Annotated in this window: 47 protein-coding genes, 4 tRNA genes and 1 riboswitch (2 of these 52 running past the window's edge); of the genes, 21 read left to right on the top strand and 30 right to left on the bottom strand. The window is 36.4% G+C overall.

Annotation, left to right across the window (positions count from 1 at the left end):
* From OL225_RS14710 to OL225_RS14730, 5 genes are all read right to left on the bottom strand, one after another.
* Nucleotides 1-540, bottom strand: partial view of an efflux RND transporter permease subunit gene (locus OL225_RS14710; protein ID WP_264518756.1) — the 5' portion only. 2,559 nt of this gene lie to the left of the window's left edge; the window shows 540 of its 3,099 coding nt (coding positions 1-540); the start codon lies at nt 538-540; its stop codon lies beyond the left edge, outside the window.
* A complete protein-coding gene (locus OL225_RS14715; RefSeq protein ID WP_264518757.1) occupies nt 540-1,655 on the bottom strand; it encodes an efflux RND transporter periplasmic adaptor subunit in 1,116 nt (371 codons plus the stop codon). The genes OL225_RS14710 and OL225_RS14715 overlap by 1 nt, the downstream gene beginning before the upstream one ends.
* A gap of 3 nt (nt 1,656-1,658) precedes the next feature.
* Nucleotides 1,659-2,933, bottom strand: a complete 1,275-nt coding sequence (locus OL225_RS14720; RefSeq protein WP_264518758.1) for a TolC family protein — start codon at nt 2,931-2,933, stop codon at nt 1,659-1,661.
* A 328-nt stretch (nt 2,934-3,261) separates the two neighbouring features.
* Nucleotides 3,262-4,626: a sensor histidine kinase gene (locus OL225_RS14725; RefSeq protein WP_264518759.1), complete on the bottom strand. Its 1,365-nt coding sequence runs from the start codon at nt 4,624-4,626 to the stop codon at nt 3,262-3,264.
* A 2-nt stretch (nt 4,627-4,628) separates the two neighbouring features.
* The gene (locus OL225_RS14730; protein ID WP_047376694.1) at nt 4,629-5,303 is read right to left on the bottom strand and encodes a response regulator transcription factor; all 675 of its coding nucleotides are present in this window, start codon (nt 5,301-5,303) and stop codon (nt 4,629-4,631) included.
* 124 nt (nt 5,304-5,427) lie between these two features.
* Between OL225_RS14730 and rmuC the strand changes: the two genes are divergently transcribed.
* The 4 genes from rmuC to OL225_RS14750 all read left to right on the top strand — a co-directional run bounded on the left by rmuC (nt 5,428) and on the right by OL225_RS14750 (nt 9,455).
* On the top strand, nt 5,428-6,933 hold the full coding sequence (gene rmuC / locus OL225_RS14735; protein WP_264518760.1) for a DNA recombination protein RmuC: 1,506 nt from the start codon (nt 5,428-5,430) through the stop codon (nt 6,931-6,933).
* Between the two features lie 12 nt (nt 6,934-6,945).
* On the top strand, nt 6,946-7,785 hold the full coding sequence (locus OL225_RS14740; protein ID WP_264518761.1) for a LytTR family DNA-binding domain-containing protein: 840 nt from the start codon (nt 6,946-6,948) through the stop codon (nt 7,783-7,785).
* A gap of 90 nt (nt 7,786-7,875) precedes the next feature.
* Nucleotides 7,876-8,667: a CPBP family intramembrane glutamic endopeptidase gene (locus OL225_RS14745; RefSeq protein ID WP_264518762.1), complete on the top strand. Its 792-nt coding sequence runs from the start codon at nt 7,876-7,878 to the stop codon at nt 8,665-8,667.
* A 20-nt stretch (nt 8,668-8,687) separates the two neighbouring features.
* Nucleotides 8,688-9,455 carry a TrmH family RNA methyltransferase gene (locus OL225_RS14750; protein ID WP_047376547.1) on the top strand — a complete coding sequence of 256 codons (768 nt, stop codon included), beginning with the start codon at nt 8,688-8,690 and terminating at the stop codon, nt 9,453-9,455.
* A 131-nt stretch (nt 9,456-9,586) separates the two neighbouring features.
* Here the strand turns inward: OL225_RS14750 and OL225_RS14755 are convergent, their stop codons facing one another.
* The gene (locus OL225_RS14755; protein WP_047376546.1) at nt 9,587-9,928 is read right to left on the bottom strand and encodes a hypothetical protein; all 342 of its coding nucleotides are present in this window, start codon (nt 9,926-9,928) and stop codon (nt 9,587-9,589) included.
* 183 nt (nt 9,929-10,111) lie between these two features.
* Between OL225_RS14755 and OL225_RS14760 the strand changes: the two genes are divergently transcribed.
* Together OL225_RS14760 and OL225_RS14765 are read left to right on the top strand one after the other, a co-directional pair.
* The gene (locus OL225_RS14760; protein WP_264518763.1) at nt 10,112-11,293 is read left to right on the top strand and encodes a hypothetical protein; all 1,182 of its coding nucleotides are present in this window, start codon (nt 10,112-10,114) and stop codon (nt 11,291-11,293) included.
* A complete protein-coding gene (locus OL225_RS14765) occupies nt 11,277-11,858 on the top strand; it encodes a hypothetical protein (RefSeq protein WP_047376544.1) in 582 nt (193 codons plus the stop codon). The genes OL225_RS14760 and OL225_RS14765 overlap by 17 nt, the downstream gene beginning before the upstream one ends.
* Here OL225_RS14765 and OL225_RS14770 read toward each other — a convergent pair.
* On the bottom strand, nt 11,807-12,382 hold the full coding sequence (locus tag OL225_RS14770; protein ID WP_264518764.1) for a 5-formyltetrahydrofolate cyclo-ligase: 576 nt from the start codon (nt 12,380-12,382) through the stop codon (nt 11,807-11,809). The genes OL225_RS14765 and OL225_RS14770 overlap by 52 nt on opposite strands.
* A 71-nt stretch (nt 12,383-12,453) precedes the next feature.
* The gene (locus tag OL225_RS14775) at nt 12,454-13,815 is read right to left on the bottom strand and encodes a rhodanese-related sulfurtransferase (RefSeq protein WP_264518765.1); all 1,362 of its coding nucleotides are present in this window, start codon (nt 13,813-13,815) and stop codon (nt 12,454-12,456) included.
* A 363-nt stretch (nt 13,816-14,178) separates the two neighbouring features.
* On the opposite strand from OL225_RS14775, the gene OL225_RS14780 reads away from it, so the two are divergent.
* Entirely contained in the window at nt 14,179-15,714 is a 1,536-nt protein-coding gene (locus tag OL225_RS14780) for a trypsin-like peptidase domain-containing protein (protein WP_264518766.1), read from the top strand.
* Nucleotides 15,715-15,875: 161 nt separating this feature from the next.
* Nucleotides 15,876-16,445 (top strand): GNAT family N-acetyltransferase, encoded by a 570-nt coding sequence (locus tag OL225_RS14785; protein ID WP_047376541.1) that lies wholly within the window; start codon nt 15,876-15,878, stop codon nt 16,443-16,445.
* Nucleotides 16,446-16,555: 110 nt separating this feature from the next.
* Here the strand turns inward: OL225_RS14785 and OL225_RS14790 are convergent, their stop codons facing one another.
* From OL225_RS14790 to OL225_RS14800, 3 genes are all read right to left on the bottom strand, one after another.
* Nucleotides 16,556-17,011, bottom strand: coding sequence for a hypothetical protein (locus OL225_RS14790; RefSeq protein WP_047376540.1), 456 nt, complete (start codon nt 17,009-17,011; stop codon nt 16,556-16,558).
* A complete protein-coding gene (locus OL225_RS14795; RefSeq protein WP_034694591.1) occupies nt 17,011-17,391 on the bottom strand; it encodes a RidA family protein in 381 nt (126 codons plus the stop codon). Before OL225_RS14795 ends, OL225_RS14790 begins: the two co-directional genes overlap by 1 nt.
* A 133-nt stretch (nt 17,392-17,524) precedes the next feature.
* Nucleotides 17,525-20,110 carry a putative LPS assembly protein LptD gene (locus OL225_RS14800; protein WP_047376539.1) on the bottom strand — a complete coding sequence of 862 codons (2,586 nt, stop codon included), beginning with the start codon at nt 20,108-20,110 and terminating at the stop codon, nt 17,525-17,527.
* 53 nt (nt 20,111-20,163) lie between these two features.
* Here OL225_RS14800 and OL225_RS14805 point away from each other — a divergent pair, with 53 nt between their 5' ends.
* From OL225_RS14805 to OL225_RS14845, 9 genes are all read left to right on the top strand, one after another.
* Nucleotides 20,164-21,450 (top strand): N-acetylmuramoyl-L-alanine amidase family protein, encoded by a 1,287-nt coding sequence (locus OL225_RS14805; RefSeq protein ID WP_264518767.1) that lies wholly within the window; start codon nt 20,164-20,166, stop codon nt 21,448-21,450.
* A gap of 59 nt (nt 21,451-21,509) precedes the next feature.
* A tRNA-Glu gene (locus OL225_RS14810) sits at nt 21,510-21,581 on the top strand.
* A gap of 373 nt (nt 21,582-21,954) precedes the next feature.
* Nucleotides 21,955-22,275: a hypothetical protein gene (locus tag OL225_RS14815; RefSeq protein WP_047376538.1), complete on the top strand. Its 321-nt coding sequence runs from the start codon at nt 21,955-21,957 to the stop codon at nt 22,273-22,275.
* Between the two features lie 66 nt (nt 22,276-22,341).
* Nucleotides 22,342-22,596, top strand: a complete 255-nt coding sequence (gene rpsT, locus OL225_RS14820) for a 30S ribosomal protein S20 (RefSeq protein WP_002983073.1) — start codon at nt 22,342-22,344, stop codon at nt 22,594-22,596.
* A gap of 10 nt (nt 22,597-22,606) precedes the next feature.
* Nucleotides 22,607-22,678, top strand: a tRNA-Glu gene (locus OL225_RS14825).
* Nucleotides 22,679-22,760: 82 nt separating this feature from the next.
* Nucleotides 22,761-22,832 (top strand) — tRNA-Glu (locus OL225_RS14830).
* Between the two features lie 66 nt (nt 22,833-22,898).
* A tRNA-Glu gene (locus tag OL225_RS14835) sits at nt 22,899-22,970 on the top strand.
* A 346-nt stretch (nt 22,971-23,316) separates the two neighbouring features.
* A complete protein-coding gene (locus tag OL225_RS14840) occupies nt 23,317-24,090 on the top strand; it encodes a T9SS type A sorting domain-containing protein (protein ID WP_264518768.1) in 774 nt (257 codons plus the stop codon).
* Between the two features lie 222 nt (nt 24,091-24,312).
* Entirely contained in the window at nt 24,313-25,101 is a 789-nt protein-coding gene (locus tag OL225_RS14845) for a T9SS type A sorting domain-containing protein (RefSeq protein ID WP_081995464.1), read from the top strand.
* 169 nt (nt 25,102-25,270) lie between these two features.
* Here OL225_RS14845 and OL225_RS14850 read toward each other — a convergent pair whose 3' ends face one another.
* The 19 genes from OL225_RS14850 to OL225_RS14940 form a co-directional block, all read right to left on the bottom strand.
* Complete coding sequence (locus OL225_RS14850; RefSeq protein WP_264518769.1) at nt 25,271-27,529, bottom strand: DUF5074 domain-containing protein; 2,259 nt, start codon at nt 27,527-27,529, stop codon at nt 25,271-25,273.
* A gap of 28 nt (nt 27,530-27,557) precedes the next feature.
* Nucleotides 27,558-28,751, bottom strand: a complete 1,194-nt coding sequence (locus OL225_RS14855; RefSeq protein WP_047376534.1) for a hypothetical protein — start codon at nt 28,749-28,751, stop codon at nt 27,558-27,560.
* A gap of 14 nt (nt 28,752-28,765) precedes the next feature.
* A complete protein-coding gene (locus OL225_RS14860) occupies nt 28,766-29,899 on the bottom strand; it encodes a YncE family protein (protein WP_264518770.1) in 1,134 nt (377 codons plus the stop codon).
* Nucleotides 29,896-31,929, bottom strand: a complete 2,034-nt coding sequence (locus OL225_RS14865) for a TonB-dependent receptor plug domain-containing protein (RefSeq protein ID WP_264518771.1) — start codon at nt 31,927-31,929, stop codon at nt 29,896-29,898. Before OL225_RS14865 ends, OL225_RS14860 begins: the two co-directional genes overlap by 4 nt.
* A 110-nt stretch (nt 31,930-32,039) precedes the next feature.
* Nucleotides 32,040-32,226: riboswitch (cobalamin riboswitch) on the bottom strand.
* Nucleotides 32,227-32,318: 92 nt separating this feature from the next.
* On the bottom strand, nt 32,319-33,266 hold the full coding sequence (locus tag OL225_RS14870) for a transporter (RefSeq protein WP_264518772.1): 948 nt from the start codon (nt 33,264-33,266) through the stop codon (nt 32,319-32,321).
* Between the two features lie 13 nt (nt 33,267-33,279).
* Entirely contained in the window at nt 33,280-34,329 is a 1,050-nt protein-coding gene (locus OL225_RS14875) for a cytochrome-c peroxidase (RefSeq protein WP_264518773.1), read from the bottom strand.
* The gene (locus OL225_RS14880) at nt 34,322-35,149 is read right to left on the bottom strand and encodes an MbnP family protein (RefSeq protein ID WP_264518774.1); all 828 of its coding nucleotides are present in this window, start codon (nt 35,147-35,149) and stop codon (nt 34,322-34,324) included. The genes OL225_RS14875 and OL225_RS14880 overlap by 8 nt, the downstream gene beginning before the upstream one ends.
* Before the next feature lie 200 nt (nt 35,150-35,349).
* On the bottom strand, nt 35,350-35,724 hold the full coding sequence (locus OL225_RS14885) for a hypothetical protein (RefSeq protein WP_047376529.1): 375 nt from the start codon (nt 35,722-35,724) through the stop codon (nt 35,350-35,352).
* 4 nt (nt 35,725-35,728) lie between these two features.
* Complete coding sequence (locus tag OL225_RS14890; protein ID WP_047376528.1) at nt 35,729-36,403, bottom strand: superoxide dismutase; 675 nt, start codon at nt 36,401-36,403, stop codon at nt 35,729-35,731.
* 191 nt (nt 36,404-36,594) lie between these two features.
* The gene (locus OL225_RS14895) at nt 36,595-37,272 is read right to left on the bottom strand and encodes an SCO family protein (protein WP_413541856.1); all 678 of its coding nucleotides are present in this window, start codon (nt 37,270-37,272) and stop codon (nt 36,595-36,597) included.
* On the bottom strand, nt 37,259-37,534 hold the full coding sequence (locus tag OL225_RS14900) for a YHS domain-containing protein (protein ID WP_047376527.1): 276 nt from the start codon (nt 37,532-37,534) through the stop codon (nt 37,259-37,261). Before OL225_RS14900 ends, OL225_RS14895 begins: the two co-directional genes overlap by 14 nt.
* Nucleotides 37,535-37,739: 205 nt before the next feature.
* On the bottom strand, nt 37,740-38,102 hold the full coding sequence (locus tag OL225_RS14905) for a hypothetical protein (protein WP_264518776.1): 363 nt from the start codon (nt 38,100-38,102) through the stop codon (nt 37,740-37,742).
* Between the two features lie 558 nt (nt 38,103-38,660).
* Complete coding sequence (locus OL225_RS14910; protein ID WP_264518777.1) at nt 38,661-40,643, bottom strand: heavy metal translocating P-type ATPase; 1,983 nt, start codon at nt 40,641-40,643, stop codon at nt 38,661-38,663.
* Between the two features lie 45 nt (nt 40,644-40,688).
* Nucleotides 40,689-41,108: a Fur family transcriptional regulator gene (locus tag OL225_RS14915; RefSeq protein ID WP_047376524.1), complete on the bottom strand. Its 420-nt coding sequence runs from the start codon at nt 41,106-41,108 to the stop codon at nt 40,689-40,691.
* 17 nt (nt 41,109-41,125) lie between these two features.
* Complete coding sequence (locus OL225_RS14920; protein WP_264518778.1) at nt 41,126-42,022, bottom strand: cation diffusion facilitator family transporter; 897 nt, start codon at nt 42,020-42,022, stop codon at nt 41,126-41,128.
* An 18-nt stretch (nt 42,023-42,040) separates the two neighbouring features.
* The gene (locus OL225_RS14925) at nt 42,041-42,922 is read right to left on the bottom strand and encodes a bestrophin family protein (RefSeq protein WP_264518779.1); all 882 of its coding nucleotides are present in this window, start codon (nt 42,920-42,922) and stop codon (nt 42,041-42,043) included.
* Nucleotides 42,923-43,055: 133 nt separating this feature from the next.
* Nucleotides 43,056-44,285 (bottom strand): efflux RND transporter periplasmic adaptor subunit, encoded by a 1,230-nt coding sequence (locus OL225_RS14930; protein ID WP_264518993.1) that lies wholly within the window; start codon nt 44,283-44,285, stop codon nt 43,056-43,058.
* 82 nt (nt 44,286-44,367) lie between these two features.
* Nucleotides 44,368-48,729: a CusA/CzcA family heavy metal efflux RND transporter gene (locus tag OL225_RS14935; protein WP_264518780.1), complete on the bottom strand. Its 4,362-nt coding sequence runs from the start codon at nt 48,727-48,729 to the stop codon at nt 44,368-44,370.
* 147 nt (nt 48,730-48,876) lie between these two features.
* Entirely contained in the window at nt 48,877-49,200 is a 324-nt protein-coding gene (locus OL225_RS14940; protein WP_264518781.1) for a DUF6660 family protein, read from the bottom strand.
* A 357-nt stretch (nt 49,201-49,557) separates the two neighbouring features.
* Here OL225_RS14940 and OL225_RS14945 point away from each other — a divergent pair, with 357 nt between their 5' ends.
* From OL225_RS14945 to OL225_RS14960, 4 genes are all read left to right on the top strand, one after another.
* On the top strand, nt 49,558-50,406 hold the full coding sequence (locus tag OL225_RS14945) for a hypothetical protein (RefSeq protein WP_081995461.1): 849 nt from the start codon (nt 49,558-49,560) through the stop codon (nt 50,404-50,406).
* A 6-nt stretch (nt 50,407-50,412) separates the two neighbouring features.
* Complete coding sequence (locus tag OL225_RS14950) at nt 50,413-50,895, top strand: T9SS type A sorting domain-containing protein (RefSeq protein WP_264518782.1); 483 nt, start codon at nt 50,413-50,415, stop codon at nt 50,893-50,895.
* A 131-nt stretch (nt 50,896-51,026) separates the two neighbouring features.
* On the top strand, nt 51,027-57,644 hold the full coding sequence (locus tag OL225_RS14955) for an RHS repeat-associated core domain-containing protein (RefSeq protein WP_264518783.1): 6,618 nt from the start codon (nt 51,027-51,029) through the stop codon (nt 57,642-57,644).
* Nucleotides 57,634-57,671 carry the 5' end (the start) of a hypothetical protein gene (locus OL225_RS14960; protein WP_156118384.1) on the top strand. Its footprint extends 523 nt past the window's final position, so 38 of the gene's 561 nt are visible here — the first part of the coding sequence; the start codon lies at nt 57,634-57,636; its stop codon lies beyond the right edge, outside the window. Before OL225_RS14955 ends, OL225_RS14960 begins: the two co-directional genes overlap by 11 nt.

The raw sequence follows: 57,671 nt of genomic DNA on the forward strand, positions 1-57,671 counted from the left end.
TCCACCAAAGCTTACTACATCAGCCACACCGGGAACGGCAAGCAATTCTCTTTCTACTACCCAATCCTGGATGGCTGTTACTTCTTTGATGGGAAGTTTACTTTTTATAATATATCTGTAAATTTCACCTGTAGCACCGGAAGGAGGCTCAATACTGTATTCTGCTCCGGAAGGGAGATTTACATTTCCCAGTTTATTGGAAGCATACTGCTGTGCATAAAAATCATTGACATGATCATCAAAAATAACTGTCACCACAGATAATCCGAATAAGGAAATGGAACGCACCGAAGTTTTGTTCGGAATGGCATTCATTTCTTTGGAAATGGGTAATGTGACAAATTTTTCTATCTCTTCAGCACTTCTTCCCGGCCACTGGGTAATAACTCTTACCCTTGTATTGGTAACATCCGGAAATGCTTCAATGGGAGTATGCATATAGGAATAGATTCCTCCTGCCAGCAAAAGAAAAGTCCCCAAAAGAACGATCAGTGAGTTTTTTAACGAGAAGGAAACTATATTCTGTACAAACTTTCGCATTACTTTGTGGAATTATTTAATTGATTTTTCAGATTTTCATAGATCAGCAGTCCGTTGGAAGCAATGACATTTTCACCTGGTTTTAAATTACCTTCTACATAGATATACTGGCTGTTGGAAGCAATTTCCGTAACAGGTCTGATCTCAAGTTCACAGTCTTTTTTGTATACGACTACATAGCTTTGGTTGTTATCAAAGATTAAAGCCTTTGCAGGAATCGCCAATGCGGATTTATTTTGTGAGTTGATGGGCAATACAACATCTGCAGACATTCCCGGTCTCAGCTTCATTCCGTTATTATCCATAATGATTTTAGCCTTCAGTACTCTTTCATTTTCATTAAAAACCTGAGAGATATTATTGATTTTCCCTGAAAAGCTGTCATCCGGATAAGCAAGCGTTTTTACTACCACCGGCTGGTCTACATAGACATGCCTCATGTTAGTAGCATATACATTGGCCATTACCCACACCTTATCCAGATTGGAAATGGTAAACAGCTGATCTCCGCCGGCAGTAACAGGCATTCCTTTGGAAATATTTTTTGAAATAACATATCCGTCTGCCGGAGCTTTTATCTGAATGGTATTTCCACCCGCTGAATACAGCTGCATATTTTTCTGCGTTTTGGAAATATTGGATTGCAGTATGGCTACTTCGGAACGTGCTTCCTGCAAGTCTTTCTGAGAGGCAATATCATCTTTATACATAGCTTCTACAGAAGACAGTTTTCTTTTCGCCACCGCCAGCTGAGCCTGCAAGGTTTGAGTATCATCCTGCATTTCATTAACAGCTGTACTTTTTACACTTGCCAGCGTTTGTCCTTTTTTCACATAATCACCAAGGGAAAAATAAGTATCCATCACCACTCCATCCACAAGGCTTACAAAAGGAACCGTTTTATCAGAATTGCTTTCCACTTCTCCGGTAAGGGTAATGCTCTCTTCTATGGGAAGCATTTCTGCTTTGGCCAGTTTAATATCTTTTTTAAGTTCTTTGCTGATGCAATAGCCTTTTTCAGCTTCCTTATTTTCCTGTTTTCCGGCACAGCCTGTAAAAATAATGAGGGCAGACAGGTAAGCTGCGGCAATGTATTGGGTAATATTTTTGTTCATATCTTATAAATCTTGTCCTACAACATATTGCAGGTTTTCGTAGTATTGATTCAATTCTTTTTTAGTATCCAGGATGATCATTTTATTTCCGATGTAGGTATCCAGAAAATCCATGTATTCCAGCATACTGATATTTCTTAGTCTGAAGTTTTTCTCGTGACTGACCAACAAACCGTCCAGTGTAGATTCATAGTTTTCATCAATCTCTTCTGAAACCTGCTGTGTTCTGATATAGTTTCTGAAAACCGATACAATTTCATTCTCGGATTTCAGCATATTCTTACGAGTCTCCAATTTGCTTTTCTCAATCTCAAGCCTAGCTTCCTGAATATTACCTTTGTTACGGTCGAAAATGGGAAGGTCCATAGAAATACCCAGCCCTATAAAGTCTTTCATGATATTTCCGCCACGGTCGTATCCTATAGAAACAGCAACATCAGGAGTTTTCATGGCATTTTGAATTTCAAGGTTTTTCGTAGCATGTTTCTCTTTATTTTTTGAGATCATGATATCCGGGCGGTTTTCTTTTGCCTTTTCTATCCATTGCGTCACTTCCAGTTCTGAAAGTTGTTTTTCAGGCATCACAAATGAATCTGACATCACCAGATAAGATGGGGACGGCAGCATCAATAGGGCTTTAAGCTCTACCTGCTGGTCTTCAATTTCCTGTTTCAATGAAATCAGTTTCTTTTTGAATTCAATTTCCTGCGCCTTTAAGCGGACGTATTCAGCTTTACTGATATTGCCGAGATTTAATTGATTATTGTATGATTTTGTTAACTTCTCAATGGAAGCAATCTGCCCCTGATAGATTTTCTGCTGTTCCTGATTGTAAAGAATATCAGTAATGGTGTTTCTGAGTGTCTTCTTAAGTTCACGCAAAACTTCCTGCAATTCATACTTTTCTCCTTCCACTTCTATTTTCTGCAGTTCAATGTTTTTTCTTCTTTTACCCGCAGTCTGAATCACCTGTTCTATTTCAGCAGAAATCTGGGTATTCTTTCCCCAGTTTCCAATAAGTGCAGGCTGTTCTTCGATGTCGTAGGTTCTCCATAAATTCACTTCACTGATGCTTAATTTGGGGTTAGGCCAGTATTTAGCCTGAACAGCTCTTGCTTCAGCCTGTGAAATTTCAAGTTTCTGCGCAATGAGATCGAGGTTTTTAGCCAGAAAAATAGTCTCAGCTTCCTTTCTGCCAATTTTCAGAGTATCTGAAATCTGCGCGGAAAAGAAACTGAAACAATGAATATAAAATAGTGTAAAAAATAGCTTCTTCAAGGTCTCTTATTTTAAGACTACAAAGCTATTTGTCTAATATTAGATGGAATTTTAAACAAAATTAAAATTCGGTTAGTTCAACATTAGAGTTTGATTAGAACTTTTTTTATTCCTGGGAATTGTATTTGAGTGGGTATGTTTTGGCTAAAGCCGAGAGATGTTAAATGTATATCTTAAGCAGGTTAAAACCCGCTCCTATTGAATATTTTAATCTCTCACAGATTTCACGGATGACACAGATTTTCTAAAATGAATATAATTTTATAAGATTTAAAATGAATCTAAAATCATCAATCTGCGGGATCTGGGAAATCTGTGGGAGAAAAAATCAAGAATTAACAGGAAATTCAAGAAGAACATTTGTACCTACATTAATAGCAGAATCAATTTTCATCACAATATGATGATGATCAAAGATACTTTTTGAAAGTGATAAGCCAATTCCACTGCCCTTCACAGTATCTACATTTTTTCCTCTGAAGAAGGTTTCAGATATTTTCACAAGATCATCAGTAGGAATTCCTCTTCCTTCATCTCTGACCTCAATATACAACTGGTTGTCTTTCTCTGACAGTATAATCACCACAGGTTTATCAAAGGAATATTTGATCGCATTTTCTACAATATTGTACAATGCGAGATATAACAACGTTTCATTTCCGGGAAATTCCAGCAAAGCAGGTTTTGTTACCTGAAGTTGTATTTTAATAGATGAATTGTTTTCTTTTGCTTTGGGTTCTAATTTCTCGTAGATTTTCCAGATCAGCTCATCCACTCTCATTTGCTTATGGGAAGATTCAAGTTTTGTCATTCCGGACATCAGCAAAAGATTGTTGAGAATATTTTCAATCTCGTATACGTTTTCCAATGACTCTTTGGCCACTTCCTTATATTCTTCCGGAGTACGGTCTTTTTGAGCAAAAACTTCCAGATTTCCAGAGATAGCGGCTAAGGGAGTTTTAAATTCATGAGAAACATAATTGATAAAATTCTGCTGTAAGAGTACGTTTTCAGAAATTCTGCCCAACAGTTTATTATACGACTTTATAAGATCTTCAATTTCATCATTGGTATTTGTGGAAGTAATAATTGCCGTAGAAATGTTATTATATTCCACTTTATTGATACGTTCAACAACGTTGGAAATGGGTTTATAAACCACCTTTGAAAGATATCTGCTCAGAAAATAAATTGCAAGCAATCCAATTAACAGTACGGAAAGCATGATAATCGCCAGCCTAAGGATCTGTGATTGAAAAGAATCATTTGAAGATTTTACAAAAACCACAAAATCACCCTGATTATCCGGATAAAAAATTCCATAGTAGAATTGATTATCAGACATAAACTGTATTCCTTTATTATTGCGTACAGCCTGTAAATGGAAAAGTTGTATATTCTTATCGTTCAGATTATGCCCAAAAGTCACTTCATTATTCTGGTTATAGACTGCAACCCTGTTATTCTGAATCAAGTGATTGTATTCTTTTTTGATCTGAGCATGGCGGTCTTTCGGAAGTTCATCTTTTTCGAGATAGTAAATAGCAGAAATAAGAGCTGTATTTCTCAGCTTTTCAAAATAAAAAATCTTGGTACTGTCATAATAGGCAAAGAATATCACCGCAGATGTGATGATAGAAACAATGCCGAAAGAAAGGCTTGAAATAAGGGTAAATCTGTTTCTGAGCGTCATTTTCAGTCTTTGATCAAATATCCGGTTCCTTTCACCGTATGAATAATTTTCTGTTCTGTTTCATCAATCTTGTTACGGACATAGGAAATATAAACATCCACTACATTCGTTGTATTATCAAAATCAATCCCCCATACCTTATGTAAAATCTGAGTTCTGCTCAGTACTTTATTTTTATTCTCCATCAGGAAAGTAAAAAGTTTGTATTCTGTAGGGGAAAATTCTATTTCCTTATCGTTCTGCGTTACTTTGTGAAGATCAGTATCAATCACGATATTTGCACATGATAAATATTGATCTTCCTTCTGATAGCTTAATTTATTTCTTCTCGTTAGCGCTTTAATCCTTGAAATCAGTTCTTCAAAATGGAAAGGTTTTGATAAATAATCATCAGCACCCATATCCAGCATTTTGATTTTATCATCAGGACTGTTCAGGGCGCTTAAAACCAAAATCGGGGTATAATTTCCTTTAAATCTGATAATCTGAGTAAGCTGCATTCCATCCAATCCGGGAAGCATAATATCCATTAAAATGAGATCAAAATCATAGGTATGAAGAAGTTCACGCGCTTTTTCCCCGGAATCTGCAAGGGTAAGATTGTATCCAGCCTCTGAAAGGCCTTTTATCAGGAAATTGCTGATTCTTTGATCATCTTCTACCAACAAAATATTCATCATTTTCTGAAATTTCCCATAAATATAAGTATTCTTGTTCAGAAAGGAAGCCAGAAGAAGGAAGAGGGAACTAACTTCCAACATCCTTCTTCCTTCTTCCAGCCTTTTTTCATAATTTTGGAAGATGGAGATGCTATATTTAATTATTGGGTTGATTGCCGGTGGTATACTTGGCGCCGTTATATTATATTTTGCGCTGAAATCATCAATGGTTTCAAGAAGTGTTTATGATGCGCTGAACACCTTATCTATTAAAACCCAGTCTGATCTCGAAAATTCAAATCTGAAGATTCAGGAACTTCATCAGAATATCAGCAAAGAAAGAGAAGCTAATATACTGCAGCAGGATCTTTTGGACGATCTGAAAAATGAATTTTCTAAAATCTCCGCCGAATATTCGTCTTTAAATATTCAGTTTCAGGAATTAAAACAAATCAATCTGAAACATACTTCTCAGATAGAAACTCATATTCTTGAAAAGCAAACTCTTTTTGCTAAAAACTCTGAGCTTTCTGCCAAAAATGAAGGTCTTCAACAATCTCTTGATACCCAGAAAGAAGAAATTATCAAGATTCAGGAAGATTCTAAACTTCAGTTTGAAAACCTCGCCAATAAAATTTTAGAAGAAAAAACAGAAAAGTTTACTACTTTAAATCAAAATAATTTAAAAAATATCCTTGAGCCTTTTCAGGAGAAAATTGCCGACTTAAAAAACAAGGTCAACGAAGCCTACGAAAAGGAAAATAAAGAACGTTTCTCCCTTGCCGAAAAAGTAAAAGAACTTGCAGAATTAAACCAACAGATCTCTGAAGATGCCAAAAAACTGACCCGCGCTCTGAAAGGAGAAAGCAAAACCCAAGGAAACTGGGGCGAGATGATTCTGGAAAGTATTCTTGAAAAATCAGGATTGGTAAAAGGAAGAGAATATTTCCTGGAACATGAATTACGTGATGAAGATAACAAAGCTTTATTCTCTGAATTTTCCGGAAAGAAAATGCGACCTGATGCTGTTGTAAAATATCCGGATGAAAGAAATGTCATCATTGATTCTAAAGTATCACTGACTGCTTTCACAGAATTGGTAGACGAAACTGACGCCGATATTTATGCTATAAAATTGAGCCAGCACCTGGGATCTATCAAAAATCATATTAATCAATTAAGTCAAAAAGCATACGATGACTATGGGAAATCACTGGATTTCGTAATGATGTTTATTCCTAGTGAACCAGCTTATATTGCTGCGATGCAGGCAGACCAGAATCTTTGGAACTATGCCTACGAAAGAAGAATCCTACTGCTTAATCCAAGCAATCTGATTACTTCTCTTAAACTGATTGCTGATCTTTGGAAACGTGAATACCAAAACCGAAATTCCATAGAAATTGCTGAACGCGGAGCCAGACTTTATGACAAATTTGTAGGATTTGTGGATAACTTAGAGAAAGTTGGAAGAAATCTTGATCAGGCAAAGAATGTATATAATGATGCCTACAAACAGCTTCATACAGGAAATGACAATCTTGTAATACAGACTCAAAAACTGAAGTCATTAGGGATTAAAAACAAAAAAGACCTGCCTCAAAGTCTTATTGACAACAGTAATTTTATTGAGCCATCAGAAAGCTAAAACCTTGCTTTTATGTTTTCATTTGCAGCATATCCATATCCAAAATCCGAATCATTCAAAGAAATCTTTGTTTCTTCTTTGGGAGCCGGAGTATCTGTATATCTGTTTCTGATTATTTTTCAGCCCTTTGGTACAGAAAGCTTTCATCACCCGTATAAATTTTTATTACTTTTCCCTTATTGCATTATTTTTGGAACAGCGTTTTTCATTACCAATCTTTTAACTTCTCGTTTTAGCAGCTGGAATATTGGTACTGAGCTTCTGAAAATAATATTCATTCTGTTTGTTGGATCAATTCTATCCTACTTTTACAATTCATTATTTCTGAGTCATGTACAACTTGACCTTGCTAATTATTTGTATATGTTCCTTTATTCTCTGGCTGTTGGTATTCCAGTTTCTATCATATATATTTTATCGCGGTATATCTATTTAAAGAATATCCATGAAAATACAGCGCAGAGTATTTCTCAACATCTTCCCGTTTCGGATCCTGAACAACAACAAAATTTGTTAAAAATATCAGCTCAGAATACAGAACTTAGCATCAATGAAAAAGATTTTCTTTGCGTTCAGTCCATGGAAAACTACTGTACATTTTACTTTTTAGAGAATAACAGCTTAAAAAAAACAGTAATCAGAATAAGCTTTTCCAATGCTTTACAACAAATCGAAACAACTTCTGTCAAAAAATGCCACCGTTCTTATATTGTTAATCTTAGAAGGGTAAAAAATCTCAAAGGAAATGCTCAGGGCTATAAATTAATTCTCCCTGAAATTGATTTTGAAATTCCCGTTTCAAGAAGTTTTATTCATTCAATTATTCCTCAATTACAACAACTAAATCTGTAAAGTTGTCATTCGTCACTATTACTTGCTACTCATCACATTAACTTGAAAGCATAGATTTTAAACCACATTTTTGCTCAAAAATTAACCAACATGAGTAAAAACATCCGTTTCTTCTTCATCTTTATTTTAGGTTTTACAATCTATTATTTCTCCGATTTTTTCTTTTTTAAAAACATTCAGACGTTCTCAAAAAATCTGTTTCACAACAAAGCAATAGCCCATGTAATTGCTTATTCAGTAACTTTAATTCCATTGATGGCTGCATTAAAAATTCTGTTACACAAAAGAAGCATTTCAGAGCTACTTTCATTAAATAAGTCCATTTTCAAAGGATTTACTTTGGCACTTATTGGAACTCTGCCTATGCTTATCGGATACATGATCCATTTTAAAGCAATCAGTAAAATAAATCTTGAAACACTATTTATTAACACCCTTTCGTCAGCATTTTTTGAAGAGATCATTTTCAGAGCTTTTCTTATCGGAATACTATACAGGTTTACCAGGCTTGGTTTTTTATCCTCGGCCTTATTAGGCTCTTTACTCTTTGCACAGGTTCATTTATATCAAAGTCAGAACATAACAGAACTTACTGAGATATTTGCCATTACATTTCTAGGTTCAATATTCTTTTCCTGGGTATATTTTGAATCTGAATATAACTTATGGACTGCCATCTTCCTTCATTTCTTTATGAATTTGTACTGGGAAATCTTTAATGTATCAGAAAATGTTTCCGGAAACCTCTATGGAAATCTGTATAAACTGATCTCAATTGCAGTCTTGATAGTAGTTATCATCTATTTTAAAAGAAAAAATAAAATCCCGTTTGAAGTAACATGGAAAAGTCTTTTTATCAAAACCAGAGAAGTTCAATCATAAATTTTGCATAATTTTGCAGCATGTTGATAGAAAGTTTTCAAAACGATAAAATAAAAAACGTCACTAAGCTCCTTACTGACAACAGATTCCGTAAAAAATCAAAAGTTTTTGTAGTAGAAGGCCAGCAGGAAAATGAAAGAGCTATGCAGTATGATTTTGAACCGCTGGAGTTCTTTATCTGTGAAAATATCTTTAAGGGAACCCTACCCGAGGGAAAAATCCATCATGTAAGTGAAAAAGTATATGAAAAAATAGCTTACCGAGGAAGTTCTGAAGGAATTATCGGGATCTACCAGGCAAAAGAAACTCCGCTTTCATCATTTATTCCTAAAGAAGATTCTACGATAATTATTGTTGAAGGCATAGAAAAACCGGGAAATCTTGGAGCTATTTTAAGAAGTTGTGAAGCGTTTGGAGTAGATGCACTGATTGTTGCTGACGGAAAAACAGATTTTTACAATCCTAATGTGATCAGATCCAGTGTGGGCTGCCTTTTCGGAATGGAAGTATATCAGGCTGAAAATGAAGAAACATTGGAATTTCTTCAAAAAAACAGTTTCAATATTTACACTACACTTATGGATGAAAGTGCTGAAGATCTTTATAAGAGAGATTTCAGACAGCGTTCAGCAGTATTATTCGGTACTGAACATTCCGGATTGAGTGATTTCTGGATAGGAAAAGGAAAAAACACTTTGATTCCTATGGCCGGAAGTATTGATTCTTTAAATCTGAGCAATGCAGTGGCGATTACCTGCTATGAATCTTTAAAACAAAAGAAAGGATAATAATTTTGGACTTTATCCTATGTAGCTTTTTATAAAATAAGATTGCTTCGCCTTCGGCCCGCAATGGCTAAGCATAAAAAAACCGTCTCACTGAGTGAAACGGTTCTTTTATTGTTAAGCGTATGCTAGAATTATTTCTTAGCAGCGTCTTTTGCAGCATCTTTAGCAGCGTCAGCAGCTCCTTTAGCAGCATCAGCAGCTCCTTTAGCAGCTTCTCCAGCTCCTTTAGCAGCATCTTTAGCAACTTCAGCACCAGCAGCAGTTGTAGCAGCAGCAGCATCTTTAGTAGCTTCTACAGCAGTAGTTGCAGCAGAATCAACAACTTTAGCAGCTGAATCAGAAACTACAGCAGCAGAATCAGCTACAGTAGCAGCAGCAGAATCAGTTGCTCCTTCAGTAGAAGTAGCTTCAGTTTTTTTACAAGCAACTAGAGAGATTGCAGCGATAGCAGCTACGAATAATGACTTTTTCATAATAAATTAAATTTAATTTTGTTAATATTGTTTTATAAAATTTTCTTCTGTTCTGTTATTTGAACAAGACAAAGGTATAGCAGATAGAAAATTTGTTTATGAAAAATAATTGTAATACCTTTGTAAAATAGTTTTACAAAAAAACATAACTGATAATCAACAATTTAATTATTTTTTGAAAAATTGACAGATTTAGATCTATTACACTTTGAGCAGCTAAAAAAGGATGTTCAGGGTCAATACTTAAAAGAACATACCCCTTCGCAGGATGATATATCCAAGTGGAAGGGTATTGATATAATATATTTTCAGGAAGACCTGCGCAAAAAAGCAAAAGGTAACATCAGTGAAAAGTCATTTTATACGTATTTCAAAAGTTCGCCGGTTACCAAATTACCAAGGATAGATATGCTCAATTTACTGAGTATTTATGCGGGTTACGACTCTTGGTATGAGTTTAAGAAACTGCATCTTTTTGCAGGTGAACTGCTTCAGGAAAATGAGAATTTGGAGGAGGAAGAAATCAGTGAATTAGAAAAAACAGTTTCTGAAGCTCCTGAACTTCCAAAAACTGAAAATCAGCCTAAAAAAGTTGAAATCCGCACCCCGGAAAACAATGATTTACAAAAATCAGCTACTGACAATCAACAGATTACACAAAATAAGAGCACTACTCAGGAAATTGAAATTTCATCTGTTCCGCCTAAGAAAAATTTCTTCAAAAAGAACGCCTGGGCATTGGTTACTTCCGTTTTGATTACCATCACTGGTCTTTTAGGATTTAAAGATGTCCTTTTTTCAAAAACTTATAAATATTGTTTCATCGATAAAGACAGAGGAGTTTCCGTGATCAACACTTTAGAAATAATGGTGGTGAAGGAAAATGAATCCCCATTGATGTACAAAATAAAACCTGGTGAGTGTTTTTATTATTCTACTAAGGATAAAAATTTAAAAATGCGCATAAGTGCTCCTTTCTACGAACCTCTGGAAGTCAATAGAAACCTTGAGAATGCACCTGAAGAGGAAAAAATAGAACTAAAGCCGGACGATTACAAGATGGCAGTGTACTATTTCTCAATAAAAGACATCAAAGGAGGAAATCCGGACGAACAGGTTGCTCTTATTAAGCAGAAAAGAAATCAGCTGGAAAATCTGATCAGCAGTAATGCTGTGATCTATCAGGTATATGACAATGATACCTACGGAATAGAAAGACTGGATAAACAGAAATACATCACTCTGGTAACCACTCCTACAACTTCACTGAAAAACCTGAATGTAATAGAAATGAAAAAGGATAACAAAGGAAAGATTGTATCCATTAAATTTAAAATTGCTACCACAAATGAAAAGAATAAGTAATTTTTTAATTTTCACTGTGCTTCTGACATTATTTATTGCCTGTAATAATAAAACCTCAGAGGTAAGTGACCTCGATAAGCTACGAAACAGCAACAATGAAAAGAGTTATCCTGCAGTGCAGATGGACAGCATGCAAGCAATCAACTCAATTACCAAACAGAAGGTTCAGGAACTTTTTGACCTTTCTACTCTTTACCTGTCCGGAAACAGAAATACAGAAATAGATACCGTTATTTATTCACAAATGGAAAGCTATTTCCATAAACCGGATTCTTTGACATTTAAAAGATTACTAAAGGAACTGGATAGCATGAAAGTAAAAACAGCAAAGGTGAGCAATCTGAATGTTTATAAAGAGTTCTATAAAAAAGACACATTGGACTATGCTAAGTTTAATGTAGAGTACTTTGACAATAAGAATAAGTCCCTGGGAAGCTTTGAGAAGAATGCACAGTATATCCTGCTGTCTACTTCCAAGCTCAAAAAGGAATTTAAATTCTACTTTTTGGATTTTTATTCCAAACCGCTTAAGAAAGACAGCACTTCCGTAGGAGTAACCAAATAGTCAACGGGAATATCATTTTCCCAGACATCATCCACATATTCATCGGGGTCAAAATAATTGACTCCGATTTTTTTGGTATCTGTTGAAACGTTCCGGAATAACCCATCATAAAAACCTTTCCCATATCCTACCCTATTTCCTTTTCTGTCACAGTACAGCAATGGCGTAATCACATATTGAAAGTTATTTTCATCCGAATCTTCATTAGAAACAGGCTCAGAAATCCCCCAGCGGCTGGTTTCAAAAACAGTATCTTCAAAAATTTCAATATTAATAAGCTTATCATCTACAATTTTAGGGACATAAACACGGATATTCTTCGCTAAAAAATAGTGAATGAAGATTTGGGTATCAATTTCATTTCTTGCCAGGATCGGGATAAAAACATGTACTTTCTCTCCTTCCTGCGGGTTGAAGTAATGAATGAAATTTTCAAAAATCTTTTCAGATAACAAGAAAGCCTCATCTGGAGACAAGGCTTTTCTTTTTTGGGTATATTTTTTTCTAAGCTCAGCTTTTAGCATAATTATTAAGTTATTTTAACTGAAATAATTTTTACCGGACAAGCTTTTTCAGCTTTATCGTTTATTCCTGATTATGCGTTTTGCACAATTCTGTACAGCTTATCAGATAAACGAACTCTGAATGGAAGTTCGAAAGTGATCTGATCTCCAATTTTTGCTGTTTCACAAGGCCCTCCATTTGCATAGATTTCAGTAATGGTAATTTCCTGTTCTCCGGTTGTAGGACCTGAAATTAATACTTTATCTCCTACTGACAAATCTTTTTGTTCAATTAAGAACTGTGCAATTTTTGATTTTGAGAAATAATGCTCTGCTTTTCCAATCAGTTCTTTTTTAACAGCAATCTTTTGACGGATATTCTTTGTTTCAGCTTTTGCTAAAGGCTTATCTGACAAATCACCTGAATTTTTAAATTTCAGGGCATCAGATTTTCCTTTTCTGAATACTTTATTTCCAACTTGTAACCCTTTTCTTAGCTTCACCTGTTCATCCCAAGGCAGATGTACAATATCCAGACATTCTGTAGAACAGCAGTTTTCCATTGCTGCTTTACATTCATCACATTGGATAAATAAAAGGTGGCATGCATCATTGGCACAGTTGGTATGGTTATCACAAGGTTTTCCACACTGGTGGCATTGTGCAATAATATCGTTTGTAATTCTTTCCCCTAAACGGTGGTCAAATACAAAGTTTTTACCAATAAATTTACTTTCTATTCCTTCTTCTTTAATCTGGCGGGTATACTCAATGATCCCTCCTTCCAATTGGTAAACATTTTTAAAACCCTGATGTTTAAAGTAAGCACTGGCTTTTTCGCAACGGATACCTCCGGTACAGTACATCAAAAGGTTTTTATCTTCTTTAAAGTCTTGTAACTGTTCATTGATAATCGGTAAACTTTCTCTGAAGTTTTCCACATCCGGAGTAATAGCGCCTTCAAAGTGGCCTACTTCACTTTCATAGTGATTTCTGAAATCTACAACGATGGTATTCGGATCTTCAAGTAAACTATTGAACTCCTGAGCTTTTAAGTGAATTCCTTTATTGGTTACATCAAAAGTTTCGTCATTCAAACCATCAGCAACAATTTTATTTCTAACCTTGATTGTTAGTTTTAAAAAAGAATAGTTATCCTGGTCAACAGCGACATTCAAACGGATTCCTTTCATAAAATCATAAACTTCCAGCGTATTTCGAAAAGCCTCAAACTGATCCGCAGGAACACTCATCTGAGCATTGATTCCTTCTTTTGCTACATAAATACGGCCAAGTGCATCCAGTGCATTCCAGGCAATAAATAATTCGTCGCGAAATTTTTTGGGATCTTCAATTTTGGCATACGCATAGAAAGACAAAGTAAGACGGTCTTTACCGGCTTCATCAATAAGTTGAGCTCTTTCTTCTGCGCTTAAGGTGTTATACAGTTGCATGCTATAAACGTTTTAAGTGAGAATAAAATTTTTGCAAAGATAAGAATTTTTGAATTAAGTATCTTTATGACACAAATCACAGGTAATGAATAACGAGTGGATAACATTGAATATTTAGTAATAAATAATGGAAAATAGAGTGTACTTTACACTCTAAAATCTGACATATTTTCTTTAATATTTTTTTAAGCTTTGTTAACTATGACATTAACAATTATGACATAAGATATAAAATGACATAATAGCCGTTAAATTTTAGTTAAAATTGAAACATAGCATACTAATTGCTTACTTATTTAACATTAAATTTGTTTACTCAAAAACATAAAAAAGAAATTAATTAATAAACAAGAAAGATATACAATGAAGAGTACTTTAAAAAAACTATTACCATTTGCAGTAGTAGGAGTAATTTCCGGAGCTACTACCGTTGGAGCCATACAATATTTAGGACACAACTCCAACAATGGAGATCAATCTTATTTCACAACTTCAGCACCTAATACTTCATTTGCAGGAATGAATACGGGAGCAGTAGGTGACGATTTTGTGAAAGCAGCCAAAACAACTGTTCCGGCTGTAGTTACTATTAAAAATTACCAAAGCAGAACAGCAAGCAGAGCTTCAGAACAGGATCTGTTCGACTTTTTCTTCGGAGATCCTTTCGGGGGAAGAGGCCAGGGCCAGCAGAGACAGAAGCAGCAACAGGCTCCTGACAATATGCCATCGGGAATGGGTTCAGGGGTAATCATCTCTCCGGACGGTTACATTATTTCCAACAACCACGTGGTAGCAGGTGCCAATAAGCTGGAAGTGGTATTAAGCAACAAAAAATCATATATCGCTACTCTTGTAGGAACGGATCCCAATACAGATATATCTCTCTTAAAAATTGAAGAAAAAGGTCTTCCTTATTTAAATTTTGCGAATTCTGATAATATTGATGTGGGACAATGGGTACTTGCAGTAGGAAATCCACTTGGATTAAACTCTACGGTAACAGCAGGTATTGTTTCTGCTAAAGGAAGAGGTATCGGAATTCTAAGCAGCCAGGGAAAAGCAGCTAATCCTATTGAAAGCTTTATCCAGACGGATGCTGCGATCAACCCGGGTAACTCAGGAGGAGCTTTGGTGAATACTAATGGAGAGCTAATCGGGATCAACTCTGCAATCCAGTCTACTACAGGATATTATCAGGGATATGGTTTTGCTGTTCCTTCTAACTTAGCCAGAAAAATTGTTGAGGATATCAAGAAATTCGGAATTGTACAGAGAGGATTCTTAGGAGTTCAGTCTTTAGATCTTTCAAATGATCAATTGGTAACTTCCTACAATCAGCAATATAAAACCAACTTAAAAATAGGGTCTGGAATCTATATTACAGGGTTTGGTGAGAACAGTGGTGCAGAAGATGCAGGTCTGAAAAAAGGAGATATTATCACAAAAGTAGACAGCTACGATATCACTGACTTTGCAGATCTCTCTATGTCAATTGGAAGCAAACGTCCGGGTGATAAAGTACAGGTAACATATTTAAGAAACGGTAAAGAAGGTACTACTACAGTAACGCTTAGAGACCAGAAAGGAGGTACTTCTACGAGAACTAAAGCTGACCTGAGCGTAACTGAAAAGATTGGATCAGAATTCCAAAGCATTGATGACAGAACGAAGGCATATTACGGCTTAAATAGCGGTGTGGTTGCTAAAAATGTTATTGAAGGAAGCGAAATGGCTAAAGCAGGAATTGTAGACGGTTATATCATCACTGAAATCAATGGTAAGCCTGTAAATTCACAGAAAGATGTGGAAAGTTTACTGAATAAATTCTCAGGAACCGCACAAATAAAATACATGGACGATTACGGAAGAAATTACCAGAGAGGATTCAAAATGCCTTAATTAACTTTTTTGATTTACCATTAAAAAATTAACCATTCTTACTTAAGAATGGTTTTTTTATGAAAAAAACAAAGAGTTTTAATCCAAAATAGAAACCTATATAAAAAACACATAAAGGCCTGATGATTTATTTTTTTATAAATTTGGAAAAACCAAAATGTATGAAAAAAGCTACCTATAAGGATAGAGAAAAGGTCGTCAATATTTTATGCCAGGCTTTCATAAATGTTCTTATCCCTAATTCTATCAATTTTGTCATAAAGAATTCAGGCAACAGATATAAGAGATTGAGAGCATTAATGGAATTTCAATTTGATTTATCAATGCTAAATGGAAGCATATTTCTTAGTGACGATCATAAAGCATGCATTTTATACTTAGACAAATTCCAAATCAGTTTAAAAAAAATATGGCTTGAAATAAAATTGTTGTTCAAATGTATTGGATTTGAAAATACGTTTAAAATTTTAAAACGAGAAAAACTTTTAGCAATGTTTCATCCAGAAGAAGAATTTGTTCATTTATGGTTAATGGCTGTAGTTCCTGGTGAACAAGGAAAAGGAATTGGAACAAAACTTTTAAAGGAATCTATGAGTAAATATGAGAATGAACTCATATATGTTGAAACAACAACATTAGAAAATAGAACCTTTTATCAACAAAATGGATTTACCATTTTCCATGAAACTTTTGAGTTGTCTTACCCTCTTTACTTTTTGAAATATGTTTAATACAGAAATCTATTCCGCAACATTTATTTATATTATAATATTCTCCTTAAATACTCAACCTTATATCCTAAATAAAAACGCTGCAGAGATCTGCAGCGTTTTTTTATTATTTATTTAGGCTTATTCATTTTTTCAGCAATTCTTTTCTGCTTGTTCCGCTCATAAATAACTTCTACAATCTTACCCCCAATCCAGGAAAACGGAAAGAATGTAAGAAAAATAGAGATCTTATAAAATGTAGGATGGTAAGGAAATATAATTACATCCAGCATAGCGATAAAGAGCATAATAAAACCGATCAGAATAGCATAAGCTACTTTAGCGTATTTAACAATGATAGCCGTTGCAACACCTCCAATAGTAGTTCCCAATCCGGAAATAAACAACAGGAAGCCAAAAAATGCCTGATCATCTTTCATACTGAAAAGAAACCTCTGCCAGTGCTCAAACGGAGCAAAAGCCTCAAAAGTAACCCATTGCGGAAAAACCCTTATACCAAGAGTAATAATAAGCCCTGCAATACCAAGACCTACCAGAACCGCAATTGTATTTCTTATAAAATTCATTAATCCTGATGTGCGATCATAGAAATTTCGATATCCACATTTTTAGGCAGGCAAGAAACCTGTACTGTTTCACGGGCAGGATAGCTTTCTGAATCTAAGTAAGAAGCATAGATATCATTCATTACAGCAAAATCATCCATACTCTTAAGGAAGATGGTAGCTTTTACAACGTTTTTGAAAGTCATTCCGGCTTCAGTAAGAATGGCTTCAAGGTTTTTCATTACCTGGTGTGTTTCTTTTTCAATTCCTTCTACCAATTTACCAGTTGCAGGATCTACAGGAATCTGTCCGGAGATATACAAAACTCCGTTTGCCATATTAGCTTGTGAATAAGGGCCGATAGCTGCAGGTGCATTAACTGTGTTGATGATTTGTTTCATAGCGGATATTTATTTTTTTCTATGGTCATATGTCATCACTTTTGCCGGTAAGAAAATTCTGCCAGCAGTGATTTCATTAGAATTTATTTTGATTGCAAATATAAAATTTATATTCACAAATGCCAATCTGATATTAGAAAGGTGCATTAGGCTGGGTAAAGCTTCTGTCTTTGTACTTCAGTGCGTCACTTAAGATATTGGCTTTTATACCAATAAAGAAGTCATACACTTTATACTGTCCGAAAGGAACCCAATTGAAATTGATTGTAAAACTTCGCTGATCTCTTGAGAAACCAATTCTTGTATATGCCAATTCCTTAGTCACCATATCATAATGCGTACTTCCGTTGATATTCCAGAAAGGAGTCAGCTTGATGCTCCCATCTAATCCTATAGATGCAATTTTATTGGCAAATCTGCTCAGGCCTTTTGAGTAAGCATAGTTCGCACTGATGTTTAAAGTCCATGCCTGATCAAAATGAGCATAATGATCATCATCAAAATAATAATTTTCATTTCGGACTTCTCCTTTTGAGGAATATTTTTTAGCATAATCGGTCTTCTCTCCAAAAATCTCGCTGCTCAAAGGATAAGATAACTGAACATTGAATCCCTGTACACTGAAGTGCCCGAACTGCTCTGTTCTTACTCCTGAATCCTGACCTGAAGAGAAATCTATTTTATAAGGTTCCAGTGCAAGACTGGTATTCACCGTAAGTTTATTATTGAAGAATGAAGACTGTCCGTTGATTGAAAATACAGACCAAGGGTGATCATTAGCTGCAAAGTTGTAGCTTCCTGAAAGGTTTAAAGATTCAAATATCTTGATTTTTTTCACCCCTGTAGAATCACTCTTAGACTTTACTTTCATCTCGATATTGTTACCGATATTGAAACCTAAAGCACCCTGCATTCCGCTTGACGGGCTTCCTATGATTCCTTTTTCGAAAATAGAATAAGGAGTCAACGCTCCGGTTGCATTGTAATAATTTCTGTAATATCCGAAATTAGGACTTGAGAAATCAGGAGAATATGTGAAGCTTACACTTGGGGTCATCATATGTCTTACCGCTTCTACGGCAGATCCTTTTTTGAATTTCATCATCCCGAAAAGTGTGGTCTGAAGACTGGCAGAAGTAGAGAATGTAGAATATCCTGAGAAGTTTTTATTGATCTCATCCACTGTTACATTCTTTACCGGATCATAATATCTATTAAGCGTTTTCGTAGTCAAAGCATTATCGATATTGGCGCTTAAACTGAACGTGAAATATTTTGCCACTGTGGTATTGGTAGCCAATGCGATATTATTTTTAAGACCCGTCTGCATTTTGTCCCACATTTCTTTTTTAAACAGCTCGTTCTCCTGAGTATTCACAAAATTGGTAAGGTTGAAACCTGTATTCACTGTAATATTTTCAAGAAGCCCCTGTCTTATTCCTGTTCTTGATTTAAACAGGTAAAACTGGTTAATCGCTACGTTCATTTGTGGAAGACGAAGGTCTGCCAATCCCGTTGCAAAGTTTTGTGAATAAGAAGCCGTTCCTGTAATGGTTGCCGGAAGTTTCAGAAATCTTTTGGTAAGGGTTACCGTAGAGTTCTGCTGGGTATTCAATACATTCTGGTTGAAAATATAGTTATTGTTAAGCGGGTTGTTATAAAACTTTGTACTTACGATGTCCACAGAAGCACTGAATGTAAGGAAAGGATTGGCTTTAGAATCCTGAGAGTGGGTCCAGTTAATTCTATAAGTACTGTTCTTGGTATAGTCATCCAAACCTTTAATACCTCTTACCATGGTTCCTACATCTGCTGTAAAGTTTCCAGAGTAACGGTACTTCTTCTGATAATTCACCTGAGGACGTAAATTCCAGCTTCCTTTTGTATAAATATCTGCTAAAACCTTAACGTCAAAGTGTTCTCCTATTGGCTGGTAATATCCTATTCCATTAAGGAAAAAACCTACATCTTCTCTTTCTCCGAAACTAGGAATCAGGATACCGGCTGCTCTTTTATCTGAAAACGGTAAAATGGCAAACGGAAGATAAAGAGGCGTAGGAACCTGCTCAATAAACATCTGGATAGGTCCTGTAACGATTTGGGATTTTGTTTTGGTTTTAATCAGCTTAATATTATAAGCTCTCATAAAATAATCCGCAGCTGTATCTTTTTTCTTAATGAAATAATCATCCGTTGTATAATCCGCTTTTCTCATCGCGAATACGGAGTCGTTATATTTTTTGGTCTTCTGAGCTATAATTACCCCTTCACTTTCTTCTGTTCTTGCATTGAAAGCAATCGCCTGTTTGGTTTTTGTGTTATAGCTGAATTCGTTGGTTTCGTATTTTTTTCCAGCCTGGGTGGTAATTACAGGTTCAATGATTTTTCCTAAGGAATCTTGTTTTCCTCTGGCATAAATCAGATTTTTATTATCATCTATTGAAATATAGTCTGCATCAATCTGCATATCCTGATACTTCACCTGTGCATTTTTGTTCAGAAAAGTCATCTTTTTGGGAATGTCTCTTCTCTGATCATCAGCTTTTGTGCGAAGAATATCATCCAAAGTTTCTTTTTTTACAACTATGGTATCCTTTTTGGAAATAGTATCATTAACCGCATTTTTAGGCAATTTTTCAGGAGTTTTCTGTGCTAAAAAATTGTTAAAAATTAGGATAATTAAAATTTGTAATATATTTTTGAGGACGGTTTTGGCCAATTTTATTATATATAATTAAGGCCCAAAATTAATATAATTTTTATAACTGTAAGATGCACAAACAAAATTTTAAAATAATTTTATCATTTCTCCTTATCCTTACCAGCAACTTTATTTTCTCTCAGAAGAAGTTTACTATCGTTCTGGATGCGGGACACGGAGGAAGTGATCATGGAGCCAACAGGACTTATTCCGACATTGGAAGAGTGGCAGAAAAAGACATTACACTTGCTATTACGTTAAAAGTAGGCGCAATGTTAGAGAAAAACAGAGATTTCAAAGTTATATATACCCGTAAAATTGACGAGTATCCTTCTCTATCTGACAGAACCAATCTGGCGAACAGGAGTAAAGCAGATCTTTTCGTATCAATTCACTGTAATTCTTCTCAAAGACCTACGGCCTATGGTACAGAAACTTATGTACAGGGACCTAACCAGAATAACGAAAATCTTGAGGTAGCCAAAAGGGAAAATGACGTAATCTTCCTGGATGAAAAAGATAAACAGACCTTCGGTTCTTATAATCCCGATTCTCCTGAATCATTGATTGCATTAAAACTTCAGCAGAGCAAATATCTGGAGTCCAGTCTTCTTTTGGGCGGATTAGTAGAAGATAACTTTGTGAATAAAGATAAACGTTCCTCAAGAGGTGTTTTCCAAAAGAACCTTCACGTTCTCCGTATGAATGCCATGCCATCTGTACTAATAGAAACTGGTTTCATCAATCATCCTGAAGAAAGTCACTACATCGCTTCGGACAAGGGGCAGACTGAAATTGCGGAAAGTATTTACAACGCTATTATTGATTATAAAAAAGCAGTTGACAGAAAATCAGGAGGTTCTATCTCAGTCAGAAAGCCGGAACCGGAAAAACCTGCAGAAGTTCCTTTGAAAAATGATTTCAGGATTCTATTGATGAGTTCGCCTACGAAATACAATGAAAATGATCCTGCTCTGAAAGGATTGAATTACATTCTTACTCTTAAAGAGAACGGACAATACAAATATTACTATGCTGTAACAAATATGTCCTCCGTAAAAGATATTAATCTTAAAACAGCGAAGGATGCAGGATTTAGAAATGCTTTTGCCGTAGGATTTATGCCAAATCAAAGGATTAACATGGGTTATTATACGATAGAAGTATATACCGGAGATAAACTGAACGGCAATTCTTACATCCTTCAGAACCTGAAAGATGTAGAAAGAGAGAAAGACAATGGCGTTTTTTATTATACCTATGGAAAAGTATACACACTGGAAGATGCAGCAAAACTTCAAAAGGAACTTGAAGCTAAAGGTGTCAAAAACACAGTGATACAAAAAGTGTATAAATAATTAAAAAAAATAATTTTGAAGTTAAAGAGTTAATTATTACTTTTGCAACCTCAAAATTTGGCCTATTCGTCTAGTGGTCAGGACTCAAGATTTTCATTCTTGCAACAGGGGTTCGATTCCCCTATAGGCTACAAACTTACAAACCTTTAACGGCTCCGTTAAAGGTTTTTTTACGGGTTATTTTTTCACCTTATTGTACTTTTAAAGCCAGCTTGGATATTTTCTGAAAACTCTGTTAAAGTTAATTTTCTTCGGATTTTTATAGTATCCTGAAAAAATTGTTAGGAATTGCAACATTCTAACAACTTGAAAATTACTATCATTATAATATAGAACGTTTACTTTTATTGTAAAAATTCATTCCATTTATGTTATATGTCACAAAAGCATTATATTTGCAAAAAATTTAGCCATGGTTGGTCACTCAAATATGGCAGCACTGATGAAAAATAATATTGATAAATCATTGTTTGTAGTTTTCTACAGGCTACCAAATTTTATATCATGCCGGATTTAAAAATACAAGAAGCGAAATTGCTTTTTAAGAAAATCCACTCTAACCCAAAAAGTTATGATTTACAAATCAATGAAGACGGGATTACAGGCAGAGATGATAAAATCAGTTTCAGACTTTACAGGGCTGGAGAAAGGGTTGCTTTTGAGGTAACAATTGACGGTCTCACTTTCACCAACACCACTGGAGAATGGAACAATGCATTGATCATGCTGGGAAATACGATCAAAAAATTAGAAAAAGAACAAGAAAATTTAAAAATAGAACAAGCAATAAATAAACTAAGAAAGTACCTTTCAGAAGAAAATTAAAATTTTTGAAAATAAATTTGGTAGTTTTAAAAAAAGTTTATAGTTTTGCACTCACATTTAAACGATATGGCAAATCATAAATCAGCACTAAAGAGAATCAGACAAAACGAAACTAGAAGACTTCGTAACAGATATTACCACAAGACTGCTAGAACAGCTTTAAAAGCTTTAAGAAATGAAGAGAACAAAGCTGCTGCTACAGAACAACTGCCAAAAGTTATCGCTTTATTGGATAAATTAGCTAAGAAAAATATTATCCACAAGAACAAAGCGGCTAACTTGAAAAGCAAATTGACAAAGCACGTTAATAAATTAGCGTAAAAATATAGCTGGCCCGTTCGTCTATCGGTTAGGACCTCAGATTTTCATTCTGGTAAGAGGGGTTCGATTCCCCTACGGGCTACTTACATCTTATAAGACCACTGTAACCACGGTGGTTTTATAAAGATCACAGTAGAAAAAGCTATATTAAAATAAATCTAACCGGCCCGTTCGTCTATCGGTTAGGACCTCAGATTTTCATTCTGGTAAGAGGGGTTCGATTCCCCTACGGGCTACAAGATTAAGAGTTGATACTTATAAAAACAAAAACTAACACATTACTTCGGTAGTGAAAGATAGAGGGCCCGTTCGTCTATCGGTTAGGACCTCAGATTTTCATTCTGGTAAGAGGGGTTCGATTCCCCTACGGGCTACAAAAGGACTTTTTCGGAAGTCCTTTTTTCGTTTTTATACCTACATTCAGACAATCTTTACCTTGCAGTATTTTATTTATTTGATCACCAGATCTCATGAATTACCATGCTACCCTATTATTTTGGGAATCCTTTATTGAATTATACCCAACAATATCAACAACAGATGCTCTTCAATTTCTGTATCTGCCTCTTATACAATCCAAACAATCAATAGTCTTTATCATCCGATAACAGAGTTATATTAAATTTCATTAAAAATATCACCAATAATGGAAATATTATTTTTTACTTGATCTATTAATCCTTAAATTTGGCTAAAACTATTCACAATAAAATAAATAACATGAAATTTAATTTACTTTTGGGAAAACAATTCTCTTTTAAAGCCGGATTAATGGCTTTATTTCTATTTTCAGCCACCACATTATCTTTTGCACAAAACAGAATTTATGCACACGCTCAAAGCTCAGGTGTATTTGGAGTAGCATGCCTGGGATGCCGTATAGATAATCCTTTGAATGCAGTTGGGTATAATGAGGATGACTATTCAACAATGGTATTGGGAACAGTCTTATTAGGAGGAATTCAACAAACTCTGATTTTTCCTGACCTAAGATCAGACACAAGGCTGGTTGTAGGAATCGGAACAGACAACATTCCATTATCTGTACAGTTATTAAGCGGAGTAACTCTTGAAACTATGAATGGCGGAACTTCTAATGAAGACCGCAGAACAATAGATATAAGTCTTCTTAAGCTGGGGGCAACACCCAACAGAGGAACAGTAGAATTCAAGCCGACAAAACCTTATGACGGAATAAGAATAGGCTTAACGGGAGGTGTATTAAGTCTTGGCGGCGGATTCAGAATTTATTATGCTTATCAGGATCCATTGATCAGCATTATGGCTCACAGCCAAAACGGGCAGGTTACTCTTGGAGGAAATATTCCGGTAGAAGGCTCAGAAGTCACGCTGTTCAATACTTCCGGAAAAGAAGTATATCGCTCTACACTAAAATCAAACACTTTTGAGCCAAGACAGTCTGAAGGTGTTTATATTATGAATGTACAAACTAAAGAAGGAAAAATATATTCCAGAAAAATTTTAATTAAATAATTCAATAAACAATACAATAAGTGCGGCAGACTTTTAAGCTGTCGTATTTTTTGTATTCATTTTCAATGAAATATAAAAACCAATTCATTAAGTAAAAATAAATTCATAATTACAAATATCAATAAATCATTAACAAATCACATAAATATGAAATAAAATAATCAACATAATCATTTTATTTATAAATTTACAAAAAAGCTAAAACCCAAAATTTTTCTACATATGAAAACTTATTTATTACTTGGCCAACGCACAATGAAAGCTGCAGTTTTGGCATCGTTCCTATTTTTAACAAGCACAATATCTTTTGCACAGATTGTGAAAACCTATGCAAGCAGCCAAACCAATCAGGTATTGGGAGTATGTTTAGGCTGCGGAGTATTGAACCCTCAAAATGCGGTAGGAAGTAACGAAACCGACTACTCTACAATCCAGGTTTCAGTAGGCCTTTTGGCAAGAACAGAACAGACATTGATCTTCCCAACGACCAATATCGCAAACAACACCAATAAACTGGTAATTGGAATTGGTTCAAATGGTACTCCACTATCTGCTCAGGTATTGGGAGGTGTAACGATTGAAACATTTAACGGAAATGTTTCCAACAACGATTACCAAAATCTTACCAATAAGCTGCTCAACATTGGAGCTGGAGATCCAAGCTTAGGTGAGATTGAGCTTACCATGAATATTCCTTTTGACCGTGTCAAAATCAATGTGAATTCAGGATTATTGAATATTGGTGGAGAACTTAGAGTATATTATGCTTATCAGTACAAAGATCCACACATCAATTTCATGGCTCACAGTGAGAATGGACAGTTTACCCTTGACAAAAATATTTCTGCACAAGGTTCGGAGGTTAGTCTAACCAATACTTCAGGAAAAGAGGTATTCCGTTCTAAACTGACATCAAATACATTTGAAACAAAACAGCCACAAGGAGTATATATTATGACCCTTCAAACGAAAGAAGGAAAAACATACTCTAAAAAGGTAATTATCAAATAACAAAGATCCGTAACAGATCAAACCCGGCAAGCTTTTCAAGCTTGCCGGGTTTTTTATACGAATAATGTATACTATTCTTCATGATCAATAGGGTTTCATCATCTCATTAAAAAACCCTGACCAGTTTCGGTCAGGGTTATATTAACAAGATTTACTATCTGGAATAGTATTAGTTTTTGATCAGTTTTTGCTGATATACTGCTTTATCTGTTACAGCTTTTAAAATATAAATACCTTTTGGAAGCGCACTTACATTCATCTGGCCGTTGTTAAATTGTGCATTGACAACTCTCCCTGAAGCATCATAAACAGTAACACTCTGGATTTTCTCCTGAGTTTTAATGGTAAGAATATCAGTTACCGGATTCGGATAAATGCTGAATTCAAGTTTCTTAACTTCAGCAGTTGCTAAAGTTGAAGCAGTACTGTTTACAGTAAGTGTTTTTTCTACCAATTTACCATTTGAATTAAAGCTGATCATGATATCAGAAGTTCCTGAAACAAGCGGTGTCAACACCAGCTCATCATTATCATTAATCACTGCTGAAACTACCGTAGGATTACTGTTTGATTTTATAGACTTCACCACAGATACCGCCATATTATCAGCATCGGAAACTATTGTTTTCAAATCAATTGTAGTGATATTTCCTGCTGTAACCTGTGAAGGTAAAACGCTGCTCACAACCGGAGCCGAATTATTGGTAAATACAGTCAATGCAGGGAACCAATAGTAATCATTCAAAGTTTTTGTACTGGTAAGAGTTCCGCTCATATTATAAGTATGGATCCAGTTCTTCTGATAGTGTGCACCGTATCCGCTTTCTGTAGTGTTCAGAACAAGTTCACCGGTAACAGGATTTACACGAAGTGCCGCACCATAAGGAATTTGCTTAAATTGTCCTGTCTGCCCCGGAATTGCTGCAAAGTTTTCGTTGAATGTTTTCGTTGTAACATCAAATCTTACAATCTGTGTTCCTGAGCTCCAGCTGCTGATTGAATTGATCCAGTATAAAGCATTCTCTTTATTACTTGCTGAAAATTTACCGGCATTCCATGCTCCCCAGTCTCCAATGTACTTCGTTGTTGGAATATTGTAAACCTGTGTGGCAAAAGTAGTAGGATTGATGCTGATCAGCTTCTGATCCTGAATTCCCCATACACTTCCGTCTTTAGCCTGAGCAACAGAATAGAAACCACCGGCAATAGTACTCACTACCGTATCTGTATTAGGATTAATTACTAAAATTCCTACCCCTTGCTTCACGGCAAATACATATTGTGATGTACGGATCATGTTTCCAATCTGACCACTACCCCCAGTTCCGGTAATTAAAGAACCTACCTGTAAATTATCAATATTGAAAGTAACAATTCCTGTAGAAGTACCAATATATCCTTTATGTTCATTCACTCCTACGAATGATCTTCCATCACCACCTCCGATATTATTAAATCCTGCAATTTTCTGCATGGTCTGTGCATTGGCTACAACCAATCTTCCTCCCGGAGTATACTGAGTATCTCCTCCGTCGGCAGCCTGCTTGGATACAAAATAGAATTTATCTCCATAGATTGTTCCGTATTGGGTAGTCGCACCAAAAGCCTGGTTATTATTTGCGTTACTGTATACACGGTAATTGATCTGTCCATTGTTGTCAATAAAGTTTACAGAGCCATTGGTATGCCCAAACCATTCTTCGTTCACCATGAAATATCCATTGGTAAAATTATTGGAAGCAACATATGGGGAAACAGGGGTAAGCGTAGATGAAATTGGAGTAGTATTAAAGCCTGGATTAAAGTTCCAGACATCCCATGAACCGTTTTCCAATGCACGTGAAGAAGCTCCAACACTGGAATATCCAAAATCTGCATCTGTAGGGTTCTTTACCCAATAAGCCCAATATCCGTTAACCGTCCAGCCAGACTGCCAGTGATCATTAGCAGCATCTACAATGGTATAGCTGTCAAAATCATAAGCTGTTGTATTGACAAAACCATTCACCGGATATAACGGATAAGTGGTATTTCCACTTTTGATCAATGCATTGGTACCCTGACCATTGATATCAAAACCTATTCCACCAACCGCTGATCCAAATTGTGTTCCTTGATACAGCAATGTGTATAATCTGTGGTCTGCTTTAGCAATAGCTTTAAGCATATCTTCTCCTGTAGCATTCCCATCCCATTTGAATCCCCAAACCATCGCATCAGGGTTTTTACTGTCATTCCATTGTACTACAAAAGCAGCCTGATTGGCTCCCGATCCCACCCAATACTGAATATCAGAAAAACTGATCGTTGTCGTATTAAGATTGCTGATCCCTGAAATATCATTCCTGGGTACGCCCTGAACTTTTATCTGTGCATTTGATAAGCATGCAAACAGAAAAAGCATCGTAAAAAGATAAAACTTTTTCATTTTTTATTAATTTAAATAGATTGAATTGTTATTTGAAATGTAAATCGTAGGCTCCTGCAACTTCTGTAGAAACCTCTCCCAGCCAGCCAGCTTCCTGATTGACTCCTGTATATATTTTCATAAAATCAACACCGGGAAGTTTTACGTATTTCCCGCTTCTGTCTACCGCCCAGGAAATATCAATGTTTGAAGCATCATCATTATTCGGGGCATTATCAGCATATCCGAAATCATATGATTTTCCTACCCAATAAGATCCGTCACCGTTCTGATCATGGAAATTGTTCGCCAGGCGTGTTCCAGAAAAACCGTAAGAACTATCTGTAAACCACAAAGGATAGTAGCTCTGTGCATGAAAAGTATTTTTTGTTTTAAAGCCCTGGTTTCCAAGGTTGTCATTCCACTTGATATATTCTACATCGGTTTGCCAGAATTCAGTTCCTGCCACAGGTGTTTTATTTTCATCAGGCTTATGATAAGTGATGCTGTAATCTTTTACGGTTGTATTTTTGAAATATTCGCTGCCTGCAATTTCATACCATTCATCATTATCAGGTTTTCCGTTTTTGTTTCTGTCATAGGCTACCATAATAATTCCCGGTTCACAGGATCCTGAACGTTGATCCGCGGCATCATTTCCAAAGAAAGCATTTCCCAGTACTTTAAAATCACGTCCATTCAGGTTCGGAATAGTATGGTCAAAACCGAAAACAACATATCCTCCATATCCTCCCAGGCTGATCATGGTAGAATTACCTCCCACCAAAGATTCGTTTGCTTTCTGAAGCATATTTGCAGCTGTATTTCCAGGTAAATATTCCGGAATTTCATTCATGAACTGTCCTACAGCGGGGCGGAATTCTAATACTTTCGCAATATATTTACTATAAGGTGTTTTTTCTTTGGTAACGATTATTTTAGAATGATAAACCTGTTCGTTTCCTTTATGGTTAATCTTCAGAGTTAAAGGATAAGCATCTGCATCGGGACTGATAAATTCAAGCTCTGAGTTTTGAGAGATAATAGAGTCATTGATACTCCACGTAACTGAACCTGAAGCATTGGTAGGAATACTCAAAACCTTTAACCGTTCAATGGTATAGGAATCGTCAAGACCGTTGAATGTAAATTCATCTTCATCATCATGTTTACAGGCTATCACTCCTATCAGGAGACATGATAAAAACCCGGTTTTTAAATAAGTAAAGGTATTTTTGTTCATTTCTTAAAGTTTGGTTATTTGTATAAAAAGGTGAAGTGAGCCGGGATATTTCCGCCCTCTGTTTTCCATTTAAAGTGTCCGTTTTTATCAAAGCAGTACACAAATCCCATGGATACGTAATTTCTGGCATCTGTCATGTAGATATCTTCTGTGATTGGGTTTACAGCAATTCCGTAAGGTGTTTTAATGGCTGTTTCGTATTCTTTGTCGAAAATCCTGTTCGCAATGATTTGTTCTGTTTTCACATCAATAATTCCAAAACTCTTTTTATAGCTGTGGGTATTGTAATTGAATTCATTGCCGTAGAAATAAAGTTTGTCATTAACGATTGTCATTTCACTTACAGCAAGGTGGAAATCTTTTTTAACCATTCCCGTTGCTGCATCTATAAGGTATAAACTGGAAGGAACATTATAGTAATCTCCTCTTGAACTCACATACAGATCACCATAATTGTCTTTTTTAATGTGGTGAAGATTGATCGCAACATTTATTTTTTTAAGTTCTGTGAAAGTGTTCAGATCAATTACGGAAACAGTATTATCGTAATCGGGAGCTTTATATCCTCCGGAATTGGCCACAAATAATGTATTCCCTACAATTTCCATTTCTTCAGGCTGATATCCCACTACCACTTCACGCTGAATGGAAAGAGAAGCTGTGTCAATTTCCGCTACTTTTCCTTTTGGTGCTTTTGGGTTTATTGCTACAGGACCGGCATAACTGCTGGCATAAGCTTTCCCGTCTTTGAAGGCCAAATATCTGCAGTTTTGCAAAGGAATAGAAGTAATACGCTTTGCTGTTTTTGCGTCCAATACTTCAATTTTATTGGAAACATTGACAACGATGTACAGCTTGCTGCCGTAGACTTTAATATCATTTCCTACATCTCCCAGCTCTTTCACCACATTCGGGTTAATCTCAGCGTAAATATTCCGGTAATAGGTTCCTTTGGTATAATCAAAAAAGTCCAGCGTACATTTGTTGCTTCCCATATTTCCTTCATTCAGCATATAGAAACCTTTTATTGCCGTATTTTCTGATGGAAGTCCTTCTACTACTTCCTGGCGGACAATGATATCATCTGTACGGCATGAAGTAAGAAAAGCTAATACAAGAAATAAAAAATAAAAGTTTAGTTTTCTCATAGGGTGAAGTTTAGAATAAGTTTAAAGTTTCTTCCGGGCATCGGATAATTGATTACTACGTCATAGTATTGATTGAAGATATTATTCATCTCCAGGCTTACTTTAAATTGATGATTGGCCCAGTTGAATTTTTTCTGAACAGACAGATCATGAGTATACCAGGGCTGTACATAATTGTATTGAATGTTGTCCTGATTCACATCATACCTTTCTCCAACGTACATCGCGCTGTAATTGAAGCTCCAGTCTTTATAATCTGCCATCAGACTGAAAGACCCGCTATGCCAGGGCGTATAGGGAATCTGATTACGATAAAAAGTATCCTCCGGGTCAGTCATATCTCTTGCACTTTGATAGGTATAAGAAAGCAGCGGTCTGAGGGTTACTTTTCCCAGCTGAAGTTCTGTCTGCACATTCACGTCAGCACCTATGATTTCAACCATTCCAAGGTTCATCATCAGCCAGCGGAACATGCTTCCGTTTGGAGCTGCTACAATTTTATCCTGTACTTTGTTGTAGTAACCGTCTACTTTAGCATAAAAGGTCTTAAAGAGACGGTTGTTATAATTCTTCTGATAGGTAAATCCTACATCATACTGATTAGTAAACTCCGGTTTCAGGTAAGTATTGCCGATATTGGTATAATATAAATCATTGAAGGTTGGAAGTCGGAAAATCCTTTTATAGAAAGCTCTGAGGGTAAGCTCAGGAATTTTTTCAGGCTGATAGCTCATAAATACGGCAGGTGTCCATTCTCTGGCATCTCCCGGTCTTTTGTTTTTTCTTACTTCTTCAAAAGTAAAAGTTCCTAAAAGGCTACCCAGGATTTTGAATCTGTTCCATTGATATGTTGTTGCCAATGCTACCAATGTGGTGTAACGTGTAGGATAAGAAAAGTTATCCAGATTGGCATCCAGATTATTGTACTGAAAATCTCCACTCAGGCTGACATCCCAATTGGGAGTAATAGAATAGATATTGGATGAAGAAAGATAGAGCTCTCGTTGGATATAAGTATTATCAGTATGAATAATGGATTGCGAACGAACCGTGTCCATAAAATGGGTATAATCGTAAGCGAATTTTGCTTTCAATTGGGTTTCAAACTTGGGAAACAGTTTTTTTCTCAGATTGGCCTGTACAAAATAATTTTCATCAGAAAGTCTCGCTCCTCTTCCTCCGAACCGACCATTCACAATAGGTGCCGGCATTCCACGGTCTGAAATATAACCATAACCACGGATATTCCAGCTTCCGTTATTTAAAGTTCCGTTGAAAGACGTTTCAAAACGCTTTGCTTTGATATCTGAATCCTGTCTCTTAGCAATGGTATCATAAGCCTGCTGGCCGTCAGGATATTTCTTGGCATATCGAAATCTGTAAATTCCGTCACTCTGCATAAATTCTCCACTGAAGCTGGCGGAAATTCTGTCTGAAATTTTCTGTTCCAATCGGAATGACGGATTAAAAAGATCAATGGAGGCACTTTTTGCTCTTATAACGAGATTGGTTTTTCTTGTTCCTTTAAATACAGGTGTTTTTGGCTGTAAATAGATAGATCCCGAAGACCCGAAGTCTTTTGCCGGTTGAAAAATCTCACTTTTCTGTCCGTTGTATAATGATATTTCTTCCAGATCGTCCAAAGAATATCTTCCCAGGTCAACAAGCCCGTTTTGGGCATTTCCCAGTTGAATTCCATCATAGAAAACCCCTACATGCTGGCTTCCCATGCTACGGATATTAATGGTTTTCAAACCACCCAATCCTCCGTAATCTTTGATCTGCACTCCGGAAAAATACCGCAATGCATCTGCTACGGAATGGCTGTTCAGTCTTTCCAGCTGCTCGCCCTGCAGGGTTTGCGACGGAAGAATTTCTTTGAAATTTTTCTTGTAAAGGCTGATCACCTTGATGGATTCTTCCCGAACACTGTCTTTCTTCTTGGTTTGAGAAGACAAAAGTTGAGATGTTAACACCAATATTGTGAAAACAGCTTTATGAATTGCAGAAGTAGTTAGTTTTGCCGTCATTAGCTCATTTAGGATAATGATGACGCTAATGGATGTAAGAATACAACGACAAAGCACAGCTGTAACTGCACAGAGAATCATTGATGTCCTAAGCTTTATTCCACGAAAGCGTCAAACGATTATTTTCAGGCAGGTCTTCTGACTTACTCCATTTTTGAAATCCTTCCCATTAAAAAAACAGTGGATATATTCTTCAAAAACTTTGGTGCGGAGCTTACAGCAGCGGGTCTGTTCCGGATTTTCACCGGATTCCCTTTTAAGAGCTTTTTATGGCTCACCAAATTTCGGCAAAGATAAAAAATTATTCCTAACCCCCAATTAAAATCATGATTCATAAACAATTAAAGCTCCCGAAGGAGCTTTAACATCATTTCATAGAGGGTACCATCTTAAATTCCAATATTCAGGAAAACACTGAATCTTGATTTTGCTTCAATATCTCCTCCTGCCAGATGAGTATACATGGGAAGCATAAGTTCACTTCCCAGACTCAACTTTTTATAAGAGGCCTCAAATCCCAGTTTTCCGTACAAAGCACTTCCTGCAGTATTGGGCAAGGCTTCATCGAATTGTTTATTCTGAGCATAGACTTCTCCCTGAACTCCCGTTTTTATAGAAAAAATAGATTTTTCATTTCCTGCAACCTGATAAAATCCCGTCGCTGCATAGTTCCATTGGTTCCCAAAACGGTAATTTTTCTTATTCTCAGTTTTGATCGTGTAATCTGTATTGACCAATACAGCTACTTTATTTTTCTGAAATTTATAATTCAAAGCCGCCTGATAATCCCAGCTTCCGGTTCCCAACTGAAAACTTGGATTAACACCGGACGCTCCTTTTTCATCAAATTTCCCCAAAGGTATTTTTACTCCTAAACCTCCGCTCAGATGGTGGAAATTATCTTTAGAGCTCATCAGCTGGTAAATCCCCATCAGGTTCAGATCTCCGATTCCATTGATTTTAATATCTCCCTGCATTGTTTTCTTTTCATGGAAATGAAAGGGCAGGCTTGCATATACGCTCAGTTTTTTAGTCAGTGGAATTTTCCCCCAAAGCTGCAGCGTATTGAAATACTGATCCTGTGTAAGGTCTTTTACAAATAAGTTTTCTTTGGCTTTATAATGCTGAGCAAAGTATTTGATTCCGATAAACTGGGGATTCAATAAAGACTCAAAGCCGGAAGATCCGTTTCCTGCTGCACAGCCGCACGCATCACAATCATCATCAAAATCGAATCTGCTAAAGGTATTCGGATCAATATAAGCACTGTCTCTAATAATCTTTGCCTGATACTGACTAAACAGGATCAAACTTACTATCACTATAATCTTCTTCATGTTTTCTATAAAATTATTCTGCAAATTTTGGATTGGATATAAAACTTTTATCCGATAATGTTTTCAGGAACGCAATGATTGATTGTTTTTCCTGACTATTCATAGCAATTCCCACATGACCATTCTGTTTTAATTGTGGATCAAGGTTGGGATTATCTTCCACCTGATCCGAGTAGAAATTGAGTACCGCCTCTAAGGTGTAAAATCTTCCATCATGCATATAAGGTGCAGTATATTCTACATTTCTTAAACTCGGAACACGGAATTTCATCCAATCTACCTGATTAAGGCTAACTCTGTAACGTCCCGCATCCTTAAATTCTGTATTGTAATACATTCCCGTATTTCTGAAGCTTTCATCAGTAAACAGTTCTCCGCTATGGCAGGAAGCACATTTCTGTCCAAACAAAGCCATTCCCTGAGATTCTGCTGAAGTCAGCTGTTCCTTTCCCTGTCTGAATCTGTCGTATTTTGAATCCGCAGAGATCAGTGAAGCCATAAACTGCGACAATGCTTTGAGAATTCTTTCTCCGGTAATGGTTTCATCACCATAAGCTTCTCTGAACAGTTTTTTATACTTCTGGTCATCTTTTATCTTTGAAATAGCTTCCGGTATGGAGCTGTCCATTTCATTCACATCGGTAATTGGGCTGATCGGTTGTTCATTCAAATTATGAATCACCCCATCCCACATATACCTTTTCAAAAAAACCATGTTCTGAATCGGTGGAGCATTCCTGATTCCTATTCTGTCATCCACACCATGACTTACAGTATGACCGTGATGGGTAAAGGCATTTTCCTGGATATGACAGAAGCCGCATGAAATGGTATTGTTCCGGGAAAGCCTTCCTTCATAGAATAATTTTCGTCCCAGTTCTACTCCATTTTTGGTTACCGGATTCATCGTTTTATCAAAAGTCATTTCCGGAAAATAAGAAGGAAACTGCAGATTGTATGCTTCATCTTTTTCCAGTGGCTGCATCACCTCATCAGAACAGGAAACACAGCTTAACATGAATACAAACAGCACCAATAATGTCTTAATAAAAAAATTAATCATTGTGAACGTGATCTACTTTAAACATTTTTGTAAGGTTATTGGTAACATCTACCAGGTGCTGATTGGAACCCATCAGCATATCATTGCCTGTGGTAAGTGTAAGAGCCTTATCTCCGCTCAAAAACTGATTCAGATCTGCAAGAATATGAATAGAAGGACGAATTTGTCCTGTTACTCTTGCTGTTGTAGGAAGGTTCAATGTGATTTCACGGTATAAATCAGCCTGTTCATTAGCCGTAACATTTCCCATATTTCCGGTATGGTTCATAAATTCTTTTGAAGGAGCATCATTCCCATATTTACCTTCAAGTTTTACAAAAACATAACCGGCAGCCCATGACCATGTCATTCCTTTCTGCTTGGCTTTTGTCCAGAATTCAGCTTGTCCGTCCTGCCCAAGTAAATACGCTTTCTGGCTCACTCCAAATCCGAATTTTATTTTTTTATAATTATTTTTCGGGATGCCATCCAGATTAAGGTATATAATTCCGGCTACAGCATCTGCCTGATCTACAATAAAAGCGCCTTTATCTGGATTGTTTTCATTGTATTTAAATTCGTTTCCGTTTTCGTCTATCAGTGTGACATTACTGATTATATATTTCAAAGCGGAAAAATTATGTTTCTGTCCGTTGAAAGAAGTCTGGACAGTTTGGTTCAAAACAATATCTCCTACATTATTAAATCCGTTTTCAAATTTGATCTGAAGTTTTCCAGGTGTTGTATCCTGTGGATCATCATCTCTGATGCTTTCGCAGGCTACAAAAGAGAATAAAGTAAAGGCAATAAAGAATAGTGATAAAAATTTATAAATTTTCATTGTTGATTTTTTAAGTTGAATGCAATTTGAATGTGTTATTTTGAATGTGAAAACATTCTTTTTTTACCACAAAAGGCATAAAAGTTCTTACACTTAAGTTATATTAAGTGATAAGTTTTATTCGCAATAAGAACACTTAAGCTTTTTAAAAATCTTTGACTTTTAATTTCTATAAGCTTTTGTGGTTAGATAGCTATAATTTAACTTAAAAAAACCGGCGGTTTGAAAATATGGGTAAGAAACAGAAAAGAATAATCTGTTTTGTAGGTAAAATTGGAATTGAAAAACGATCGTTTTTCAGCAGTTATGATCTCTGCTGTTTCAGGCAGGATATAGATATCAAGGATTTTCTGTCCTGAGTTTTTTATTTTCTGAAAGGGTGAAGATTCTGAATCATTGGTTTTGGCCAGTTCTTTACTCAGGTAACATTTTCCGTTACAGTGAATCTCCGGTCTGCTTTTATTAATACAGAGGACTTTAATGATATAATCATAATTTACAGCATACTCTACCATAGGTACTAAAGGTCTTAGCACCATATAAAAAGTAAAAAGTATGCTGTAAAATAATTTCATCAGACTATTTCTTGCTTAAAGCTTCGTCATATCTTCTGCTGATCTCTTTCCAGTTGGTAACGTTCCAGATCGCGGTAAGATAATCTGCTCTTTTATTCTGATATTTTAAATAATAAGCATGCTCCCAGACATCAATCCCGAAAATAGGAGTTCCTTTCTCTTCTACAACATCCATCAATGGGTTGTCCTGGTTAGGAGTAGAGGAAACAAACAATTTTCCATCTTTTCCTACAGAAAGCCAGGCCCATCCTGATCCGAAACGGTCTGCTCCGGCTTTGCTCATTTTCTCTTTAAAAGCATCCATGCTCCCGAAAGTTTCAGTAATCGCTTTTGCTAATTTTGCAGAAGGCTGCGTGTTTTTCTGAGGCGTAAGAACAGTCCAGAACAGTTCATGGTTGTAATGTCCTCCTGCGTTATTTCTTACTGCAGCTGGCAGCTTTGAAACATTGGATAGAATCTGGAACAAAGTTTCTTTTTCCTGCGGAGTTCCTGTAATAGCCTTATTCAGGTTGGCCACATACGCAGCAGCATGTTTTGAATAATGAATTTCCATCGTTTGGGCATCAATATTTCCTTCCAAAGCATTATAAGCATATGGAAGAGGCGTCTGCTTAAACTGAGCCATAGTAAACTGGGCCGCGAAAACTGCACTTAAAGCAGCTATTTTCAAAATCTTCATAATATTTTTGTTTATGGTTGAACAATGTTTTTTCCTTAAGCAGGAAGATGGGAGATCGAAGCTGGAAGTAATTATAATGTCATAATATAAAATTCTTCAGCTTCTATTTGCTTTTACAGCGGTCTCAAAAACCACCAGAGCTTTATCATCCGGAATAACTTCCAGCCTCCAGCTTCTCTCTCCCAGCTTCCTTATTTCAATAATTTCTTAATATCCTCAATCAGGATTTCTCTGTCAGGGTGATATTTACCAGTCAGCATTGGCGTTTTGCCTTCCGGATCTTCGTAATTCAATCCTGAATAATATAAGATTGGCATATTTTCTTTGTTGTATCTGCACCGGATATTTCCGTCCTGATCTACCAGAGCAATCATTCCGCTGTGGTTCAGACTTTCCCCTTCATCTTCTTTATCGCCAACGTAGATATTAAATTTATCAGCAAGATCACCAATGTAGGTACGGTCTCCGGTCAGAAAATGCCAGTTCGGAGATTTTGCGCCTATCCTTTGAGCATGTTCTTTCAATACTGTAGGGGTATCATTTTCCGGATCGATACTGATGGAGATAATACCAAAGTCCGGATCATTGATCTGATTCTGAATCGCCTTCATATTGGTATTCATCACCGGGCATATGGTAGGGCATTTGCTGAAGAAAAATTCTACGAGATATACCTTTCCCAACATATCTTTATTGGTAATTTTTTTGCTGTTCTGATCTGTCAGTTCAAAATCAGGAACCTTCATCACAGTATAAAGGTTCTTTTTAAAATACCCCATTCCTACCCCTATTCCCAGGAAAAGCAATGCAAATAAAGCAATGGGTATGATCACTTTACTCTTATTATTGGGCTTTTTATTTTTGGGCATATTTCTCAGGGCTTTTTTTGAATTCATGTTTGCAGGATACACTGCAAAAACCATACGTTTTATTTTTATATACAGCGGTATCTTTAATCGATCCTGCAGTTTTCATGTGACAAATCGGATCTTCTTCATTCACTACCTGTACATTTTCTATCTTCTTTCCGGAAGAATCCATGTGGCTTGCATGCTTTACCTTAGGTGTTTCCTTGGCACACGACAGTAATGATATTGACAGCATAGCGGCCAAAATAATTGGAGATTTCATTTTAATATTAAATTGAAATTAATAATGTTAAATATAATTATGACACAATGCATAAGTCTGAAAAACATAGAATTCCTCAAAAGAATCAGTGTATCTCTAACTGCGTACAATTGTTCATTTTTAATTGTAGAATATGTCCTTAATGACTTATTGATGAAAGTTTCAGAAACCCTCATTCAACTAAAAATATAGTTATTAATAAAAATTAAGCCAACGGAGGATGGAATATTCTGGAAAAGTATTCTGAAGAATGCGAATTAAAATAACTTGAATCAGGAATTTCAGAAAGTAATTCCGAATTCAAATGGGAAGAGAAAGAAAGTATATCATGAGAAATAAAAACATCTAATCCTGCAATCTTTATTGTTTGAGAGCTATTGGATTGTTTTTCTGTTTTTGCCAGTTCTTTTTCCACGTAGCATTTTCCCTTACAGGTTGATTGTGGTACATTTCTGTTCTCACAAAGGTTTTTCACAATATAATCATAATTCACGGCATAATTTACCAATGGCAAAACGGGACGTACTGCAACGGTAAAAATGATGAATATGGAAATAAATAACCTCAACGATTTTGTTCTCTGTTACAAATATACTACTTCAAAACTGTTTTATGCATGATTTATGATGAATGTCATTGTGATTATATACTGTTACCTACAAAAATTACAAAACTGTGTCTGTCATCGGAATAATATTATCCCGAACTTTGAGTAAACTTTAGACCTAAATAAAATTTAGTTCTTTATATACAATTTAATCTTGTTGATAAAAGCTTTGCTGATGTTTTTGGCAGAGCTTTTTATTTTTTTTAAATGTCTTGTTTTGTTGGAAATCGCAAAGACGAAAATTTCTTTTTGTTGGTTGATTTATCTCTCTAAATTCAAGAGATTTGTTTTTATAGAGATTCCTGCGGAATGACAAACTGAGTGTATCATTTTTATACTAATTGTAATTATCAGTCATAGTTTAGACAGAAAGTAAAGACAGTCTGTTTATGAATCCGTAGGCGTCTCAATAGCATATGGAATGACTGGCATGATACGTATTCTTTAAAAACAAAAGCCCTGCTGAAATTCAGCAGAGCTTTTATTGAATATAATTGAGTTGTGTTTATTATTTGCTTCTTAAAATTTCATTCTCTGAATTCTTACAGCATTTAAAATAGCCAGCAACGCTACTCCTACATCGGCAAACACCGCTTCCCACATGGTTGCCAGCCCGCCGGCTCCCAGGATAAGAACAACAGCTTTTACAGCAAAAGCAAGAATAATATTCTGCCAAACTATTTTTTTCGTTTGTTTTCCGATGTTGATCGCCATTGGAATTTTGCTTGGTTTATCATCCTGAATCACAACATCAGCTGTTTCAATGGTAGCATCACTTCCCAGGCCTCCCATCGCAATTCCTACATCACTTAAAGCAACTACTGGAGCATCATTCACTCCGTCTCCTACGAAAGCTACAGTCTGGTTTTTAGCCTTGATTTCCTTAACCTTATTTACTTTATCCTCTGGCAACAGATCTCCGAATGCATTATCAATTCCCAGCTGATCCGCAACATATTTCACAACGGTACTTTTATCACCGCTCAGCATCGTAGCCTTTACGTTCATTTTATGCAGGTTGTCCACTGTTTCTTTAGCGTCTGCTTTTATACTGTCTGCAATGGTGATATAGCCTGCAAATTTTTTATCATAAGCTACTGCAATCACTGTATATACAATATTGGCATGGTTAAGATCATAAGTGATGTTGAATTTATCCATCATCTTAAAGTTCCCTACCAGAAGCTCTTTTCCGTTAATGGTTGCTTTCAGTCCGTGGCCTGCAATTTCTTCTACATTTTCTAAAGGAATGGCGTGATTGATATCTCCTACATAATTGTGAATGGCTGTTGCCACCGGGTGGGTACTTTTACTTTCAAGAGCATTGACCATCTGAAGGATTTCTTCTTTGCTAAATTCAAGGCTTATGCTTACCTCCTGAACTTTGAATACGCCTTCTGTCATAGTTCCTGTTTTGTCCATTACTACATTCTGAATCTCTGCAATGCTGTCCAGGAAATTACTTCCTTTGAATAAAATCCCGTTTCGGCTTGCTGCACCAATTCCCCCGAAATATCCTAACGGAATTGAGATCACAAGGGCACAAGGACAAGAAATCACAAGGAATATCAATGCTCTGTACAGCCAGTCTCTGAACTGATAGTCACTCACAAAGAAATATGGCAGCAAACAGATTCCTATGGCAAGAAATACAACAATTGGAGTATATACTTTGGCAAATTTTCTGATGAACAATTCTGTGGGGGCTTTTTGGGCTGTAGCATTCTGAACCAGTTCCAGAATTTTGCTCAGTTTACTGTCTTCATAGGCCGTATTTACTTTTACCAAAGCAATACTGTTCATATTGATCATCCCGGCAAGAACAACCTCACCTTTATTTTTAGTATCAGGTTTACTTTCTCCTGTTAAAGCTGCGGTGTTGAATGAAGCTGAATCTGAAAGCAATTCTCCATCCAGCGCCAATTTTTCACCGGGTTTCAGCTGAATGATGTCTCCAATTTTAGCTTCTTTAGCCTTCATTGTCTTTGGCTGATTATTTTCCATAACCGTTACCTCATCAGGGCGCTGATCCAATAATGCTTTTATGTTTCCTTTGGCTCTGGTAACCGCCATAGACTGGAATACTTCTCCTACAGCATAAAACAGCATTACTGCTACTCCTTCAGGGTATTCTCCGATAGCAAAAGCACCAATGGTTGCAATACTCATCAAAAAGAATTCTGAGAACACATCTCCCTTGATGATACTTTTATAGGCATCTTTCAATACCGGGAATCCTACAGGAATATACGCTGCCAGAAACCATACTAAACGTGCCCAGCCTGTAAACCATGCGGGTTTTATATAATTGTCAAAGGCAATTCCTAACAATAAAATGATAAAGGATATAATAGCCGGAAGAAACATCTGAAAGATTGTCTGATCTCCGGAGTCATGAGAGTGATCATGCCCGTCATGGTCGTGGCCATCTCCTTCTGCATGATTATGTTTGTGTCCTTTTGTATCTGGTTTTTCCGGGGTTGTACTACAGCATTTTTCCATAACTGAATATTTTTATACAAATGTAAAGATGAGACTGATGCAATGCTATTGCAAATTTTCAAGACAGTTTTCGCAGATTCCTTTGGCAAATAATCTTATTTCATCAATCCTGAAATTGGTCTGAATATTTTCAGGAAAGGAAATATCTTCTTTGCAGGTGGTTTGCTTGCATATTTTACAGTAGAAATGGAGATGCCAGTCTTTATGTGTTTTCTCATCACAATCATCTTCGCACAGTTTGTATTTTGTGGTTGTATTTTCCTGAATGCTGTGAACAATTCCTTTTTCTTCAAAAGTTTTCAATGTTCTGTAGATGGTGATTCTGTCAGCATTGTCGAAATAATTTTCTATTTCAGAAAGCGATAAAGCTGCTTCCTGAGAGCTTAAGAAATCATATACCAAAATTCTCATACTGGTTGGTTTGGTATTTTTATCAATGAGTTTGTGTTCTATATCTTTTTTCATTGTAAGCTTTTAAATTGTTACAGATGGACTTCATTTTCTTCATAACCTTCTTCTTCTATCTGAAAAGTTGTATGACTGATTTTAAAGTTATTCACAGTAGAATCCGTCAATGTTTTTAATAATTGATTCTGAGAATATCCGGACTCTTTTACCACATGAGCACTCATCGCATTGACACTGGAAGTCAGTGACCATACGTGCAGATCATGAACATCTTTCACTCCGGGAGTTTTCTCCAATGATTGACGAAGTGCATGTATATCCACATCTTTAGGTGTTCCTTCGAGTAAAACATTAATGGCTTCTTTCAAAAGTCTCCAAGTTCTTGGAAAGATCAACAGTCCGATTGCAGCTGAAATCAACGGGTCGGCATAGTACCAGCCTGTGGTCAGCATAATCACTCCGGCAATCATGACTCCTACAGAAGTAAGCATATCTGAAAGGACTTCAAAATAGGCTCCTTTCATATTCAGGCTGCCTTCTGAGTCTTTTCTCAGAATCATCATTCCGATAATATTGACAATCAATCCTATTCCGGCTACAATCAGCATTGATTTACTTTGTACTTCCGGCGGATTTTGAAACCGCTGATAGGCTTCAAACAATACATAAATCGAAATTCCCAGTAAAACCACTGCATTAATTACAGCTGCCAGTATTTCTGTTCTGTAATAACCATATGTTCTGGAAGGATCTGCCTTTCTTTCTCCTATTTTGATAGCGATAAATGCCAGCAATAATCCTACCACATCGGTCAGCATATGTGCTGCATCAGCCAATAGCGCAAGACTGTTGGTAACAATACCTCCTATTACCTCAGCAATGAGATAGGTTCCGCTAAGGCAGAGGACAATCAGGAGGCTTCTTTTGTGTCTGCTTCCTGCAGAAACGGTTTGGGTTGGTGTGCTTTCCATATTGTGTGTATGGTTTAATTACATTTCATAATAAGATGTATTTTCTTTTTTAGTGGGAACATTCTGATCACCGATCATCTGTCTGATATTGATCTCTATGGTCTGTGCAAGAGAGGTCATCGGAGTATCTACAGGACCGTTTTCAAACGGATCCTGCATGATGATGGATGTTTTTTCAATCGCAATGAATGTAACCGGAACCAGGAAAGTAATCGCAATTTCTACTACAAGCTGTGAATCATCAAGCCCAAACGGAAGAATAGCCGCAAAAACATAGATCAGAATATGGACTAAAACACTGTAAGAACGTGGGAAAACCGTATTCTTCAGTCTTTCACATTTCCCCATGCTGTCGCAAAGCCTTGTGATGATATCATTCAGCTGCATCTGCTGAAAATCGGTCAGTTCTTTGGAAGCGACAATTTCTTTCAGCTGTCTGGAGTGTTCATCCAGAATAGCATTGGGAATATTCATTCCTTTAATCTTATGTTTATCCAGATACTGCTGAACTTTTTCAGAAAACGGCAGCTTTCTCAAAGATTCTCCAAGTGCATAGGTCCAGATACTCTGTCTTTCGGCAAACTCTTTTATTGCTTTATCTTCTCCTGCCGGCATAAACTGGATAATCAATCTCACAAAAGTTCTGGAATCATTTACAATAGCGCCCCAAACGGTTCTGGCTTCCCACCATCTTTCGTAGGACTGGGAAGTACGGAATGCCAGCAGCAATGATACTGCCGTACCCAACAATGCAGGAATATTCAATGGTAATGAGATCTTACGAAACCATGGCAACATGTCCAAAAGACCGATAGCTACTGCAAATATTCCGATAAACAGAATTTGGGTTTTTATTTCACGGATGAAATACCAGACTGATATTTTTTTGTTTAGTAACATAATCAAGTCATTTATTAAAAATTCGGTGAGATAATCTTTACTTTTTTCCTGCCGCTTTTATTCAATAAAAACTCCGTAAACAGCTCTAATTTAAGGATAAAAATCGACATTTTACTGGTTCCGTATGTTTTCATTAATGTTCGTGTTCCCCAGAATTCACCAGTTTCGCATTCACGAAAAATGCTCCTTTCACTACTATTTTTGCATTGTCAGGAATATTTCCAACCGGAGTTATCGCGGTATATCCCATATCAGATGTTCCCTTCACTATTTCTATTTTTTCAAAGTTTAAGGTTTTCGGATGTGGTTTTCCTTTTTCTTCATGTTCTTCTTCCGCTTTTTTATCGGTCTGAATAAACACATAGTATTTCCCATCGGCTTCTACAATAGCTTCTGTAGGAACTGCCGGGGTTGTGCTTTTATCAAGGCTTACAATTCCGGTGATATTCATTCCGTCAATCAGTCCGGATTTGTTTCCGATCACTTCGCAGTGCATGGAAATGGTTTTACTTTCGTTTTCAAAAGAAGATCCTATGCTGTAAATTCTTGCATCGTATTCAGTTTCCGGATTATTGGTCAGTTTAAAATGAACAATCTGCCCAACTCTCATTTTAGGAAGATCTTTTTCAAATACCTGAAGATCAAGATGAATGGAACCGTTATCAATTACGGTGGCAACAGGAGAGGAAATATCCACATAGCTTCCGATCTGTGCAGTGATACTGCTGATTGTTCCGCTGATAGGTGCTGTGATCACCAAACCGGATTTCATATTTCCGTTGCTTACCTTTCCCGGGCTTATTCCCATCATCTGAAGCTGTTTCAACAGGGAAGCTCTTTTTGTTCTTAATGTTTTCAGCTCAGCATCCGCGCTCTGAAGATTTTTCTTTGCGCCTGCATCATTATCAAAAAGCTCTCTTTGTCTTCTGTATTCCTGTTCTGCATAAGTAATCCTGCTATTGGTAGTCAGATAATCTTCCTGAAGCTGGATATATTCCGGGTTCGCAATGGTGGCAATAACCTGTCCTTTTTTCACGATGCTTCCTACCTGAATATTGATGGTTTTAATAATTCCTCCATACAGGGAAGTTATGGTTGCTTTATTACTGTTCGGTACACTCAGCAGACCATTGGCTTTTATCGTTGATGTCAGCTCTTTCATTTCTACGGTTCCTAAAGCCACTCCTACAGATTTCATCTGCTCTTCTGTAAGGGAAGCTATAGTTTGCGGAGCTTCTTCATGTGCCTGCTCTTTCTGTTCTGTTTTTTCAGGAGCTTTTTCTTCCGAAGCTTCTTTTTTTCCACAGCTTGTTAGTAAGATTGAGATCAGGATAAGAGGGATGATATTATATTTGAGTTTCATAAGTAAAAATGTATTTTGTCTGATGCTGTATGCCATTGTTTTCATTTGTCCGGCAGAAAATTTTATTAACAGCGCTTTCATATTATTTGTTTATAATGGAATTAATAGTAACTACAGATTGGTTCATCTGCTGGATAGATTCCAGGTATTTTAACTGGATATTCGTGGCAGTCTGCAGGGCAAAAAGATATTCCACATATGAAATTTCCCCTGTTTTATATCCTAGCTGAGCTGCTTTTACAATTTTCTCTGCATTAGGCAGTGCCTGACCTGTATAGTAATCGTATTGCTGCAAGTCTTGCTGATACTGGCTGAAGGCATTTTCTAACTGAGCAGAGAGTTGTTTCTGCTGCATTTTAGCATTGGTTTCAGCAACCTGTTTTTCATATTCCAATGCCTGAATTCTCGCTTTTGTGGCCCCAAATGTCAATGGAATAGCGACTCCTACTGTTGCCGACTGAAAACGTTTTCCTGAGTTATAAAAGTTTTCCTGTCCGTTGATGGTATGAAGTCCTATCAAAGATTGGTTGGTATATCCTAAGCTAAAATCAGGCAGCCCGAGGGATTTTTCAACTTTCTTGTTTTTTTCAGCAATTTCCATTTCCTGATAAAAAGCTTTTACTGTAGGATTGTTGGTAACTACTGCGCTATCGAGTACATTTTCTGCTTTTAAAGGAGCATAGTCTTTATTAAACGGAACTTCAAGATCTTCTGACGTATTCATCAGAGTCTTTAAATTCTTATAAGCGTTATTCAGAAAGACTTCATTCTGTCTGAGCAGCAGATCAATTTCTCCTTTCTGGGTTTCTGCAGTACTGATTTCTATCTTTTTGATATCACCTGCTTTGAATCTTACGGTTGCAATTCTGATAAATTCCTCATAATATTGAGCCAGACTCGTAAGCTGAGCTTTATTATACTGAAGATATTCAATCTGATAATAATAGGTACGTACCTGTTTTATCAGTTCATTGGCTGTAATTTCCTTATCAATCTGCTTGCTTTTAATATTCTCATTGATTAGGTCTTTTCTTGCTTTAAACAATGTTGGAAAAGGAATGCTTTGTGAGATCGCAAACGACTGGTCAAACTTCGGACTGTTGTATTGTCCAAGCTGTGTTTCAAAACTTAATTTCGGAAGTTCTTTTGCTGTCGGTCTTAATGCTTCTGCGGATTTAATGCTTAAATCTTTTGACTGCAGGGTTAAGTTATTATTCACAGCCTGTTCTACAGCCTGCTCCACAGAAATTGGTCTGGACTGTGCTTTAAAAGTCTGTCCCAGCATCATAAATCCGACAACAAGGGTCGCAGTAATTGTTCCTGCGTTATTATTTTTTCTCTTCAAAATCTTTGTGTTAAAAATGATATACAGCATTGGCAAAACAAATAGTGTAAGGAACGTTGCTGTTACCAGACCGCCAATTACTACTGTGGCCAAAGGTTTCTGAACTTCTGCTCCCGCTCCGGTGGAAATAGCCATTGGCAAAAATCCCAGTGAAGCTACGGTAGCCGTCATTAATACAGGTCTTAATCTGGTTTTTGTTCCTTCAAATACTCTTTTCAGAATATCAGTTTCACCATCTTTTTCTAATTGGTTGAACGTTCCTATCAAAACAATTCCATTCAATACTGCTACTCCAAACAGGGCAATAAATCCGATCCCGGCACTGATACTGAACGGCATATCTCTTACCAAAAGCGCAAATACACCCCCAATTGCACTCATAGGAATGGCTGTAAAAATCAATGCAGCCTGTTTGAATGAGCGGAAGGTAAAATACAACAGCATAAAAATAAGAAGCAATGATACCGGAACAGCGATCATCAGACGCTTGCTGGCTTCCTGAAGATTTTCAAACTGACCTCCGTAGGTAAAGTAGTATCCGGAAGGAAGCTTCACTTTATTTAATTTTACCTGAATATCTTTCACCACACTTTCCACATCACGGTCTTTTACGTTGAACCCAATTACAATTCTGCGTTTTCCCTGCTCGCGGCTGATCTGTGCAGGTCCTAGTTTGTAGCTAATATTCGCCACCTGTGATAATGGAATCTGAGCTCCGGTAGCAGAAGTAATCATCAGATTATTCACATCTGAAATATCCGTTCTGTGAAGACTGTCCAGGCGTACAACCAGATCAAAACGTCTTTCATTTTCAAACACCTGTCCGGCCGCTTTTCCTGCAAAGGCTGTACTTACTGCATTGTTGACATCTTCGATATTTAATCCATAATTGGCAATTCTCGTTCTGTCATACTGAACATTAATCTGCGGAAGACCACTCACTCTTTCAATCTGAGGTGCTGTCGCTCCATCTACGGTCTGAATAATTTTTCCTACTTTATCCGCATACACCGCTAAAGAATCAAGATTTTCACCAAAGATTTTCACGGCAACATCCTGTCTGATTCCTGTCATCAGTTCATTGAAACGCATCTGAATAGGCTGATTTTTCTCAAAGAATACCCCAGGAATTGTTTCCAATTTTTCACTAATCTCATCTGCCAGTTCATTGTAAGATTTTTTGGTTTTCCATTCGCTTTGCGGTTTCAATACTACGATCATATCGGTTGCTTCAGGCGGCATCGGATCAGTAGGAACCTCAGCAGAACCTGTTTTCCCGACTACCATTTTCACCTCATCAAACTGTTTGATAATTCTCGATGCCTGCATGGAGGTTTCTATACTCTGACTGAGTGAACTTCCCTGTGGTAAAATACAGTGGAAGGCAAAATCTCCCTCCTGCAATTGCGGAATAAACTCACCACCCATATTTTTAAAGATAAAAGCAGAGATAAGGAACACTATAGCGGTTGCTGAGACAATGATATATTTTAATTTTATCGCTTTCTGTAATAATGGCTGATAAACCTTTTGCAAACGATTCATCATTTTATCAGAGAAGGTTTCTTTGTGGGATATTTTCTTAGATAAAAACAGCGCGCTCATCATAGGAATGTAGGTCAGGGATAAAATTAAAGCTCCCAGAATAGCAAATCCTACTGTTTTCGCCATTGGGGTAAACATTTTTCCTTCTACACCAGCTAGTGTAAGAATCGGGATATAAACGATCAGGATAATAATTTCCCCGAAAGCTGCACTGCTTCTTATTTTGGATGCAGAAAGGAATACTTCTTCATCCATTTCAGACTGCGTTAATGCACGGACAGATTTCCTTACTCCCAAATGATGTAAAGTAGCTTCTACAATAATAACGGCTCCATCGACAATCAATCCGAAATCTATAGCACCAAGACTCATCAGGTTAGCACTTACTCCGAAGACATTCATCATTCCAAGAGCAAACAGTAATGAAAGCGGAATGGCTGAAGCTACGATAAGTCCGGCTCTCAGATTTCCAAGGAAAACAACAAGAACGAAAATTACAATTAAGGCTCCTTCGATGAGGTTTTTCTGTACGGTATTAATGGCTCTGTCTACAAGATCGGTCCTGTCCAGAAATGGTTCTATAATGACATCATCCGGAAGAGACTTCTGAATAGTAGGAATTTTTGCTTTGATATTGCTGACCACCTCATTACTGTTGGCTCCTTTTAACATCATCACTACTCCTCCCACGGCATCTACTTTCCCGTCATATGTCAATGCTCCGTAACGAACAGCGCTTCCTAAACGGACATCAGCAACGTCTTTTATAAAGATGGGAACGCTTCCGGTTTCGTTTTTAACTGCAATATTTTTGATATCTTCAAGAGAAGTCACCAGGCCAATTCCACGGATAAAATAGGCATTGGGTTTTTTATCAATATAAGCTCCTCCAGTATTCTGATTGTTTTTTTCAAGGGCTGTAAATATTTCCGTAATGCTTGTTCCCATTGCTTTTAATCGATTGGGATCAATAGCTACTTCATATTGTTTTAATTCTCCTCCGAAACTATTGATCTCCGCAACACCCGGCGTTCCGTTCAGCTGTCTGCGAACGATCCAGTCCTGCATAGTACGGAGTTCTTTGGCATTGTATTTCTTCTCACTTCCTTTTTTAGGGTGAAGAATATACTGATACACTTCTCCAAGACCTGTACTTACGGGAGCCAACTCCGGAGTTCCTACTCCTTTCGGAATTTCTTCCACTGCGTTTTTCAACTGTTCATTAATGAGCTGTCTCGCAAAGTAAACGTCTACATTCTCTTTGAACACTACTGTAATTACTGACAGTCCGAATCTTGAAATACTTCTTGTTTCTTGAATATCGGGAACATTGGCAATACTCTGTTCAATAGGAAAGGTAACCAGCTGTTCTACTTCCTGTCCCGCCAGTGTAGGACATACGGTAATAATCTGTACCTGGTTATTGGTGATATCCGGTACAGCATCTATTGGTAATCTGGTGGCACTCCATGTTCCCCAGATGATCAGCACCAAAGTCATCAAACCAATGATCACCTTATTTTTAATACTGAATTTTATGATTTTATCTAACACGATTTGTATTTAATTTTTATTGAAAAGTGAATGCACGCAGTATAAAATACTGCAGCAAAAATATCCTGAAAACCTCTGCAATGGTATTGCAAAGTTTCAAGCACAGTTAAGTATTAGAAAGCATAACTTTCTAAAAATCAATAAAAATTAAATTTTAGGAGGCTGCCAGATAGGATCGTAAATCTGGTAAGCAAAATCATTTTTGTGGAATAGGATCTTTTTTGAAAAATAAGCCGGAATCTGCTCCGGAATTTCCAATAAAGGATCCATTTTAAATGCTGAAACGGTCATCTGACAACAGCTGCAGGCACACAATGGAGAACATATATCTCCTTTTTCTGTAGAATGAGTACTATTAATACTTAATGAGACCTTATTCTCTACCGAATTCAGTGGATGAGACACATCAGCACATGGCATCAGTGATAACGCCATAAAGTAAATTGCAAGTATCCATCTTAAGAGGTTCATTGTTACAAAGGTAGAGATTTTTTCTAAAATGGGTAGATTCTGAAATTTTAAATATATGACAAAAATCAAGGTATCCTATCGGAATACCTATTTCCCAATAATCATTTTTTCGCAAAAATCATTAAGCATTATTCAAAATAAAGGCCATTATTTCCAATGTATTCCCTATCATAATTCACAAATCAAAAACTCTATTCAAAAACTCAATTAACGAAGTATTTAAGACACCTAATAGTGTCTATTCATTATCTTTGCAAAACTTAGATTACCATTTTAAGTGATAAAACCATTCACAATTATTTAGAAATATTCTTATTTCATTCAACTTCAAAATATTTACAAACTAATTTATACATTATGAAACGTACGTTACTATTTGTTTTTGCGATGGCAACCTCAAGTATTTTTGCACAAAGCTGGAACACTACCGGAAATTCAGGAACCAATCCTCCAACTCATTTCATTGGAACAACAGATGACAAACCGCTCATTTTCAAACAGAACAATCAGCAGAATTTCAAAATTGAAGGACAAAGCATCAATATCGGAAGCGGTGCTCCCGGAACAGGAAACCTTCAGTTGGCATTATCACCTTGTAACAGCTGTTATTCAGGATGGGCTAAACCTAACGATGGTGTGATGAGATTATTAGGTGGACATAACCTGAATATTCATATGGACAATGATAATGCTATTGATCCCAATTCTGACACCAGTACTCCGAATTCATCAGGAATTTCAAGGGTCCGTTTTTCTGATGCTGTACATAAAAGCCTAATGGTACTTTTTAATACAGGAAAAGTAACCGTGGGAACAGACCAGTATGACAATGATGCTAACTTTATTTTTTATGTAAGCAAAGGAATCAAGGCAGAGCAGATAAAAGTTGAAAGCCCTGCGGCTAATGGCTGGGCAGATTATGTATTCAAAAAAGAGTATAAGCTTCGTTCTTTAGAAGAGGTAGAACAACATATTTCAGAAAGAGGCCATTTACCAAACATTCCATCAGCAAAAGAAGTAGAACAAAACGGAATTAATTTAGGGGAAATGGATGCAAAGCTTCTTGAAAAAATTGAAGAACTGACTCTTTATTCAATACAACAAAATAAACAGCTTCAGGAAGAAAGTAAAGTTTTAAAATATCAATCGGAGAAAATTGAACAACTAGAAAAACAAATTCAAAAACTTTTATCCTCTCAAAAATAAATACAAATGAAAAGAAAACTACTTTCCGTATTTTCTTTATTGATCGGTTTTCTAGGCTATTCACAAACGGAAGTCTATTTCAAATATGACGAAGCCGGAAACCAGCGATACAGAGGAACTAACGCAACAGGTAAAAAAGCTGAACAGTCTGTTCCAAAAGAAATACAATTACAGGAAGCAAAGGTAGCAGCGGCCAGCCAACAAGCAACTTCCATTGATGAAAAAACGTTCTGGAAACAAATCAGACTCTACCCTGTGCCGGTAAATGATTATTTAACCATCGACTGGACAGAAGAAGTAGACGGGCTGATTGAATCCGTTTCATTGTATCAGCATAGTAATGTTCACTGGAAATTCCAGCAGCAAAATCTGCCGGATCTAAACAATCAGGTGAAAATTAATATGACCGGATATGACTGGGGTGTCTACATTCTTCGATTCACTCTAAAAGACGGAAGAGTCTTTGGCAGAAACGTAACCAAAAGATAAAAAACAGGAAGTGGAATTCAGAAAATTAAAGCATTGAAAGACTTACAATCATTCTGTCATTTTATTCCCTCTGATTCCAGCCTATTGATTATTATTCATCAATCATTCATTAAAAACAACTAATAAAAACAATGAAATTCTTTTCATCATTGATGTTATTCCTGTGCTCAGTATGGGGGTTTTCACAGACCATACTTTACCGGGCAGAATCTACCTCGCGGACCGTTCAGGACCCGCAGTCGGTAATTATGACACAGGGATTTCAAGCCAAGTCGGGTGTATCGAATCCGTTTCTGGCTAAAATAGGTCCTGCCACAGATAATCCAGGTGGTGGACCAACAAACTCGCAGGCAGGTATAAATAATCCTTCCCGAACCATAGAAATAGATAGTATCAAATTCCATGATACGAAAGGAAATATAGAGGTAAATGGAGGTGGACAACTACAATTCACCTTACCTATTGCGCTGCCTCCCGGAATAAAAACCGTAGCACCACAAACAAATCTGGTGTATACCAGCAGTTCAGGAAATGGAATTGCCGGATATGGTTGGAATTTATCTGGATTAACATCAATTTCCAGAGTCGGGAAAACCATTGAAAAAGATGGGAAACCTCAGGGAATCCAGTGGGATTATACGGATTACTACTCTTTCAACGGAGAGAGATTAGTTTTAAAGTCAGGTGAATATGGAAAAGATGGAGCAGAATATGTTCCCGCAAAATATTCTAATATTAAAATAAAATCTGTAGGAGTAAATCCCGAACAGAACGGACCATTGTATTTTGAAATTACATTTGAAGATGGTTCAAAAGCATGGTATGGTCTTAATGCTGATTCAAGAACTTCAGCTGAATATAATATCAGCAAATGGAAAGACGTACAGGGAAATTATATTTCTTACAACTATGTGCAGGGAAAAGGAGTTACCACCATACATAATATAGCATGGGGCGGCAATGAACAGCAGAATAAAAGCCACTTTAACTCTATTGAATTTACCTATGCTGACAGAACTTTAAAAGAGCAAGCCTACACAAAAGGGTTAACATACACTCAAAGCATGATCTTATCTGAGATCAAAGTAAATTCAAACGGAAATTTGTTTAAAAAATATTCACTTGAGTACGTTCAAAATAAAACAAATTACCAGTTTTTAAGTAAAATTACCGAATCTAATTCTGCAGGGGCTAATGCCAACCCAATAACCATTCAGTATCAGCAGGATCCATCTGCTACCAATACCCTTTGGCAAGACAGCAGATATGATGATCTTTATGACCGTTATCAGGAGGTCATTTCCGGGGATTTTAACGGGGATGGAAAACTGGACTTCATCAAGGACAAGACCTTAATGATTAACAGATTGGAGAATTCCGGACAGTTTTATAATTTGACCTATCAAGGTAAGTTTCTAGGTGTTGGAACAGGAATTAAAAACAATATCCTGCTAAACAAAAGTGTATTTTTTACTTCTCAGACTTCATTTGAAGAAAAAAATGTTTTGATACGAACTTATGAAGTAATTGATGGTAAGGCTGAGTTGGTATCCTCAAAAAAAATTGATCTGAGCAGCTATCCGCAGCTATTCACAGAAATCAGAGGAACACTGTATAACAACCTCATCATTGAATACAATGATCTTAAATGCAAAATCAAAGAAGCGGATTTTGACGGGGATGGAGTTTCAGATTTTTTGTTGAGCATTGAAAATGTAGCCTATGGTTATCCGAATGGTCCTGGAGAATGGTCTGAATATTTTGATTCACTGTATCTTTCAGAAACATTCTATTACAATACAAGAACCGGAGTTCTGCAAAAACAGGATAGTGATGAGTTTGAGAAATTTAAAATAGCTGACTTTAAAGGCGAAGGTAAATCGAATCTGCTTAAAATTCAGGATAATAATATTTATATCTATGAATTAAACACACAGAACAAATTTGTACAGGCCTTTTCCACTACAAAAGAATCCTACAATGATGTTATTTATCTGGGTGATTTTAACGGAGACGGAAAAACAGATATCATGGCTCCCATCGCAGATGCTTCCTCAGACTGGAGAATGTATCTGTCTACAGGTGCAGGGTTTGTAAAACACTATTATTCTAATCTTTTCCTATATGAACCCTGGTGGGAAGGAAGTTTAAGAAAGAAAAGACAGATTCAAAGAACATATAGTACCTCTGACCTAAATAAAGATGGAAAAAGCGATCTGTTAATTTTTGAATCCCAGAGGTGGAACCGAGACGGCTGGACCGATTGGAATAATCCCGATTCCAGTTATGGCTTTAATTTTCTGAGAAATGATGGTGTTGACAGTAATGGCAAACCCATATTTAATAATGCTCACAGTCTGGCTCCAGTAGAATTAAACTGGGATGGAGAAATAGGCAATTATTCTATGTATGGCGAGCAATTCAGACCTCTATTCGGTTCGTTTCGTATAGCCCAGCTCAATACAGATTTTGCCATTATCCACAGAACAAAAATGATTACCTGGGATCTGGGAAGCAAACTTAATGTAATTTCCAAAATTAAGTCAATACGTCAGGCCGGAATAAAAACTGTTACAGAGTATTCTCCATTAACCAGCTCAGGAAACATTTATCAGTCTTTCTATACTACCAATCCAATTGCATATCCTTACATCAACATCACCGAAAACTATAGTTATTTTGTTGTTTCAAAACTGATTCAAGGGGATCGTAAACAGGAATTCAGATACAGGGACTTAATTGGAAATCTTCACGGAAAAGGAATGATAGGTTTCAGACAAATGGCCAGATCAACGTTTTTCAGTGATGCATTAGTGAATACCAAAGTTTGGAACGGCTTTGAAATCAATCCTGCCAACGAAGGATTACCTTATAAAGACTGGAGTATACGTACAGCTGATGAATCAAAAATATTCCCTGCAGATATTTCATTGAACAATACTCAATTATTATCATTTAAACAATATGACTACAAAATAGATAAACTTTTGAACGGAGCAGTAGTTCCGGTAATCCCCGATACGGAAAAATCTAAAGCTGTTCTTGCGATCAATCCATACATCACTACATCAAAAGACTTTTTAAAGAACATCAAAACGGTACATACTGTAGAAGAGTATGATAATTTATACCTTCCTAAAAAGTCTACCGTTAATATTAATGATGGATTTTCTGTTTCAACGTCAGAATTAGAATATTTCCCTCATGACACAACCGCAGGAACCAATTATAGTATAGGAAAACCTAAGACCAAAACAACAACTGTTCAGGCTTATGGTGATACCCAATCAACAAAAGAGGAATATATTTATAACAATAATCTTCTCAAAACCTATAAGATAAGTAACAGAGATAATACAGGAGCTCTTACTGAAATATACAATTATGACAATTTCGGAAATGTTATTCAGAAAGTTAATTTAAATAGTATTGATTCCCAAAAGGAAATTACCAATTATCAATATGATGATAAGGGCAGATTTGTTATTAAATCTACAGACGATCTGGGATTAGAGACCAATACTCTTTACAATGACTGGGGATTAGTGACTAAAAAGACGGATGCTCTGGGGAACACTTTAGAAAATGAGTACGACGCATGGGGTAAATTAATGAAATCCAAAACAAATATCTCCGGAGTTACTACCTATGAATATGTAAAAGATAACTTATATAATTCGGTCGTTATAACATATGACCCTAGTGGAGATATTTCAAAAAAATACACCAACAAATGGGGACAGGAGTATAAAGAATCCTCCAAAGCGTTTAAGCAGGGACAATATATTTCTCAGGACATTGTATATGATGTACTGGGAAGAAAAACAGCTGAAAGTGAACCTTATTTTGAAGGACAAAGCTCTAACAAATGGAACACAATTTCTTTCGATGATTCAGTATTCCCAGCCAGGATAACAACAACAGCATTTAATGGAAAACAGGTAAAAGTTTCAGTGTCCGGCAATGCAACAACAGAGGAAGAAATTAATGGAAATAAAAGGATTACCACCAAAACCACCGATGCCTTAGGAAATGTTATTTCCACCACCGACAAAGGAGGAACAATCCAGTTTTCATACAATGCCGCCGGAGAACAGATTCAAGCGAAATATAATGAGAATATTGTTACTACTAAGTATGATACATGGGGTAGAAAATCAGAATTTAATGATCCTTCCAACGGATTATACAAATATGAGTATCATGGGATGGGACAGCTTAAAAAAGTTACAAGTCCAAAGGGAACAAAAGAATATACCTATAACAATCAAAGGCAGTTAACATCTCAAAAGGAAATTTCAACCGCAGATAGCGGCCAGGCTACTAATAAAGTTATTTCTTACAGTTATGACAGCAAGGGAAGGCTTATTTCAAAGTCCGGTACCTCAAACGGGAAAAATTACAGCTCCAGTATTGTATATGATCCGCAAGGAAGACTACTTTCATCCTCAGAAAGCAGTAATGGCAAATACTTTATACAGAAAGGAATTGTTTATGATGACAAAGCAAGAGTTGTTTCTTATGAAAAACAGCTGTATTCTTCTGGTATTCTGACAAAAGTAGACATTGAAAACGTTTACAGCGACTGGAATGGTGAACTGTATCAGATAAAGGATAAAAATTCCGGTAAAATACTTTGGCAACTGAACGAAATTAATGCAAAAGGCCAGGTATTAAAATCCAAACTGGGAACAACAGAAGTTATTAATGATTATGATCTTACCACTAATGTCCTAAAGGAAACCAAACATGGGTCACCTGTTAAGTCTAATCTTTTACACATCAAATATCAGTTTGATGCATTAAAAAATCAACTTGACAGTAGAATTACAGGAGGAGATTTCAATATCAATGAGCTTTTCAAATATGATGACAACAATAGGTTAATCTCATGGACAAATCCAGCAAACGGACAGGAAAACTCTAACGTTTATGACAACAAAGGGAGAATCCTGGAAAATAATCAGATTGGAAAAATTAAATTTGAAAATTCTACTAAAATTTATCAGGCAACCGGAATGACTCTTAATCCTGCCGGAGAACAAAATTATCAAAATGACCTCATCCAAAGTATTTCTTATAATGAAAATAACGATCCTGTTTTTATTGATGGAGAGAAAGGAGATGTAGCCTTCCAGTATGGCTTGGCCTCGATGAGACAAAGAGTAACTTATGGTGGAAATTTTGACACGGATAAAGATGGTAAATTCACAAAATATTACAATGAAGACGGCAGCTATGAGATCGTAAGAGACAATACTACAGGTAAAGAAAAACACATCCTTTACATTGATGGATCTCCTTATGAAAGCAACATTATTTACGTAAAGAACTACACTGAGGAAAACGGATCCTATAAATTCCTGCACAAAGATTATTTAGGCAGTATCTTAGCAATAAGTGATGAAGCCGGAAATAAACTGGAACAAAGACATTTTGATGCATGGGGGAATTTCACCCATCTTCAAATAGGAAGCGGAGCCGTAGAAACCGACATTAACAAAATTAAGCAAATTGCAAACAGTGGAGGTCTGCTGCTGGAAAGAGGGTATACTTCTCATGAGCATTTTATGGAAGTAGGAATCATTCACATGAACGGAAGACTTTACGACCCATTATTAAGACGATTCTTAAATGCTGATGAATTTATTCAGGATCCTTATAATACCCAAAACTATAACAAATATGGATATGTAATGAACAATCCATTGATGTTTAACGACTTTACCGGAGAGATCATGGGATGGGATGATGCCCTTATTGCTATAGGAATTGCTATATTTACCTCTGTTGCTACAGACTATTATTTAAACAGACCAATTAATATTGGCAGCATGTTCCAGTCTGTCGCAATGTCTATGATGTCTATGGGTATCAGTAATGGTATTGGAGATATTTTCAAAGCGGGAGGTGAAGTCGCAAAAGCTCTCGGAAAAACAGGAACCATTATCGCCAGAGCCGGTGCGCATGCATTAGCACAGGGGACATTATCTCTTGTACAGGGAGGAAATTTCTGGAGTGGATTATTAAGCGGAGCTTTTGCAAGTATTTCTAATGATTTACTAAATTTTGCTTCAAATAATGTAGGTGATAACAGCATTTTAAAAAGTGATGGCTTTGCTTTACTTAACGGAGCTGTTAGCGGAGGTGTCGGTTCTGTACTGGGAGGTGGAAACTTCTGGGTAGGAGCCGGACAAGGACTTATGGTTACAGCCTTTAACTATCTTAAACATAAACCACCTACGACGGATAATTTAATAGACGACATGGAAAAAAGCAAGATAGATCCAGCAGGAGTCCCGGATTATTCCAAGTTTGATGCTGAAGTAGCAAAAATGAGAAAGTTAAAAACAATTGCTAAATTAGCAAAAAAAACAGGATACATCCCTATTAAGGATGGTGGCAGCTCTGGCAGTGAAACTAGGGCTAACACCTCATATAAAACTGATAAAATTAAATCTATACAGCTTGGAAAAGTCATCAAAACAGAAGTTAAAACAACAGTAACCCAAATTACTATATTTAAAGAAGCTTTTACATCATATCTTAATCTGGCAGGAACATTTGTTCACGAATACACTCATGCTATTGATTATATAAGTGGTTATTTTGAAGGAAAGCTTAGTAAATTGGGTAAGCGTGAAACGGAACGCTTAATGGAAGAAAGAGCTTATGGAAGTGGTGCCAAAGCAGGAGATTTAATTCAAAAACAACAATATCAAGATTGGCTTAAAAGAAATGGATACTAAAAGAATATTATTACTACTGTTAATTTT

The organism is Chryseobacterium viscerum (assembly GCF_025949665.1).
Lineage (GTDB): Bacteria > Bacteroidota > Bacteroidia > Flavobacteriales > Weeksellaceae > Chryseobacterium > Chryseobacterium viscerum_A.

Excerpts from the sequence above, each read along its gene's own strand:
- OL225_RS14715 (WP_264518757.1), bottom strand. The coding sequence starts at position 1,655 with ATGAACAAAAATATTACCCAATACATTGCCGCAGCTTACCTGTCTGCC.
- OL225_RS14725 (WP_264518759.1), bottom strand. The coding sequence starts at position 4,626 with ATGACGCTCAGAAACAGATTTACCCTTATTTCAAGCCTTTCTTTCGGC.
- OL225_RS14730 (WP_047376694.1), bottom strand. The coding sequence starts at position 5,303 with ATGAATATTTTGTTGGTAGAAGATGATCAAAGAATCAGCAATTTCCTG.
- rmuC (WP_264518760.1), top strand. The coding sequence starts at position 5,428 with ATGGAGATGCTATATTTAATTATTGGGTTGATTGCCGGTGGTATACTT.
- OL225_RS14740 (WP_264518761.1), top strand. The coding sequence starts at position 6,946 with ATGTTTTCATTTGCAGCATATCCATATCCAAAATCCGAATCATTCAAA.
- OL225_RS14745 (WP_264518762.1), top strand. The coding sequence starts at position 7,876 with ATGAGTAAAAACATCCGTTTCTTCTTCATCTTTATTTTAGGTTTTACA.
- OL225_RS14750 (WP_047376547.1), top strand. The coding sequence starts at position 8,688 with ATGTTGATAGAAAGTTTTCAAAACGATAAAATAAAAAACGTCACTAAG.
- OL225_RS14755 (WP_047376546.1), bottom strand. The coding sequence starts at position 9,928 with ATGAAAAAGTCATTATTCGTAGCTGCTATCGCTGCAATCTCTCTAGTT.
- OL225_RS14765 (WP_047376544.1), top strand. The coding sequence starts at position 11,277 with ATGAAAAGAATAAGTAATTTTTTAATTTTCACTGTGCTTCTGACATTA.
- OL225_RS14770 (WP_264518764.1), bottom strand. The coding sequence starts at position 12,382 with ATGCTAAAAGCTGAGCTTAGAAAAAAATATACCCAAAAAAGAAAAGCC.
- OL225_RS14775 (WP_264518765.1), bottom strand. The coding sequence starts at position 13,815 with ATGCAACTGTATAACACCTTAAGCGCAGAAGAAAGAGCTCAACTTATT.
- OL225_RS14780 (WP_264518766.1), top strand. The coding sequence starts at position 14,179 with ATGAAGAGTACTTTAAAAAAACTATTACCATTTGCAGTAGTAGGAGTA.
- OL225_RS14785 (WP_047376541.1), top strand. The coding sequence starts at position 15,876 with ATGAAAAAAGCTACCTATAAGGATAGAGAAAAGGTCGTCAATATTTTA.
- OL225_RS14790 (WP_047376540.1), bottom strand. The coding sequence starts at position 17,011 with ATGAATTTTATAAGAAATACAATTGCGGTTCTGGTAGGTCTTGGTATT.
- OL225_RS14795 (WP_034694591.1), bottom strand. The coding sequence starts at position 17,391 with ATGAAACAAATCATCAACACAGTTAATGCACCTGCAGCTATCGGCCCT.
- OL225_RS14805 (WP_264518767.1), top strand. The coding sequence starts at position 20,164 with ATGCACAAACAAAATTTTAAAATAATTTTATCATTTCTCCTTATCCTT.
- OL225_RS14815 (WP_047376538.1), top strand. The coding sequence starts at position 21,955 with ATGCCGGATTTAAAAATACAAGAAGCGAAATTGCTTTTTAAGAAAATC.
- rpsT (WP_002983073.1), top strand. The coding sequence starts at position 22,342 with ATGGCAAATCATAAATCAGCACTAAAGAGAATCAGACAAAACGAAACT.
- OL225_RS14840 (WP_264518768.1), top strand. The coding sequence starts at position 23,317 with ATGAAATTTAATTTACTTTTGGGAAAACAATTCTCTTTTAAAGCCGGA.
- OL225_RS14845 (WP_081995464.1), top strand. The coding sequence starts at position 24,313 with ATGAAAACTTATTTATTACTTGGCCAACGCACAATGAAAGCTGCAGTT.
- OL225_RS14850 (WP_264518769.1), bottom strand. The coding sequence starts at position 27,529 with ATGAAAAAGTTTTATCTTTTTACGATGCTTTTTCTGTTTGCATGCTTA.
- OL225_RS14855 (WP_047376534.1), bottom strand. The coding sequence starts at position 28,751 with ATGAACAAAAATACCTTTACTTATTTAAAAACCGGGTTTTTATCATGT.
- OL225_RS14860 (WP_264518770.1), bottom strand. The coding sequence starts at position 29,899 with ATGAGAAAACTAAACTTTTATTTTTTATTTCTTGTATTAGCTTTTCTT.
- OL225_RS14865 (WP_264518771.1), bottom strand. The coding sequence starts at position 31,929 with ATGACGGCAAAACTAACTACTTCTGCAATTCATAAAGCTGTTTTCACA.
- OL225_RS14870 (WP_264518772.1), bottom strand. The coding sequence starts at position 33,266 with ATGAAGAAGATTATAGTGATAGTAAGTTTGATCCTGTTTAGTCAGTAT.
- OL225_RS14875 (WP_264518773.1), bottom strand. The coding sequence starts at position 34,329 with ATGATTAATTTTTTTATTAAGACATTATTGGTGCTGTTTGTATTCATG.
- OL225_RS14880 (WP_264518774.1), bottom strand. The coding sequence starts at position 35,149 with ATGAAAATTTATAAATTTTTATCACTATTCTTTATTGCCTTTACTTTA.
- OL225_RS14885 (WP_047376529.1), bottom strand. The coding sequence starts at position 35,724 with ATGAAATTATTTTACAGCATACTTTTTACTTTTTATATGGTGCTAAGA.
- OL225_RS14890 (WP_047376528.1), bottom strand. The coding sequence starts at position 36,403 with ATGAAGATTTTGAAAATAGCTGCTTTAAGTGCAGTTTTCGCGGCCCAG.
- OL225_RS14895 (WP_413541856.1), bottom strand. The coding sequence starts at position 37,272 with ATGCCCAAAAATAAAAAGCCCAATAATAAGAGTAAAGTGATCATACCC.
- OL225_RS14900 (WP_047376527.1), bottom strand. The coding sequence starts at position 37,534 with ATGAAATCTCCAATTATTTTGGCCGCTATGCTGTCAATATCATTACTG.
- OL225_RS14910 (WP_264518777.1), bottom strand. The coding sequence starts at position 40,643 with ATGGAAAAATGCTGTAGTACAACCCCGGAAAAACCAGATACAAAAGGA.
- OL225_RS14915 (WP_047376524.1), bottom strand. The coding sequence starts at position 41,108 with ATGAAAAAAGATATAGAACACAAACTCATTGATAAAAATACCAAACCA.
- OL225_RS14920 (WP_264518778.1), bottom strand. The coding sequence starts at position 42,022 with ATGGAAAGCACACCAACCCAAACCGTTTCTGCAGGAAGCAGACACAAA.
- OL225_RS14925 (WP_264518779.1), bottom strand. The coding sequence starts at position 42,922 with ATGTTACTAAACAAAAAAATATCAGTCTGGTATTTCATCCGTGAAATA.
- OL225_RS14930 (WP_264518993.1), bottom strand. The coding sequence starts at position 44,285 with ATGAAACTCAAATATAATATCATCCCTCTTATCCTGATCTCAATCTTA.
- OL225_RS14940 (WP_264518781.1), bottom strand. The coding sequence starts at position 49,200 with ATGAACCTCTTAAGATGGATACTTGCAATTTACTTTATGGCGTTATCA.
- OL225_RS14945 (WP_081995461.1), top strand. The coding sequence starts at position 49,558 with ATGAAACGTACGTTACTATTTGTTTTTGCGATGGCAACCTCAAGTATT.
- OL225_RS14950 (WP_264518782.1), top strand. The coding sequence starts at position 50,413 with ATGAAAAGAAAACTACTTTCCGTATTTTCTTTATTGATCGGTTTTCTA.
- OL225_RS14955 (WP_264518783.1), top strand. The coding sequence starts at position 51,027 with ATGAAATTCTTTTCATCATTGATGTTATTCCTGTGCTCAGTATGGGGG.